We start from the raw sequence: 57,671 nt of genomic DNA, 5'->3' as shown, positions 1-57,671 counted from the left end.
CTGCGCCACGGCCAGTTGCAGCGCCACCAGATCGATGCCGGTCACATATTCGGTCACCGGATGCTCGACCTGAAGCCGGGTGTTCATCTCCATGAACCAGAAGCGGTCCGGGTGCAGCCCGTCCGACGCATCGACGATGAATTCCACCGTGCCCGCGCCCGAATAATTGACGGCCTTGGCGGCCTGAACGGCGGCTTCGCCCATCGCGGCGCGCATCTCCTCCGTCATGCCGGGGGCCGGCGCTTCCTCGATCACCTTCTGATGGCGTCGCTGCAGCGAACAGTCGCGCTCGAAAAGGTGGACGGCATTACCATGACTGTCGCCGAAAATCTGCAATTCGATATGGCGCGGCTTTTCGATATATTTCTCGATCAGGCAGGTCGGATCGCCGAAGCTGTTCTGCCCTTCGCGGCGGGCGCTGGCGAAGGCTTCCTCGAACTCTTCAGCGCGCTCGACGCGGCGCATTCCCTTGCCGCCGCCGCCGGCCCGCGCCTTGATGAGAACCGGATAGCCGATCTCACCGGCGATGGCCTTCAACGCCGCCGGGTCCTGATCCTCGCCGTGATAGCCGGGAACAACCGGCACGCCGGCCTTTTCCATCAGCGCTTTCGCCTGATCCTTCAGGCCCATGGCGCGGATCGCATCGGCGGATGGGCCGACGAAGATCAGCCCGGCCTTCTCGACCGCCTCGACGAAATCGGGGTTTTCGGACAGGAAGCCGTAGCCGGGGTGGATCGCATCCGCCCCGGTCCGCTTTGCTGCCTCGATGATCGTATCGCCCTTCAGATAGCTTTCGCCGACCGGCGCGGGGCCGATCCGTACTGCTTCGTCCGCCATGGCGACATGCATGGCGCCCGCGTCGGCGTCCGAATAGACGGCGACGGTGCCAATGCCGAGATCGCGCGCGGTGCGCATGACCCGGCAGGCGATTTCGCCGCGATTGGCGATGAGGAGTTTTCGGATCGTCATGGCTTTCTCCTCACATCCTGAACAGGCCGAAGCGCGTTTCGTCGATCGGCGCGTTCAGCGTTGTGGTGAGCGATAGGGCCAGAATGTCGCGGCTTCTCGCCGGATCGATGATGCCATCGTCCCAAAGCCGCGCCGAGGCGTAGAGCGGGTGGCTCTGGCGCGCGAACATCTCTTCGGTCGGCTTGCGGAAGGCGGCTTCGTCTTCCTCGCTCCATTCCTCGCCACGCTTTTCCATCGCCTGCCGTTTGACGATGGCGAGCGTGCGTGCCGCCTGCTCTCCGCCCATCACGGCAATGCGGCTGTTCGGCCAGGACCAGAGGAAGCGCGGCGAATAGGCACGGCCCGCCATGCCGTAATTGCCGGCCCCGTATGAGCCGCCGACGATCATCGTGATCTTCGGAACGGCGGTGGTCGAAACGGCGGTCACGAGTTTCGCGCCATGGCGCGCAATGCCACCCGCCTCAGCCTGCCGCCCAACCATAAAGCCGGTAATGTTCTGCAGGAAGAGCAGTGGGATTTTCCGCTGGCTGCACAGTTCGACGAAATGCGCGCCCTTCACGGCGCTTTCGGAGAACAGCACGCCATTATTGGCCAGGATGCCGACCGGCATCCCATAAAGATGAGCGAAGCCGCAGACGAGCGTTTCGCCGAACCGGGCCTTGAATTCGTCGAAGCGGGAGCCGTCTACAATGCGCGCGATGATCTCACGAATGTCGAACGGCACTTTCGGATCGGCCGGCACGACGCCCATGATCTCGGACGGATCGTAGGCTGGCGCTTCCGGCGTCGTCAGATTGAGCGGAGTACGCTCGGCAGGCGCCAGATTGCCGACGATCCGCCGCGCGATGACCAGCGCATGGGCGTCGTTCTCGGCCAGATGGTCGGCGACGCCGGACAGCCGCGTATGCAGATCGCCACCGCCTAGCTCCTCCGCCGTCACGTCTTCGCCCGTTGCCGCCTTCACCAGCGGCGGGCCCGCCAGAAAGATCGTTCCCTGCTCCTTGACGATGATCGTCTCGTCGCTCATCGCCGGCACATAGGCCCCGCCCGCCGTGCACGAGCCCATGACAACCGCGATCTGGGCGATGCCTTTGGCGCTCATCTGCGCCTGGTTGAAGAAGATGCGGCCGAAATGGTCGCGGTCGGGAAAGACCTCGTCCTGATTGGGCAGGTTCGCGCCGCCGGAATCGACCAGATAGACGCAGGGCAGCCGGTTCTGTTCGGCGATCTCCTGCGCGCGCAGATGCTTCTTCACCGTCAGCGGATAATAGGTGCCGCCCTTCACCGTGGCGTCATTGGCCAGAACCATGACTTCGCGGCCCATGACCCGTCCGATCCCGGCGATTGCGCCGGCCGCCGGCACTTCATCGCCATAAAGGCCGTTCGCCGCCAGAAGGCCGATCTCAAGGAAGGGCGACCCCGGATCGAGCAGGTTCTGCACCCGGTCGCGCGGCAGCATCTTGCCGCGGGAGAGGTGCCTCTCGCGGGAGCGTTCACTACCGCCTTCGAGCGCGCGATCAGCAACATCGCGCACCGCCGCCAATTGCTCTTCCATCGCCTTTTTGTTGGTCTCGAACGCTTCGGACCGCGTGGCGATCTGACTTTTCAGAAGTGCGCTCATGCGGTTTCCGCAAAGAGTTCGCGGCCGATCAGCATGCGACGGATTTCGCTTGTGCCAGCCCCAATCTCGTAGAGCTTGGCATCGCGCAATAACCTGCCCGTCGGGTATTCGTTGATGTAGCCGTTGCCGCCCAGCGCCTGAATGGCTTCCAGCGCAACCTGGGTCGCCTTTTCAGCAGCGTAGAGAATGCAACCGGCGGCGTCCTTGCGGCTGGTTTCTCCCCGGTCGCAGGAGGCCGCGACGGCATAGACGTAAGCCCGGCACGCATTGAGCGTGACATACATGTCGGCCACCTTGGCCTGCATGAGCTGGAACGTCCCGATCGGCTGGCCGAACTGCTCGCGCTCATGGATGTACGGCACCACCACGTCGAGGCAGGCCGCCATGATGCCGAGCGGCCCGGCCGCAAGAACCACGCGCTCATAGTCGAGTCCGCTCATCAGAACGCGCACCCCACCATTCTCTTCGCCCAGAATATTCTCGTAGGGCACCTCGCAATCTTCGAAGACGAGTTCGCATGTGTTAGAGCCCCGCATGCCGAGCTTGTCCAGCTTCTGCGCAGTCGAGAACCCCTTGAAATCCTTCTCGATCAGAAAGGCGGTGATACCGCGCGGCCCGGCATCCGGTTCGGTCTTAGCATAGACGACCAGCGTATCGGCATCCGGTCCGTTGGTGATCCACATCTTGTTGCCGTTCAGAATGAAGCGATCATTTCGCTTCTCCGCCCGCAGCTTCATCGAAACCACATCAGAGCCGGCGCCCGGCTCGCTCATGGCGAGCGCGCCGACATGTTCGCCGGAGATCAGCTTGGGCAGGTATGTCTGCTTCTGCTCTTCGGTACCGTTGCGCTTGATCTGATTGACGCAGAGATTGGAATGCGCACCGTAGGAGAGGCCGACCGAGGCCGAAGCGCGTGAAATTTCTTCAAGTGCCACGCAATGGGCGACATAGCCCATGTCGACACCGCCATAGTCTTCGGAAACGGTGACGCCGAGAAGGCCCAGATCGCCCATCTTCTTCCAGAGATCGTTCGGGAACTGGTTGGAGGCGTCGATCTCCGCGGCGCGCGGCGCGATCTCCTCAGTCGCAAAGCGCCGAACTGTATCGCGAAGCGCCTCGATATCGTCGCCGAGCGCGAAATTCATGGTTTGATCGAACATTGCCTCTCCCCTCCTGCCGGCTCGATGAGCCCGACGCTCTGCATTGTCATCTGTACGTAACTTTCCATGGTGTCCCGGCGACCGAGCCGTCCGCCCTCGCGGTACCAGACCGTAACGCCCGTCATCATGGCAATGATGGCGCGGGTCTGGACGGCCACATCGGGAATACGGAAGAGCCCATGCACGGCCCCTTCGGTCAGAATGTCGCGGAGAACGCCCTCATAACGGTCGCGCAGGGTGTGCAGCCTCTCCCGATGATCGGGTTCGAGGCTGCGCAGCTCCATATATGCGATGAATACATCGTCCGGCTTGTCGATGTGATAGCCGACATGAAATCGGACAAAGGCTTGCAGCCGTGCAACCGGGTTAGCCACATCCGATAACGCCTCGTTCAGCGCCTCTATCAAGGTCTCCATGTGCCCTGTCATCAGGTCGGCAAGAAGATCCTGCTTGCTGGCGAAATGATTGTAGATGCCGCCCTGGCGAATACCGACCGCCTCGGCAATATCGCGCATGGAGACCGCCGCGTAGCCGTTTTCTGAAAAGAGCCGCAGAGCCTCGCGTCGAACATCGTTTCGCGTATCGGAGCGCTTGGTCTTGAGCACGAAATCTGCCACTCGGCTTAATGAATGATCGTTCATTCATTGCATTGTTCAACGGCAAAGACAAGCCGCTACCGGCAGCTTCATTCGAAACAGACGGATTGGGTTCTGGCGGCTATCAGCTAAGCGTCATTCCATTCGACCGGGCTGGTGAACACATAGCCTGCCCCGTAAACCGTACGGATCAGATTGGATGTTTTTGGATTATCGTTGAGCTTCTTACGCAGTCGAGAAACCCGGACATCGACGCTTCGGTCAAAAGGCTCCTCCCCGCTGGCGAAAAGACGTTCAAGCAGAAAATCACGGGTGATCACGCGGCCCGAAGCGTTGAGAAAAGCGCGAAGAATTTCGGCTTCCGCATTCGAGAGCAGCTGCACCTTGCCGTCGGGTCCGGTCAGCTCATAGGTGGTGAAGTCGACTTGCCACTCTCCAAACCGCGCGACCGATTGCTCTTCCGCCTGATCGGCCCTCGCCGGAGACGGCGCTGAGTGGCGCGAACGTCGAAGAACACTTTTGACGCGGGCGACAAGTTCTGCCGGCTCGACCGGTTTGGTCAGATAATCGTCAGCCCCATGCTCCAGCCCCTTCAGCCGATCGTCCAGCGTACCCCGTCCACTGACGACGACTGTGGGAATAGCGGCTGCGCCCAGACGGTCGCTCAGGACCGAAAGCCCATCGCCATCTGGTAAGCCAAGATCGATGATACAGAGTGATGGCGACCGCTCATCAAGCGCTTCGCGAAAAGCGAGGAGACGTTGAAAGTAGCGAACCATCATGCCCGCTTCTTCGAGCGTGCGGCGGAAAACAGCGGCCAGATCCTGATCGTCTTCCAGCAGATAAATGAGATCGCGATTGCTCACTTCATCGGCTCCTGATCGGCAATCCTCATCTCGTCGACTCTTGCGGCGGCGATAGCCAATGTCGCCGCGATACCGGCTGCGTCGACCGGTTTGTGCATTAGCGGCACACCCTCCGGTAGTGCTCCGTCCATGGCTTCCGCCCCGTAGCCGGACAAAAGCGCGACCGGCAAGTTCGGCCAGTTTCGCCGGATCGCCACCGCGAGTGCCAGCCCACCCATTACCGGCATGGAGACATCGGACACGACAGAAGCGATACCTGGCACGCTCTCCAGCAGATCGAGCGCCTCAACGCCGTTCGACGCCTCGATAACATGAGCGCCGGCTGCCACCAGGTCGCGACGCAGTACGTGGCGGACCGCCTCTTCATCGTCGACCAGCAGCAACAATTTGCCCGTCAGGGGAAATGTCGGCGGCGCACCTGAAACACCGTCGTCCTTTTCGGTCAGACCCGCACACGCTGAGTGGTCGGCAGCCGGTAGCGTCAAAGTAAATATCGTGCCCTGACCAGGCTGGCTTTCTACCGTAACACCGCCGCCGGAATCGCTCACGAAACCCTGTACCATGGTCAGACCGAGACCGCTTCGCTCCTGACCGGGCTTGGTGGAATAGAACGGCTCGAAAATACGCGCCCGCCGGACGTCGTCCATGCCTTCACCGTCATCGGCAACGGTTACGACGACCGTTTCACCCGGTCCGTCGCGCATACCGATAGTGATTGTACCCTTTCCGCCGATGGCATCAGCCGCGTTGATCACGAGATTGATGAGACTGGTCTCCAGCAGCGCTGGATCGGCATAGGCCAGAGGCGTGTCCTCAGCGTAGTCAAGGACAAGTTTGGTATCTTCGCCGAGAGAGGGACGGACAAGGTCGGCGATGGTCCGCGCGCAATCGCATAGATCGATAGGAACCGGGGAGAGCGGTTGCCGACGCGCCACCGCCAGCAGCCGGCGCATCAGGTCGGCGCCTCTTCGTGTCGCACGGATTGCCGGCTCCACCATGTCGCGCCGCAGATCATCGTCGCCGATGCGCTCGGCCAGCGGTTTGAGATTGCCCAGAATGATCGTCAGAAGATTGTTGAAGTCGTGAGCGATACCCGAAGAAAGCTGGCCCAGCGTCTCCATCTTCTGCGCCTGCGCCAAGGCGTTGGCAGCCATTTTTTCGCGGGTGATGTTCACTGTCAGCACGTAAAATCCGTTGACGATGCCATCGCCCGCACGGTCGGGCCGAAGGAAGGTACGCGTTTCAAGCGTCCGCCCATCGGGAAAGTGGATGGGAATATCGAAAGTCTGCGCTTCACCCTTCAACGCACGGGCGAAGAACGGCTGCACTCTTTCCCATGTGTCCCTGGACAAGACGTCTCGCTCCGACCGACCGACGATCGTTTTCGGATCGAGTTGATAGGCCCGCGCAAAGCGCCGATTGACGAAGCGGAAGATGCCATCGATATCGAGATAGGCGATGCCGGCGGGCACTTCGCTGGCAATGGAACGAAGTCGCTCTTCGCTCTGCCGCAACTCCTCGGTCCGCTTCAGAATGCGCCTTTCCAGTTCCAGCTCGCGCCGGCGCTGCACGGTGATATCCGAATAGAGCGTCGCGAAGCCCCCACCCGGCAGCGGCCAGCCCGAAACGTTTAGGACAACGCCATTGGGACGGACGCGCTCCAGCGTGTGGCTGCGAAAAAGCCGCGCCGTGCGGACCCGTTCGGCCACCATCTCATTTACATCGCCCGCGCCATATTCGCCGCGCACGGCGTTCCAGCGGATCAGTTCTTCGAACGGCGTGCCGGGTCGGCTCAAAGCGCTCGGCAGATCGAGAAGATCGCAGGCGCGCTCATTGACGAAGACCAAGCGCAAATCGGCGTCGAAGAGGGTCAATCCCTGATCGATACGATCCAGCCCAGCTTTCAGCATGTCGAGCGTGTCGGGTGAAAATTCCACTGACATTGCGCCGGCGATCTCCTCTCTCTCCCTCGCCCATACGTGCCAGTGAAAACGCGCTTTGGCAAAACCGTCGCGAGGGTGAAGGCGTTTTCGGCGACAATTGCACCCGCTGCAAAACTCTGGAAACAATTATTGGCGAGCGTAAGTTCACGACGCAGGGAGAACAGCGGCACGGAGTTTTAGGGGCCAGGCCGCGCATGAGGCGTCGACGGGAGGATTCTGGTTGGCAGATCACGGAAGCACGCTTCTGCGGGTGGACGGTGTTTCTCTTCGCTTCGGCGGCGTAAAAGCGCTGAGCGACGTCACCTTCGACGTGCGCAAGGGCGAACTCTTTTCGCTCATCGGGCCGAATGGCGCCGGCAAGACGTCGATGCTCAACTGTATCTCCGGCCGCTACCGCCCAACCGAGGGCGACATCGAGTGGCGCGGCGAGAACCTTCTGAAGCATTCGATCAACGACCGCGCCAAGCTCGGCATCGGCCGGACCTTCCAGAACCTCGCTCTATTCGGCCATATGAGCGTCCTCGACAACATTCTGGTCGGTCGCCATCATCGGTTGAAGAACAATTTCCTCACCGGCATGACATACTGGATCGGCGGCGCACGACGCGAAGAACTCAACGAGCGACGCTTCGTCGAAACCATCATCGACTTTCTCGAAATCCAGCATGTGCGCAACGAGCCTGCCGGCATCCTCTCCTACGGCCTGCGCAAGCGGGTCGAACTGGCCCGCGCCATGGCGATCGAACCGGAATTGATCCTTCTGGACGAACCGATGGCCGGCATGAATTTGGAGGAGAAGGAGGACATGGCGCGCTTTATCCTCGCACTGCGTGAAGAGTTCGCCATGACCATCATGATGATCGAACACGATATGGGCGTCGTGGTCGACCTGTCCGACCGCGTGGCCGTACTCGATTTCGGCAAGGTGATCGCCGCCGGCTTGCCAGACGAAGTTCTGGCCGACGAGCACGTTAAGAAGGCCTATCTCGGCGAGGATGACGAAGTTCTTCACGCCCTCGCCGAAGAGCAGGAAAGGGCCACAGCATGAGCGCGCCGCGTCTCAAAATATCCGGCGACGAGATCGACTGGCCGCACTCATCCTCTGACTTGCAGGAAGCCGCCACGCTAAAAACGCTGCCGAAGCTCTTGCGGCGCAATGCAAAGCTTTTTCCTGAGGCCATCGCCCAGCGCGAGAAGGAGTTCGGCATCTGGATCAGCTATAGCTGGGCCGAGGTCGAAGGCCACATTTCGCGCATGGCCGCGGCGTTCCACGATCTCAGCGTCGTTCCGGGCGATGTCATTGCCCTGATCGGCGACAACCGTCCCGAATGGGTCTGGGGGGAAGTTGCCGCTCATGCGTGTCGAGCCATGAGCCTCGGCATCTACCGCGATGCGCTGGAAGATGAAATCCGCTATCTCGCCGACTACGCCAAGCCGAAGGTGATTGTCGCCGAGGATGAAGAGCAGGTCGATAAGCTGCTTGCACTCGGCGAGACCATCCCGAGCGTCAAGGCCATCGTCTATACCGATCCGCGCGGTATGCTGAAATATGACGATCCGCGGCTCATCTCTATCGAGGATCTGGAAAAGCGCGGCCAGGCGCTACTGGATGCCAAAGCCGATCTCTGGTCGCGCATGGTGGAAGAGACGGACGGCGCCGATGTCGCCATTCTCTGCACCACGTCCGGCACCACTTCCAATCCGAAGCTCGCCGAATGGACAGGCAATGCCTTCATCGGCCATGCCGCGACCTATCTGCGGGCCGATCCGCGCGGACCCGACGACGAATATGTAGCTGTCCTTCCTCTCTCCTGGGTGATGGAGCAGATGTATTCGGTGGCTTGGAACTTCCTGGCCCGGATGAAGGTAAACTTCCCTGAAGAGGAAGAAACCATGATGACCGATCTACGCGAGATCGGGCCGACCTTTGTGCTGCTTTCGCCGCGTGCATGGGAAACCGTCGCCGCCGATATCCGCGCGCGTATCATGGATGCCCGTCCATGGAAGCGAGGCATCTATCACTGGGGCGTCAAGCGCGGCATGAAGGCCATGGAGGATGGTGAGCGCTCGTCCGCAGCCGAGTGGTTCCTCTTTCGCCATCTACGCGACCGGTTAGGCTTTTCGCGCCTGAAATCCGCCGCGACCGGTGGCGCAGCGATGGGACCGGACACGTTCCGCTTTTTCCAGGCCATGGGTCTGCCGCTGAAACAGCTTTACGGCCAGACCGAAGCGCTCGGCGCGCATACGGTCCACCAGACTGGCCATGTCGACTACGAGACCGTCGGCTTCCCGATGCCGGGCTGCACCCTCACCATCCGCGATCCGGATTCCGAAGGTCTTGGCGAAGTGCTGGTCAGCCATCCGCACATGATGGCCGGCTATTACCGCAACCCGGAAGCGTCGAGCGAGTGTTTCACCGACGACGGATGGTTCGAGACGGGAGATGCCGGCTATCTGACCGATAAGGGCCACCTCGTCGTGATCGACCGGATCAAGGATCTGGCAACGACTTCGCGCGGTGTGCGCTTCTCGCCGCAATTCATTGAGAACAAGCTGAAGTTCTCCACCTATGTCGCCGAGGCGGTCATTCTCGGCAAGGACCGGCCTTACCTCGCCGCGATGATCTGCATCCGCTATCCGATCCTCGCCAAATGGGCCGAAGAGCGGCGCATCTCCTTCACCACCTATTCCGACCTGGCGTCACGCCCGGAAGTCTACGCGCTGCTCCGAGAAGAGGTCGAAAAGGTCAACGCCACCCTGCCGGCCCAACAGCGCATTACGAAATTCCTGCTGCTCTACAAGGAACTGGACGCCGACGATGGCGAACTGACGCGCACCAAGAAGGTGCGGCGTAGCGTCATCGCGGAGAAATACGAAGACATTATCGAGCGCATCTATTCCGGCTCCGATCATGTCGACATCGATACGGTCATCAATTTCCAGGACGGCACCAAACAGCGCATCGTCACCACGCTTGCGATCGAGACGCTGGACAACGCGCCGGACGCCAAACCGACGGAGAGCCAGGCAGCATGAACACCTCACTTCTCCTCCAGCTCCTCGTCAACGGCGTCATCGTCGGGATGCTCTATGGCATCGTCGCCATGTGTTTCGTGCTGATCTACAAATCGACCCAGGTCGTGAACTTCGCGCAGGGCGAATTCGTCGTGCTTGGCGCTTGGGTCTGCCTGTCGCTGGTCGTTTCGCTGGGCCTGCCCTTCTGGCTCGCCTTCATCTTCTCCCTCGTTTTTATGATGATCTTCGGCATTCTGGTTCAGGTCATCCTGCTACGTCCGCTCGTCGGAGAGCCGGTCATTTCCGTCATCATGGCGACCATCGGCCTGTCCATATTCATGCAGGCCACGATGAACTGGATCTTCGGTAACAACGCCGTTCGCTTTCCGCAGGTCTTCGATCAGGCGACGGTCTCCATCGGCGGGCTGAATGTCGAAACGGCCTATCTGATGAGCCTGGTCCTGTCGCTCGTCGTCATGGGGCTGTTCTTCTGGTTCTTCCAGTATTCGCGATGGGGACTGGCGATGCGGGCCACGGCGTGGAACCAGCAAATCGCACAATCGCTCGGCATTTCCGTCGGCCGGGTCTTCGCCATGGCCTGGGCCATCTCGGCGGTGGTCTCCGGTATTGCGGGTGTCGTGATTGGCCTCGTTTCCGCCGTCTCGAACTCGCTCGCGATTATCGGCATCAAGGTGTTTCCAGCCGTCATTGTCGGCGGGCTTGATTCCATTGTGGGCGCCATTATCGGCGGGTTGACCATCGGTATTCTGGAAAATCTCGCCGAGTTTGTCGACGGGCAGTATCTGCATGTCGGCAATATGTACTCGGTCGCGCCTTTCTACGTCCTTCTCATCATCCTGATGATCAAGCCCTACGGCCTCTTCGGCACCCCGGATATCGAGCGAGTATAACCCGATGGCGCATGTTCCAAATCCGAGACCGACTGGCGATTTCCGCGTTTCCTACGCAGCGGACCGAACGCTTTTCAAAACGAGAAACGAAACCTATTTCGTCATCGCAGGCGTTCTTCTGGTTGCGCTAGCACCGCTTTTCTTCGGCGGTTATGTCCTTTCGCAGCTCATTCTGATCGGCATTTACGCCATCGCAGCGCTCGGCCTGAACGTCTTGACCGGAATGACAGGGCAGATTTCGCTCGGTCACGGCGCGTTCTTCGGCTTCGGTGCGTTCGCCTCGGCCTGGATCGCCAGCCGCGGCATTCCCGTCATGTTCGCGATCCCTCTCGCCGGCGTGATGACGATGGCCGTCGGCATGGTCTTCGGCATCCCCGCTGCACGCCTGAAAGGCCTCTATCTCGCGATTGCGACACTGGCGTCGCAATATATTCTTGAGGACTTCTTCGCCCGCGCCGACTGGTTCACGGGCGGCACCTACGGTTCGCTGGCGGAGACGGCAAGCTTCTTCGGCTACCAGCTCGATAGCGACGCCAGCTACCTCTATCTCGTCCTGTTCTGGGTAATCGTCTCCTTCGTCGGCGTCGCCAATCTCGCGCGCACGCGAGACGGACGGGCGCTGGTCGCAGTGCGTGATCACTATCTGTCCGCCGAGATCATGGGAATCAATCTGACCAAATACCGGATTCTGTCTTTCGGTATTTCGTCCTTCTTTGCGGGTATCGGCGGCGCGCTTTACGGCCATTATCTCGGCTTCGTTTCGGGCGAAGGCTTCACCATCCTGCTCTCCATCGAGTTCCTCGCCATGATCATCATTGGCGGCCTCGGCTCAGTCTCAGGGTCGCTGCTCGGCGCGGCATTCATCCTGCTGTTGCCGCAGGCGATGGAAATCTTCGCAAATGCCGTCGCCACTGTCGTCCCCGCTATCGCGCAGGGCACTGCCTACATCAAACAGATGAGCGTCGGCGCGGCGATCATACTCTTCCTCGTGCTCGAACCGGAAGGGCTGGTGCACCGCTGGCGACTCATGCGCGCCAGTTGGAAGCTCTATCCGTTCTCGCACTGAACGCACATTGCCGTTCCGTCGGAGGAGAGACGGGTCGGCTAAAAGGATCGCGGCGGTCCTCGCGGCACCGCCACCATCCCGAACCGAACAAGGCCGCGACTGGGAGGATCAACCATGACGTCGCTCACAAGACTGACCTTCGCCACCGCTTTTGCGGCTGGCACTATCCTGTCCGGCACGGCCTTCGCGCAGGACGACAGCGTGCTCGTCGGCCAGCTTGCCGACTATACCGGAGCCACGTCCTTCGTCGGCAAGCAGTACGGACCGGGTGTCTCCGACGCATTCAAACAGATCAACGCCGATGGCGGCATCGACGGCACGATGGTCGAACTCGACACGGTCGACTACGCCTATAAGGTCCCGGAGGCCATCGCTCAGTTCAAGAAGTGGGTCGGCAATGGCATGGTTGCCCTGCAGGGCTGGGGTACGGCCGATACCGAAGCGCTGATTTCCTTTGTCGCGCGCGAAGAAATTCCGACTATCTCGGCGTCATACTCGGCCCATCTGACCGACCCGACCGGCAAGAACCCGACGACTAAAGCGCCAGCGCCCTTCAATTTCTTCTACGGACCGTCCTATTCGGACGCCTGCCGCGCCGTGGTGCAATGGGCGGCTGAAGACGCCAAGGAAAAAGGGATCGAGAACCCGACTTTCGTGCATACGGGCGATAACCACCCCTACCCCAATGCACCGAAAGAAGCGTGTGGAGCCTATGCTAAGGAACTCGGCTTCAAAGTCGCGCCGCCTGTCGTGGTGCCGCTCGCGCCCGGCGACTTCAAGGCGCAGTGTCTGACGATCAAGGACTCGGGCGCCAATTATGTCTTCATGGGCAATCTTGGCGGTTCGGTCGTCTCGCTGATCAAGAGCTGCAATACCGTCGGCGTGGACGCGATCTACATGGGTAATCCCTGGGCGGGCGATTATCAGACGGTCGAGGCCGCCGAGGCGCAGAACCTCATTTTCCCGTCATCGACCCCATTCTACGGCGCAGATGTGCCGGGCATGGAACTGGTCAGGAAGATCGTCGAGAACGGTGACGGTCAGGTCGGCGACCGTCCGACCCATCACTACATCCGCGGCGTCTGCTCCGCCTATTACATGAAAGAAGCGATGGAGTGGGCCAAGGCCAATGGCGGTATTGAGGGAAAGAACATCCGCGACGGCATGTACCAGAAAACCGACTGGGTGCCTGAGGGTCTCGAAGGTGTCTGCTCGCCTTCGACCTGGACGACGGAAGACCATCGCGGGCTTTTGAAGGTCACGATCAATTCCGGCTCGTTCAAGGATGGCGAGGCCGTGATTGAGAAGATTGCCGAAATCGACGTGCCGCGCCGCGATGAGTGGCTCGGTCAGTAAGACTGCAGCGTCATGCCGGTCGGCCTTAGTGGCCGACCGGCTTCGAACCCCACGACAAGCAGCCAAGTGGAAAGCCACCGCTCATGACCATGACAGCCGAAGCCCTGAAAAGGGAAGATACGGACGCCTCGACCGGCGATGCGATGCTGTCGCTCAACAATGTCGAAGTGGTCTTCAACGATGTGATTCTCGTTCTGCGCGGCATGTCGCTGGAAGCGCGGCGTGGACAGGTCACGGCGCTTCTCGGGGCGAACGGCGCCGGCAAGTCGACCACACTGAAAGCCATCGCCGGACTGCTGCGCACCGAGGATGGCGAGATCACGCGCGGCACAGTCACCTATAACGGTGACGACATCACTCATATGGCGGCGGACCGTAAGGTGCGTGACGGAATATTTCTTGTCATGGAAGGGCGCGGCATCGTCCAGGACATGACGATCCGTGAAAATCTTCGGCTGGGCGCGTTCACGCGAAAAGACGCCGATATCGAGGCGGAAATCGACGAAGTTTACCGCTTCTTCCCGCGCCTTCAGGAGAGAAAGGGCCTCGCCGGCTATCTGTCCGGCGGAGAACAGCAGATGCTGGCCATCGGCCGCGCCATGATGGCCAAGCCAAAGCTGATCATGATGGACGAACCATCCATGGGTCTGTCACCGCTTCTGGTGAAGGAAGTGTTCGGCATTATCCGGCGGCTGAACGAGGAACTCGGCATCACGATTCTTCTGGTCGAGCAGAACGCCAATATGGCGCTCAAGGTCGCCGATTACGGATACATCATGGAGAACGGCAAGATCGTTCTGGACGGCACCGGTGCGGAGCTTTCAGAGAACGAGGACGTCAAGGAGTTCTATCTGGGCGGTGGCGAACGCCGTTCGTTCCGGAACGTGAAAAGCTTCCGCCGCCGCAAGCGCTGGCTTTGAGGCAAACGGAGGAACCGATGTCCAATTTCTTCGATGCGCTCGAAACGCGAACCGAAACCGACCGCGAGTCCGATCTCTTCTCGGCCTTGCGCAATCAGATCGGGCATGCGCGTGCCAATGCGCTTTATTATCGGCGGACCCTTGCGGACATCGATCCCGATGCAATCCGCGACCGCAGGGCGCTTGGCGAATTGCCCATTCTGCGCAAATCCGATCTTCCGGCCTTGCAAGCGGAAAATCCGCCACTCGGAGGAATCGCTACGCAGGATGCGACGAAATTTCGGCGTTTGTTCCTGTCACCCGGTCCGATCATCGAGCCCGAAGCCGACGAAGAGCACTGGCGCATGGGCCGCGCGCTCCACGCCGCAGGCATCGGCGCAGGCGACCGCGTCCTGAACGCCTTCGCCTATCATCTGACACCGGCCGGTTTCATGTTCGACCATGGCTGCGCGGCAGTCGGCGCTTCTGTCTTTCCGGGTGGTGTCGGCAACACCGATCAACAGGCCGAAGCCATCGCTAAACTTGGTCTGACGGCCTATGTCGGCACGCCGGATTTCCTTAAGACTATTCTCGAACGCGCTGATGAAAATGGTCTCGACACGTCCGTCCTGACACGCGCACTCGTCACTGGCGGACCGCTGTTTCCAAACCTTCGTGAATGGTACGCAGCGCGCGGCATCACCGTTCGCCAATGTTACGGCACAGCGGAACTTGGCCTGATCGCCTATGAGAGCGCCGGACCGGCTGACGGCATGATGGTCGACGAGAACGCATTGGTAGAGATCGTCCGGCCCGGCACGGGCGATCCGGTCGCGCCGGGTGAGGTGGGCGAAGTGGTCGTTACCACATTCAACCGGCTCTACCCGCTCATTCGCTTCGCGACAGGCGATCTGTCGGCCTTCATGACCGGCGCCTCGCCCTGCGGGCGCACCGCACCTCGCCTGAAGGGGTGGATGGGACGCGCCGACCAGACCACGAAGGTGCGCGGCATGTTCGTCCATCCAGCCCAGGTAGCGCGCATAATCGCGCCCTATAAGAGTATCGACCGCGCTCGCCTCATCGTCACCGAACAGGAAGGTCATGACATGCTCACATTGCATGTCGAAGCCGAAGGCGAGCCCAACGGTCTTGCCGAAAGGCTGGCGGAAGCGCTGCGGGCCGAATGCCGCTTACGCGGCGACGTGGTCTTCGACAGTCCCGGCACTCTCCCCAATGACGGCAAGGTCGTGGACGACCGCCGCCAGCTGGGCGTATGAATCGACCGGGCATGTGGCCTGAACCGATGAAGGATATATCGCCATGTCATCGCAAACCATCGTCATCACCGGCGCGGCTCGCACGCCGATGGGCGCGTTTCAGGGCGAACTCTCCAGTGTTTCGGCGACCGAACTCGGCACGGCGGCCATCGATGCGGCGTTGAAGAAGGCCAATGCGTTCGGTGAGGCCATCGACGAGGTCTTCATGGGCAATGTTCTGCCGGCCGGCCTCGGCCAGGCCCCTGCCCGTCAGGCCGCCATCCATGCCGGCATCGACAAGGCAACGCCCTGCACGACGATCTCAAAGGTCTGCGGCTCCGGAATGCGCGCAGTGATGTTCGCTCACGACGCGTTGATGCTCGGCCATGGCAAGACGATCGTCGCCGGCGGCATGGAGAGCATGAGCAACGCTCCTTATCTGCTGCCGAAGGCGCGCAGCGGCTACCGTATCGGCCATGGCCAGGTTCTCGACCATATGATGCTCGACGGGCTGGAAGACGCCTACGACATCGCTCCGGACGGTAGGCGTCGCTCAATGGGCACTTTTGGCGAGGATTGCGCTGAAAAATATCAGCTGACGCGCGACGCCCAGGACAGTTACGCCATCGCTAGCGTCGAGCGCGCCGCCAAGGCCAATAAGGATGGCGGCTTCGACTGGGAAATGACGCCCGTCACTGTTTCGTCGCGGAAGGGCGAAACCGTCATCGACAGCGATGAAGGGCCGCGCAGCATCAAGACTGAGAAGATCCCGCAATTGCGTCCGGCCTTCCGCAAGGACGGTTCGATCACCGCGGCCTCTTCCTCGTCGATCAACGATGGCGCGGCGGCGCTCGTTCTTTCCACCATGGCGCAGGCCGAAAAAGACGGCGCAGCACCCGTCGCGCGGATCGTCGGGCACAGCGCCTTCGCCGCCGAGCCGGGCTGGTTCACCACTGCGCCCATCTTCGCCATGGACAAGCTTCTGGAAAAGATTGGCTGGTCCTACGAGGATGTCGATCTTTTCGAAATCAACGAAGCCTTCGCGGTGGTGCCTATGGTGGCGATGCAGCAGCGCTCCATCCCGCATGAAAAGGTGAATATCCATGGCGGTGCCTGCGCGCTCGGTCATCCCATCGGCGCTTCCGGCGCACGGATCGTCGTCACGCTTCTCGGCGCTCTGAAACGCCATGGCCTGTCGAAGGGCGTCGCTTCCATCTGCATTGGTGGCGGTGAAGGAACAGCGATAGCTGTTGAAATGATCAACTGAGATTGACCCGAAGTCAGCTTCGATAGCTCCACGAAATCCATCCAAAGTGTTTCCCGGTCGAACACTGAGCGTTATGGACTGCGATGGATCGAAGCTGACGATTACCGCCTGAAAGGAACTGGCCAAATGAACGAAATGGTCGAAAACGAGCATGCCAGTACGCTCAGGGCTGCGGGATTGCAGGAAAGCGATCTGACGGGCGGCAGCCTGACTGTCTACTCCCCTATCGACGGTGTGAAAGTGGCCGAGGTCGAAGAGACCGCCGCATCCGATATGCCAGCCATTATCGAGCGCTCTAATAATGCCTTCCAGGCATGGCGCAGCGTGCCGGCCCCGCGCAGAGGTGAACTCGTCCGTATTCTCGGAGACGAATTACGGGCCGCTAAAGACGAACTCGGCGCGGTGGTGACGCTCGAAGCCGGCAAGATCACGTCCGAAGGCCTCGGCGAAGTGCAGGAGATGATCGACATCTGCGATTTCGCCGTCGGTATTTCCCGTCAGCTCTACGGCCTCACGATAGCATCGGAGCGACCGGGGCACCGGATGAGCGAGACGTGGCATCCGGTCGGTCCGGTCGGCGTGATCTCCGCCTTCAATTTTCCTGTTGCCGTATGGTCGTGGAATGCGGCGCTTGCACTGGTCTGCGGCAATCCGGTCATCTGGAAGCCATCCGAAAAGACGCCGCTTACCGCAATGGCGACCATGAAGATCGTCGAACGCGCTTTGAAGCGCTTCGGTGCTGATGCGCCCGATGGACTCGTCCAACTCGTCATCGGCGGTGCGGAAATTGGCGAGGCGCTGGTGGAGTCTCGTGATTTGCCGGTGTTGTCTGCAACGGGATCGACGCGCATGGGTGGTGTTGTCGGTCCTAAAGTTCAGGCGCGATGGGGCCGTCCTATCCTGGAACTCGGCGGCAACAACGCCATGATTGTCGCACCCTCGGCCGATCTGGACATGGCCGTGCGCGCCATCGTTTTCTCGGCAGTCGGAACGGCCGGGCAACGGTGCACCTCACTCCGCCGGCTCATTGTCCATAACTCCATAAAGGACGATCTGGTCGCCAAGGTCGCCAAGGCCTACGCGTCTCTTCCCGTCGGCGACCCCCGCCAGGACGGTACGCTGGTCGGCCCGCTTATTGATGGCAAAGCGCTGGAAGCGATGCAGGACGCCATCGCATCGGCAAAGGCAGAAGGCGGAACGGTCCATGGCGGCGAAGCTGTCACGGAGAACGTTCCGGCCGGCGCCTATGTCGCGCCCGCTTTGATCGAGATGCCGGACCAGACCGAGACGGTAAAAACGGAGACCTTCGCGCCGATCCTATACGTCATGGGCTATGACAGGCTGGAAGACGCGATCGCCATGCAGAACGGCGTGCCGCAGGGGCTTTCCTCCTGCATCTTCACGCTCGATCTGCGCGAGGCGGAGACCTTCCTGTCATCGACCGGCTCAGACTGCGGCATCGCCAATGTAAATATCGGCCCCTCGGGCGCGGAGATCGGTGGTGCGTTCGGCGGCGAGAAGGAAACGGGCGGCGGACGCGAAAGCGGCTCCGATGCCTGGAAGGGTTATATGCGCCGACAGACCAGTACCGTGAATTATTCCGCCGAACTGCCGCTCGCACAGGGCGTCAAGTTCGACGTCTAGCCGACACCGGGTTGCTGCGCCATTTGCGAGTCGATCCTGTCATGGCGCCACAACCTTGGCGGGCCTCCATGTAAAAACCGATCATGCGTGGCCGGCAGAAATTCGTGACTGGCTCAAGCGAAGCAGGCCCTTCTGCAAGAGAATGAACAGCAACAGCAGAAGGCCGATGACGATCTTTGTCCACCAGCTCGATAGACTGCCGTCAAAAACGATGTAGGTCTGGATCAAGCCCATGGTGAGGACACCGAATAGCGTCCCGACCACATAACCCGCACCGCCAGTCAGGATCGTGCCGCCGATCACAACGGCGGCGATTGCCGTCAATTCGGTCCCGACCGTCGCAAGTGGATAGCCCGATCCGGTGTAAATCGAAAAGACGATACCCGAAAGGCCGGCCATGAAGCCGGAAAACGCATAGATCATGACGGTTGTTCGGCCGACCTTCGCCCCCATGAGGCGCGCCGCCTGCTCGCCGCCGCCAAGGGCGAAAACACTTGCGCCGAAACGTGTCCGGTGAGCGATCAATGCGCCGACCGCCACGGTGAGGAGCATCGCAACTCCAATTAGCGTCAGCCGCCCCTTGCCGGGCATCAGCCAGTACGCACCTTGCAGCAGATCGTAGAATGGATGGGCGATGGGGACGGAATCGATCGTCAACATGTAAGCCGCACCGCGGGCGAGGAACATGCCGGCTAGCGTGACGATGAAGGAAGGCATGGCGAGCCAGTGGATAATGCCGCCCATTGCCGCGCCGAAAGCCGTGCTAAGCACGAGAAGCAGGGCGAAGACCATCAGAGGGTGCAAACTGGTCTCCCGCAGGACAACGGCAATAAATACGCCGGAAAAGGCGATGACCGAACCGACAGAAAGGTCGATCCCGCCGGACAGAATCACAATCGTCATGCCAACAGCCACGATACCGAGATAAGCGTTGTCGGTCAGGAGGTTGCCGACGACACGGGTCGAAAGCATGGCAGGGAACTGTGTGTAGCTCAGCGCGTAAGCGATCACGAAGATAGCTATGGTCGCCAGCAGCGGATAAAGGCGGGTATTGATCGTCATCGCGATACCTCGCTTTCCGGCACGGGACGTTCTGTCATCCGCGGCCCGGATTGTGGAGCGGCCTCGTCCCGTAAGGCGCGGCGACGCGCCAAAGCTTGCCTAGCCCATAGCCATTGGGCAGAAAGGTTGGGCGACTGGACGACAAGGATGGTCAGCACCAGAACAGCTTTGATCACCAGATTGTACTCCGAAGGAAAACCGGCAAGCAGAATTCCCGTGTCGATCGTCTGAATAATCATGGCGCCGAGTATCGAAGCGGTGATGGAGAACCGTCCCCCAAGCAGCGAATTGCCGCCGATCACGACGGCAAGGATGGCGTCGAGTTCCAGCCAGAGGCCGGCATTATTGGCATCGGCGCCTCGTATGTCGGCCGTGACCACAAGTCCGGCAATCGCTGCGCAAAGGCCGGAAGCCATATAAACCGCGATCAGAAGGACGCGCGCATTGATCCCGATCAGCGCGCTGGCGCGTCTGTTGATGCCAACAGATTCGATGAGAAGTCCAAGGGCCGTCCAGCGCATCATCAATGCAAAACCGATGCCGGTCAAAAGCCAGAGAACCACCGGGAAGGGTACGCCGAAAAGGGTTCCCGACCCGATCGTGGCGAAGTCGGGATCGGAAAAAGTAAGAATCCGCCCCTCGGTAATCAGTTGCGCGATGCCACGGCCTGCGGTCATCAGAATTAGTGTCGCAACGATGGGCTGGATACCGATGACGGAAACGAGAATGCCGTTCCATAGCCCAGCCGCGAGCCCAACAAGAAGAGCCAGGATAAGCGACGGCACTGTGCCGTAGCCGCTGGATACGGCCCATGCCGCGGCGGCCCCGCAAATCGCCATCACCGTACCAACCGACAGGTCGATGCCTCGTGTTGCGATCACGAGTGTCATACCCACCGCGAGCAAGGCGACGGGCGCGCCCCGTTTGACGATATCGATCATCGGTCCCACGAGACGACCATCGGAAAAGTCGATCTGCAGGAAGGTTGGAAAGAACACGCTGACCAGCCCGATCAACGCAAGAAGCGACACGATCTGGGGCAAGAGGCGTAGAAGCGACCGGCCGATCACGCGACAGTCTCTCTGTTGTCAGGCGCAGCGATGTTTTCGATGATCCGGTCTCGCTGAATCTCATCACCGACCAGCTCGCTGACATGCTGTCTGTCACGCACCACGATGACTCGGTCGGATACGGCGATGAGCTCGTCGAGTTCGGACGATATGATCAGAATGGCCATGCCATCATCCGTCAGACGTTCGATGAGACGAAGGATTTCCGCGTGCGCACCGACATCGATGCCGCGCGTTGGTTCGTCGAGAATGAGGAAACGGGGGTTCATGGCCAGCCAGCGAGCGAGCACGACCTTCTGCTGATTGCCGCCAGAAAGATCGCCGACCGCCTTTTCGCCGTCCGGCGTTCTTATGTCGAGCGCATCGATATATCGGTCGGTCAGACGCTTTTGCTCGTTACGGGGCATTTTCCGCAGCCATCCTCTCTGCGCCTGCAGGGCAAGAATGATGTTCTCCCGCACCGAAAGGCTGGCAATAATGCCGTCGGTTTTGCGATCTTCCGGGGCAAAGCCTAAACCGGCCGCTATCGCATCGCGCGGCGACGCCAAGTTCACGACTGTTTCGCCGTCATGCACACGCCCTTCCGGCGCGCTGCGGATGCCAAACAGCATCTCCGCCGATTCTGTGCGGCCTGAACCGAGTAGTCCGGCGAGGCCAATCACCTCGCCTTTATGAACGGTGAGATCGAAAGGCTCGACGACATTTTTCCGACCCATGCGGGTAAAGCGAATGATCGTCTCTCGCGGCGGTGCTTGATCCCCGGCTGCGGTTCGCTGTTTTCTTTCCACCCTTTCCAGCTCGTGGCCCAACATGTTGGCGATCAGTTCCATCCGGTCGAGCGAGGCGGTGGTTTCCGTCGTGATCTTTTTGCCGTTACGCAGCACGGTCACCCGGTCGGTGAGGTCGAAGACCTGATCCAAGAAGTGGGACACGAAAATGATTCCCAAACCCCGTTCCTTCAGTCCGCGAACCACATTGAACAGCAGCCGCACCTCGTTGGCGTCGAGGCTTGCGGTCGGCTCGTCTAGAATCAGCACCTTGCCCGAAAGATCCACGGCACGGGCGATGGCGACCAACTGCTGGATCGCGACGGAATAGCTGCCGAGATCGCGCGCAACATCGATGGCGACGCCATATCCTTTCAACATGCGTTCCGCCTCGCGGCGCATGGCCTTGCCGTCAATGAAACCCAAACGCCGGGGTTCGCGGCCGAATAAAAGATTTTGCGCCACCGTCAGGTTCGGTAACAGATTCACTTCCTGATACACCGTACCGATACCGAGTTCCTGTGCTTCGGCTGTCGAGGACGGCGATATGGGCTCACCATCCAGGATCATCTCACCGGAGTCGCGACGATAGGCGCCGGTCAGGCACTTGATCAGCGTCGATTTGCCTGCGCCGTTTTCTCCGAGCAGGCCATGTATTTCACCGGCGGCAAGATCGAAGTCGACATCGTCGAGCGCTTTGACGCCTGGGAAATGCTTGCTGAGAGAACGGATCGAAAGAACCATCGCTCACACCCCGAATAGAGTTGACGGGCGCACCGAATGCGCCCGTCCGATGCGATCGATCAGTAGCCGAGATCCTTACGCGCCTCGTACTCGCCTTGCGGGTCGTCGCTCTGCGTGTAGAGCTTGGACTCTGTCTGGATGAACTTCTCCGGTGCTGTGCCATCGGCCCAGTATTTCTCCAGCGCGTCAAAGGCGGGGCCTGCCATGTTAGGCGTCAGTTCAACGGTGGCGTTCGCTTCGCCGTTTGCCATGGCCTGGAAATAATCCGGTACAGCGTCGATGGCGACGATCTTGATGTCGGTGCCGGGATTGAGGCCAGCCTCCTTGATCGCCTGGATCGCGCCAAGCGCCATGTCGTCATTGTGTGCATAAAGCGCGCAGATACCGCTTCCGCCATTTTCCGCCTGCAGAAAGCTTTCCATCACTTCTTTTCCGCCGGAACGGGTGAAATCTCCGGTCTGGCTACGGACGATCTCCAGGTTATCCTTACCTTCCAGGGCCTTGCGGAAACCATTGGCCCGGTCGATAGCCGGCGACGACCCCGTCGTGCCCTGAAGTTCGACAATGCGGCATTCGCCGTCGCCAACTTCGTTGGCCAGCCATTCGCCTGCGACGCTCCCCTCGTGAACGAGGTCCGAACCGACAGCGGTCAGATAGAGATCGTCCGAACCGTCGATCTGGCGATCCAGAAGCACAACGGGAATTTCGGCCTCCTTGGCCTCTTCCAGAACCGAGTCCCAGCCTGTCGCAACCACCGGCGCGATGAGAATGGCGTCGACGCCCTGCGCGACGAATGAGCGAATGGCCGCGATCTGATTTTCCTGCTTCTGCTGGGCATCGGAGAATTTCAGATCGATGCCGCGCTCTTCGGCCTGCTGGCGGGTCAGCGTCGTCTCGGCTGCGCGCCAGCCCGATTCCGATCCGATTTGTGAGAAGCCGACGGTTTCAGCGCCAGCGCTCGCTGTGCCAAGCGCTACGACAGCAGCAGTCATCATAAGTGTCTTGAGCATGTTTTCCTCCCGGTAAAACTTGGTCACCAGACGTTTTGCTATCTGGTCACGGCGACCCCTCCTCGGTCGCCGAGCGGCCAACTCCATGGCCGTACGAAGGAGGATTGCAGCGATCCGCCATCCTTTCAAATGATGGTTTTGCTGTCCGTTATACCGATTTCGGCATGGCAGACTAACGAGCGAGTCGAACAGGCTTGTCGTGCCGACCTTGGAAATTGCCCGTGACATAAAACGTGTCTCCCGCCTGACGGTCGGCACCGAGCGCCGCACCATCGAGACCCTGCATTGCAGAAGTGACGAGAAGCGCAGAAGCATCCTCGCCGACAAAAACCGGACAGGAAACCTGCGACGCAGGCATGGGGATAGGATCGAGAAATCGTCCGTCCGGGGTGATGCGGTCGATTCGCCCACCGCCCCAGACCGCCACATGCAGCACGTCGTACCGGTCCATCACCGCGCCATCGGGCGACCCATCGCGAATGCGGTAATCGGCGAACAACACCTTGTTTCCAGTAGGCAGGCCGGTCTTCGGGTCGATGGCGATGGAATAGATCCGATCTTCGGCAGTATCGGCGAGCATCGCCGTGCCGCCATTGGCGCTAAAGCAGATTGCGTTCGGGATCGACCAGTGCGGTTCCACGACGTGCAATTCGCCGCCAGTCAGCGCGTAGATCGCGCCCGCATCGGGCTCGGCATTCTTGCGCATCGTGCCAAACCATAGCGCACCTGACGGATGCACCCGTGCATCGTTGCTTCGCGTGTGCGGGTTATCTGCTTCGATCGGCTGATACATTTCCAGTTCGCCAGTCCGGGGATCGAAGAACTGCAAGCCGGTTTCGGTCGCGAGACAATAGCGTTCGTCCTCGCTCTCTATCCTGAAAAGCGCCGAAGCCATGACCGGTAGATCGAAGGTTTGGATTTGCTGATCGCGAAAGCTGTAGCGCCTGAGCTTTCGTCCAACGATGTCGAACCAGAACGCGGCATCCCGGGACGGATCGTAAGCCGGCCCTTCACCGAGTGTGAAACTGCATTGCGATAGGGTCGAGACCTCGAATTGGCTCATCGGTCCTGCCCTGCCAAGGCTTTGTCGTATGCCGCCACCGTCCGCAGGGCTCGTTCTGAAATCTCGTCCGCTGACCATTCCGGCCTGAAAAGCGAACTGCCAAGACCGAACGCCCGGATTCCCTTTTTGACGTAGCTAGCGAAATCGTCTTCCGCGACACCCCCGACCGCAGCGACAAAGGCATTGGACGGCAAAACCGCTTTGAGAGCAGCAATTCCATCCGGCCCCATGATCGAGGCTGGGAAGAATTTCAAACCGGATGCCCCGGCATTCAGCGCCTGAAAAGCTTCGGTCGCGGTAAAGCAGCCTGGCAATGTCACCAGACCCTGTTTCACGCCGGCCTTGATAATTGCCGGATCGGAGTTGGGTGTCACAAGCAAACGCGCGCCGGTATCCGAAAGCCGTTTTACATCGTCAGGATCGAGCACCGTGCCTGCTCCGATCATGGCGTCCGGCAAAGCGTCCACCATGGCGGAAATCGAGCAGAAAGGGTCGGGGGAATTGAGGGGCACCTCGATGGCCTGAATGCCAGCTGCGAAAATCGCACGGGAAACAGCAACTGCATTCTCGGGACGCAGACCACGGAGAATGGCGATCAGCGGGCGCTCCAGATCGTTCAGACTTTTCGGTCGGCTCATGTTCGGCCCTCATAAATTTTTTGTGCTGCGGCAATCAGTCCCTGCCGGGTGGCTCGCTCCGCGTCGATCACCTCATATTCTCGACCGACGGTCGCAAAAGCCGCGGCATAAAGTGCGCCAAGCCGGTCGTCTGCGATCAGTCGAATTGGTCCTTCCGCCTTCGCTGCCGCGACTTCCGCACCGATCAGAAGACCGGAGAGGCGTGCAGCATTGGCTCCGTTGTCAGCATCATGCAGAATTCCGCCGGCGCGAATTGAAAAAAGAGCGGCTGAAAGATCGATCTCCCGATCTACCATTTGCCGCACGCCGGCGATGAAATGGGCATCGTTTTTTTCAACTGTTCGAGAGGCATCGATGCTTGCGGTCAATATGGACTGCCGCGACAGAAGCGAGAAAAGCTCACCAGTCATGAAGGTCGTAAAACGCACGATCCTGCCGGATTCGAGCCAGACCCATTTGCTGTGAGTGCCCGGCAGACAGATCCAACCCTCCCGAAGGCCGCTACCTGCGATCTGCACCTCTTCGCCGCGCATGACGTCTGCAGGCTCGTTCTGCGAGACGCCCGGCAGAATGGCGACCGGGCGCACACCATCGATAATGACCGCCGCGTCAGCGATCTGGGCGACCGGAGCCGGCGTCGGCATATAGGCTGCCTCCCGCCAGCCGCCACGAGCGCCCGCCATACCGGAGATCACCGCTGGCAGGTCAGGTGACGCGCCCATAGCCGTCAGTTCGCTCTCAAAAACATCGGCGAATTTCTGCGGCCCGCCATTGCGGCACACCGCCATGCCCTGATCGCTCCGTCGTTCATCGATAACGGTGCCGGCAGCATCGCTCAACCAGACCCGCAGCCGGGTCGTACCCCAGTCCGCCAGTGCAAATCGGGCGGATTGCGCCATCACTTCGCCAGATCGGCCGGAAGCAGCGCTTGCGGAATGTTCTGATAGCAGACCGGCCGCAGGAAGCGCTGAATGGCGAGTGTGCCCACGGATGTCGTACCGTTCACCGTTGTCGCCGGATACGGTCCGCCATGCATCATCGCCGGCGAGACCGCTACACCGGTCGGCCATCCATTGGCAAGAATACGGCCCGCCTTGCGTTCCAGAATCGGCAAAAGATGCTGACCAAGCGCCTCATCGCCATCTTCCAGGTGGATGGAGGCGGTCAATTGACCTTCCAGTCTCTCCGCGATCTCGATCATCTGATCCTCGGTCTGCGCAGCCACCACAATGCCGAACGGACCGAATACTTCTTCATGAAGACGTGAGTTTGAGAGCCACTCCGTTCCGCTCACACGCAACAGATCGGGCGCATTGCGGCGATCCGATCCGCCCGACCGCCGCGCGGCCTCCGCACCGGCATCGACCGCCGCATTGCGTCCCTCGCGATAGGACTGCGCGATCCCTTGCGTCAACATCGGCGCATCGTCCACGTCTGCCAGCGCGCTGTCCGCCGCCGTCACCAGTATTTCGAGCGCATCGCTTTCCTTGGCAATGAGAACGCCCGGATTTGTACAGAACTGACCGACGCCCATGGTCAGAGAGCCGGCCCAGCCGGAACCGATATCGCCAGCGCGCTTCGCCATGGCGGCTGGCAGGCAGAAGACAGGGTTGATCGATCCAAGCTCTCCATAAAACGGTATCGGTGTGTCGCGCCTGCAGGCCAGGTCAAATAGTGAACGTCCCACGCCAAGTGAGCCGGTGAACCCGACTGCGGTGATAAGTGGGTGCGTGACGAGGGCCTCGCCGGCCTCGCGGCTATTGGACTGCACGAATTGAAAGGTGCCCTTGGGCAGACCGCATGTCTTCATCGCGTCCAGAATGGCATCCGCGACAATCTCCCCTGTGCCCGGATGGGCGGGGTGCCCCTTGACGATGACCGGACAGCCCGCAGCGAGAGCAGAAGCCGTATCGCCGCCGGCGACCGAAAATGCGAGCGGAAAATTGGAGGCCCCGAAAACGCCGACCGGTCCGAAGGGCCGTTGCATGAGGCGAAGATCGGGATTGGCATCCGAGGCGCTCTCATAGCGCCGATCGAGATAGTCGCCTTCGCGCAGCACTTTTGCGAAAAGTCGAAGCTGCCCCGTTGTCCGACCGCGTTCGCCATTCAACCGTGCATCCAGCAGACCGGTTTCGGCGGTGCCGATTGCAGTGATCTCCTCGCCGCGCGCCTCGATCGCATCGGCGATGGCTTCAAGAAAGCGCGCGCGCTCCTCCCGACTTGTCCAGCCAAAAGTTCTGAAGGCTGCTTCAGCCGCTTTTGCTGCGCGATCCACCTCATCTCTGCCTCCATTGAAGACGGTCAAAGGATCGCCGGTCACGGGGTCCGAAGTAAATGTGGGACCACCATCGGCCCATTCGCCTGCAATGAGGTGTCTGCCTGTAAATATCATTCTGCTGCTTTCGGATTGCATTCTTTAAAAATGAAACGGCGGCGCTTGATCGATCCGAGCGGTCATCATCGCGTCTGCAACGATGCGAAGAGGTTCGGTATCGACGTCGGACTGCCTTTCTTGGATCAGTCTGGCAAAATCGGCATAGAGCCGATCGTATTCGCCTGGCCTCTCAAGTTCTTGGCTCTTTCCTGCCAAGGAAAGCGCCGCGCCTCCCTTGGTCAGGTCGAGCGGGCCATCATCCGTTTCCACCGTTATGGTCCAGGTCTGCTCACCCTCCTGAAGCCAGTCGAGGGTCATATGAATAGGGCAGTCCTTGTGCCGCATGGCGACATCCCCAGCTATAGGGGTCGCCCGATTTTCAGGAATCGAGAGCCGGGCGCTTTCGACGATAACGCGCTCCGGCAGAATTTCGGTCAAAATCGAGAGGGCGTTAATACCGGGATCGAAAACGCCGAAGCCTCCCGGCTTGAACACCCAGTCCTGACCGGGGTGCCATTGGCGCACATTCTCGCGCCAGCTAATTTTTACGGAGCGGATCGACCTTTTCTCAAGCCAACGGCGAGCCGGATCGACAGCCGCAGCGCGGCGCGAATGCCATGTGGCATAGAGCACCGTGCCGGCCTTGTTTGAAGCGGATCTCAAAAGTTCGATCTCGCCAAGCGTCGCAGCAGGCGGTTTCTCGATCATGAGATCGCAACCCGCTGCGATGACCTTCCGCGCTATCTCGGTGCGTACAGACGGCGGCACACATAGGCTGACGGCCGCCTTCTGTCCTGTCGCCAGCCAGTCGTCGATCGTCTCGAAATTCTCAACATCCTCTACGGCGGCATTGCGACTGATCGCCGCGACGAGGCGATAGTCGCTGTTCTTTCCGATAGCTGGAAGATGCTGATCCTTCGCAATCTTGCCAACGCCGACTATGACCAGATCGATTGCCATCAGTGGCTTTCCCGGCCGACGGCCCGCCCTCGCCTGCCGCGAAGGAAATCGAGGTCCGCCCCGCGCTCGGCGCCCTCGACGTGATCGTGATAGAGCATTTCCCATCCCCCGGCAGGACGCTTGGCCGCTGTCTTCCAATCCGCCAAACGCCGGTTCATCTCTTCGTCCGAAATGTCCAGATGAAGACGCCGCTTCGGCACATCGACCTCGATCACATCGCCATCCTGCACGATGGCGAGCGGGCCGCCCCGCGCCGCTTCCGGCGCTGTATGCAGTATCACCGTGCCGTAAGCCGTGCCGCTCATACGAGCATCGGAAATGCGGATCATGTCCTTTACACCGGTTTTCAGAATTTTTGGCGGCAGGCCCATATTACCGACTTCCGCCATGCCCGGATAACCGCGGGGGCCGCAATTTTTCATGACGAGTATGCAATTCTCATCGACATCCAGATCGGGATCGGCGATACGCGCCTTGTAATCGTCAATGTCTTCGAAGACGACCGCGCGCCCCCGATGAACCATCAATTTTTCCGTAGCGGCGGAGGGTTTGAGCACCGCGCCGTCGGGCGCAAGATTGCCTTTCAGCACGGCAATGCCACCCGACTCGGTCAATGCCTTTTCCACTGGCACGATGACGTCCTCGTTCCAGTTACGAACCTCCTTGACCTCTTCCCATACCGTCCCGCCGGAGACGGTAAGCGCATCGCGATGCAGATGACCGGACTCGCCAAGGCGCTTTATCACGACAGGCAAACCACCGGCATAGAAGAACTCCTCCATCAGGTATTTGCCGGACGGCATGAGGTTTACGATTGTCGGAATATCACGGCCGAGCCGGTCCCAATCGTCCAGCGACAGGTCGATTTCGGCTCGACCAGCGATGGCCAGAAGGTGAATAACGGCATTGGTGGAGCCGCCAATCGCACCGTTCACGCGGATCGCATTTTCGAAGGCTTCCTTGGTGAGGATGTCGGATGGTTTGAGATCGTCTTTCACCATATCAACGATGCGGCGTCCCGTGAGATGCGCCATCACCCTTCGACGACTGTCCACGGCCGGAATAGCGGCATTTCCCGATAGCGCCATACCGAGCGCCTCAGCCATGGACGCCATGGTGGAGGCCGTTCCCATGGTGTTGCACGAGCCTGGCGAGCGGCTCATCGCCTGCTCGGCGTCGAGAAACTCGTCATTGCTCATTTCGCCGGCTTTTACGGCTTCGCTCATCTGCCAAAGCGCCGTGCCGGACCCGACACGCTCGCCCTGGAACCAGCCATTCAGCATCGGCCCGCCAGAAACGACGATAGCCGGCATGTCGACGCTTGCCGCGCCCATAAGAAGTGCAGGCGTTGTTTTGTCGCAACCGGCGAGCAGGACGACTCCATCCAGTGGATTGGCGCGCAGCGCCTCCTCCACATCCATGGCGCAAAGATTGCGATAGAGCATGGCGGTTGGACGAAGCGAACTCTCGCCCGGCGAAAAAACAGGAAATTCCAGCGGCAGCCCGCCAGCCTCATAGATTCCGTGTTTCACCCGCTCGGCCAGATCCCTCAGATGAGCGTTGCATGGCGTCAGCTCACTCCAGGTGTTGCATATGCCGATCACGGGCCTGCCGTCGAAAAGGTCGGCGGGCAGTCCCTGATTTTTCATCCATGACCGATGATAGATCTGATCTTTCTGCGAACCTTCGAACCATTCACGGGATCGCAGGCGGCGGGGCCAGGGCGCAGGGGTGAAGCTCATCTCAAGCGACCTTCTGCTTGTTGTAGACGTCGAAGATAACGGCAGCCAGAAGAACAAGCCCCTTGATCACCTGCTGCCAGTCGATCCCGATGCCGAGAATGCTCATCCCATTGTTCATCACACCCATTATGAACGCGCCCACCACCGCACCGACCACCGTGCCGACGCCACCGCTCATAGATGCGCCGCCGATGAATACCGCTGCGATCACGTCCAGTTCGAAGCCTCGTCCTGCGCCGGGCGTCGCGCTGTTGAGACGGGCGGCGAACACAAGGCCGGCCAGTGCCGAAAGCATGCCCATATTGGCGAAGGTGAGAAAGGTAAGCCGGTCCGTCCGAATACCGGAGAGTTTGGCTGCTTTCTCGTTGCCGCCAATAGCGTAGATTCGCCGGCCGAGCGTCGTCGCATTGGTGAGAAACGTATAGATCACGATGAGAATGCCCATTGTGATCAGCACGTTGGGCAACCCGCGAAACGTAGCGAGAAGCCAGGCGACATACATGATGCCCGCGACCACGAGGACATTGCGGCCAATGAAAAAGGAAAATGGTTCGTCCTCGGTTCCGAATGCCGCATGACGGCGCCGGGCGCGGATGGCGAGCGCAACGATGGCGACCGACAGAACCAGCCCGATGAGAAATGCCAGCGTATTGAAACGTCGAAGACCGAGCGCTTCGGCGACGAACGGAAAAGGATCGGGCACGAAGCCGGTGGACAGCAATTGAAAGTTGCGGGGGAACGGACCGATGGACTGGCCGTCGAGCAGCCAAATCGTCAACCCGGCGAAGACAAGCATACCGGCGAGCGTCACAATGAAGCTCGGAATCTTCCAATATGCGACCCAGTATCCCTGCGCGGCGCCGATTGCCAGCCCGGTTAGAAGACACACCAGGACGGCGAGAGGCACCGGCCAGTCCCACTGGACAATAAGAAGCGCGGAAAGGCCGCCGATAAAGCCGACCACGGAGCCGACGGACAGGTCGATATGACCCGCCACGATGACGAGCAGCATGCCGACGGCCATGATGATGATGTAGCTGTTCTGCAAAAAGAGGTTGGTCAGATTGACCGGACGCATCAGCGTCCCATCCGTCATATAGGTGAAGAACACCATGATCACGATCAGCGCGATCAACATGCCGTAGGTACGGATATGGTCGGAAAGATATTGGCCAATGGAGATCTTGCCGACCGTCTCCGTATCGGCTGGCCCGGCCGCTTCGTCCATCGGGGTCACGATGGCTTCGTTCTGATCAAGCGTCGACATGGTTGTTGACCTTTTCGGCGTTGATAATGGCCTCCATGATGCGTTCCTGGCTGGCCTGTTCCCGTGTCAGTTCGCCAACGAAGCGGCCCTCGTTCATCACATAGATGCGGTCGCACATTCCGAGGAGTTCCGGCATTTCCGATGAGATCATGAGAACGCCCCTGCCCTGTCCGGCCAATTCATTGATGATGTTGTAGATTTCAAATTTCGCGCCGACATCGATGCCTCTTGTCGGTTCGTCGAGGATCAACACCTTGGGATCGGAGAACAGCCATTTGGCAAGGACCACCTTTTGCTGATTACCGCCCGAAAGGTTGCCTGCCTTCTGAAAAACGCTGGGCGTCCGCGTACGGAGCTGGCGGCGATAATCTTCGGCGACATGCCGCTCGCGCGTATCGTCGAGAACGCCCCTTCGCGAAATCTTCGGCAATGCGGCAAGGGTCGTGTTCTTGACGATCGTCTCGTCGAGAATGAGCCCGAGCGATTTCCGGTCCTCCGTGACGTAGGCCAGTCCGGCGTCGATTGCGCGAGGAACGGTGGAAACGTCCGCCATCTTTCCATCGATAAGAACGTTGCCGGTCTGCCCACCGCCCCATGAGCGACCGAAAATGCTCATCGCAAGTTCCGTTCGGCCCGATCCCATAAGACCTGCAATACCGACGACCTCGCCCGCTCGGACATTCAGATTCACATCGTTGATGATTGTCCGATCGGTCTGGATAGGATGCCTGACCGACCAGTCCTGCACTTCCAGGAGTGTTTCGCCGATATGAGAGGCGCGCGCAGGGTAGCGATTGTTCAGGTCGCGACCGACCATGTCGCGAATAATGCGGTTCTCCAGAACTTCGCGCCGGTCCGATGGCATGGTGCTGACGGTATGCCCGTCGCGAATGACGGTGATATTGTCCGCCACCTCGGCAATCTCGTTCAGCTTGTGGCTGATCATGATACAGGTGATGCCCCGGTCTCGAAGTTCGCGCATGAGCTTCAGAAGCGTTTCTGCATCTTTTTCCTGTAAGGCGGCAGTTGGCTCATCGAGGATGAGCAGTTTGACGTCTTTCGAGAGCGCCTTCGCGATTTCCACGAGTTGCTGTTTGCCGACGCCGATCTGATCGACCCTCGTCTGCGGCTTTTCTTTCAGTCCGACCCGGTTGAGAAGCACTTCGGTCTGCTTCCACATCTCGTGCCAGTCGATGACGCCGCGCTTTGCGATCTCATTGCCGAGAAAGATATTCTCGGCGATTGAAAGAATGGGCACCAGAGCCAATTCCTGGTGGATGATGATAATGCCCTGTTGCTCGCTCTCGCGGATCGAGGAGAAGCGCATCTCTTCGCCGTCATAGAGGATCGAGCCGTCATAGGTGCCGTGTGGATAGACGCCGGACAGCACCTTCATGAGCGTCGATTTACCAGCGCCATTCTCGCCGCAAAGCGCGTGAATTTCGTGCCGTCGAACTTGCAGGTTCACGTCATCGAGCGCTTTGACGCCCGGAAACGTCTTCGTAATGCCGCGCATTTCCAGGATGATATCGTCGTGCATGGCGTCTGCTGCTGGTCTCGACGCACAATACGAAGCGCCGGCTGTTCCTAGGTATGGTGGCGTGTGCGCAGGCGGAACGGACAGAGCCGCTCCGCCCGCAGGGAGAACCCCGATGGTTAGTTCAGGTCACTGTCGGAATAGTAACCGCTGCCGACAAGCGCTTCTTCATAGTTGGTCTTGTCGACCGGCGTTGGCTCAAGCAGGTAAGACGGCACGACCTTGACGCCATTGTCATAGGTTTCCGTGTTGTTGATCTCTGGCTCTCCGTCGCTGAGGACGGCCTCGACCATACCCACCGTGACGCGTGCGAGTTCGCGCGTGTCCTTGAAGATCGTCGAATACTGTTCGTCCGACTTGATCGATTTGACCGACGGGATTTCGGCGTCCTGTCCGGTTACGATTGGCATTTTCAGGTCGCCCGATCCGTAACCGACACCCTTCAGCGATGATAGGATGCCGATGGAAAGCCCGTCATATGGCGAAAGAACGCCGTGGACCCGCGCATCGGTGTAATTGGCGGAGAGAAGGTTATCCATCCGCGCCTGCGCGCGGGAGCCGTCCCAACGCAATGTGCCAACGGTATCCATCCCCATCTGGCCGGATACGATCTTGACCGAGCCATCGTCGATCAGCGGCTGCAGGACGCTCATTGCGCCATCGTAGAAAAAGTACGCATTGTTGTCGTCCGGCGATCCGCCGAAGAGTTCGACGTTCCAGGGTTTTGCGTCCGGAAAGCGTTCTTCGAGACCCTTGACCAGGCTCTCCGCCTGCTGAACGCCAACCTTGAAATTGTCGAAGGTCGCATAGTAACTAACGTCGCCACTGTCGCGGATCAGCCGGTCATAAGCGATAACCGGAATGTCAGAAGCCGCGGCATTTTCCAGCGCATTCGTCAAAGTCGTGCCGTCGATGGCGGCGATCACAAGCGCGCAATCGCCCTTCGTGATCATGTTCTCGACCTGGGCGAGCTGGTTCGGAATGTCGTCATTGGCATATTGCAGATCGACGCCGTAGCCCTTCTCTTCGAACTGCTTTTGCATGTTCTCGCCATCGGCGATCCATCGAGATGACGATTTGGTCGGCATGGAAATGCCAACGGTGCATTTATCCTGCGAAAGAGCCGGTCCAGCGGACAGCATTGTGCCAGCCAGCATGATGGACGCGGCCAGCGTCGTAAAACGTTTCATAGATTTCCTCCCTTGGCTCGGGCCGCTGCTCACGCAGCTCAATCGCCCGATCCGTCATAGACGGCAGGGACAGGCTATGGACAGATAGCATACCGATCAAATACCAATTCATACTAGCTCCATATCAGGGAGGGTATGTGAAAATGAGCTTTGACTTGTTGTCGCGTCTGACGCTACGGCAGATACGCCTGGTCGCCGCCATCGCGGAACATCGACAGCTCTCCATCGCCGCCAGTGAACTGAATATCACTCAGCCGGCGGCCAGCCGCACTTTGGCAGAGACGGAGCAGCTTTACGGTACGCAGCTTTTTGAGCGTCACAGCCGCGGCATGAGTCCGACGGAGGCAGGGCTCATCGTTGCGCGGAGAGCCGCGAATATATTGCGCGAGTTACGCGCAGGCGAAAGCGAAGTCGAGCAGTTGGAGGCCGGTCTTGGAGGATCGGTCGTGATCGGCGCTGTGACTGGCCCGGCGCTTGGCCGTATCGTACCGGTATTGAGCGACTTCCGCCTTATTGCGCCTGAAGTGGAGGTCGAGGTGGAGACCGGAATGAGTGACGAACTCATCCGTAATCTCGTTGCCGACCGTCATGACTTTGTTCTCGCACGTTTGCCGCCTAGCGCGGATGCGAGGCTATTTACAGCGACGCCCGTGGCGCCAGAAGAGGTGTGTTTTCTCTGTCGTGACGGTCATCCTCTCTTTTTGCAGGACGAACCGGCCGGTTTGGAGGAACTCGCCAAGTGCGATTTCGTTATGCAGGCGCGTGGCGCCCCGATCCGTACTGTCGTTGAGGATGCGATAAGGAGCGCCGGCTCCAGGCAGCCCCGACACGTCACCGTTACGCAAAGTCTCCTCGTCACAATCGGACTGCTTGAGCGGAGTGATGCGATAGCGCCGGTCAGCCGCGAAGTCGCGGAACTTCTGACGCATAAGATCAATGCGAAGGGACTGGCGATTATCGCGACGGAGGCCCGCCTTACCGTGCCTGTCTATTCTATCGTCTGCATGCGCGAACGCGCGTTGAGCCCCGCCGCGGCCCGCTTCAAGACCATGCTGACCGAATCGATCGGTGGGCGCGAGACTTAACGAGTTCGATATATCAGATGCTGCAAACGGCAATTGTTCGTCATATCCTGATCCGATAGCGTCCGTCGCACTGAGGGATACTGGGAGGACGGACATGCATCTGAGCTGCACCAAGGACGGCCGTGTGATCTGCCGGAGGGGGCAGCAATCTCGTGTGGTTGAGGGCGCGTCATCGATTGTTGCGCTTGCAAAGCAGGCCCTTTCCGCCGGACAGACCCTCGCCGAGGCCATCGATGCATCCGGCCTTGGAGACCCCGTCGACCTTTCCGAGCTTCTTCGCGAAGGAATGATCGATGCGCCAATACGACACGAGGACCCGGCGCATCTGCACGTCACCGGCACCGGCCTCACTCATACGGGCAGCGCGAGCACACGCAACGCGATGCACGAAAGCGCCGCTACCGACGAGACCGACTCAATGCGCATGTTTCGTATGGGCATGGAGAATGGCAAACCGCAACCGGGCGAGATCGGTGTTCAGCCGGAGTGGTTCTACAAGGGCAACGGTCATACGCTCGTCGGTCCCGGCAACGACCTCGTATCACCGGCATTTGCAGAGGATGCCGGCGAAGAACCCGAAATCGCCGGCATTTACATAGTGGCGGAAGATGGTGCCCCCGTCCGTCTTGGCTTCACACTCGCCAACGAATTTTCAGATCACGTGACGGAGAAACACAATTATCTGTGGCTCGCCCATTCGAAGCTCCGCCCCTGCGCGATCGGTCCAGAGCTTCTCGTTGGCGAGCTTCCCGACGATATTCGAGGCGTATCGCGCATTCATCGAGACGCTTCCGTGCTTTGGGAAAAGCCGTTTCTCTCTGGCGAAGCGAACATGAGTCACGCGATTGCAAATCTGGAGCATCATCACTTCAAATACGATGTTTTCCGCCAGCCCGGCGATATTCACATTCACACATTCGGCACCGCGACGCTGTCATTCGCTGACGGGATTGAAACGCAGGACGGCGATATTTTCGAGATCGAAGCGGCGGCCTTCGGACTGCCACTACGCAACCGCCTGAAAACAAGTTCTGAGACCGGCCCGGTCACAGTTCGGCGCCTCTAGGTCTCGTTACCTGACGCCGGGCGAAAATGCATTCATCTTCCAGTTTGGCGGTCGGTGCTGGCACGAGCCATCAACTCGTAACCGAGATCCGTGACCGTTGGCTGCTTTTCCGGATCGTCGAGGTTGTCGAGAACCGTCTGCAGCGCCAGCATACCCATTTCGCGACGAAAGGTGCGCACGCTCGTGATCGCTGGATAGGCCGCGGCCATCACTTCAAGGTCGTTGAAGCCGCAAATGCCGAATTCAGCCCCGATTTTAAGTCCCCGACGCTGCGCGCCGAACTGAACGCCAAGCGCAAGGTCGTCATTATTGCAGAAGACGGCGTCCGTTTCGGGCGCACGCTCGAGCAGCGTATCGAGCAGCGAGGCGCCGAGCCCAACACGCGAGGGATCTACGGTGGTGATCTCACGGCAACCGATCGGTATGTCCGCCTCCTGCAACGCTTGCCGAAAACCATTCAGGCGTCGCTGCGAGCGCGGGTCCATTCGTGCGCCGATAAATCCGGGCGCTTTGTAGCCCTGCGCGATAAGATGTTCTGTTGCCGCCCTGGCAGCGTCGCGATGAGAAAATCCGATCATGCTGTCGATCGGCCCGTCGGCGAATTCCATGATCTGGATGACGGGGCACCCGGCACGTTCAAGCATCGCTTTTGTATTGGACGTCTGGTCGATACCCGCGACAATCAGTCCGGCTGGACGCTGGCCAATGAAGACCCGCGTCAGTTCCTCTTCGGTCAGAGGGTCGTAACGCGTGTTACCGACCTGTACGCTATAGGCAGTCTTGCCGACCGTATCGTAAAGACCGCTGAGCACATCTGCAAAAACGCTGTTTGTGACGGACGGGATGAGCACACCAATGACTCGGCTCCGGCGAGAGGCCAGCGCCTGTGCAGCGGGGTCCGGGACGTAGCCCAGCGTATCGACGGCTTCTGCGATGCGTTTGCGAAGCGCTTCGCTCACCATTTCCGGTCGGCGGATCGCCCGGCTGACGGTAATCGTCGATGTACCGACATGCGCTGCGACATCGGCAAGCGTGACCCGATCCTTATCCTGTCCCCCACGCTCGAATAATTTCCGCTTCATGAAAAAGGCATGCTTGACGGATGTCAAAGCTGTCAAGTAATGACAGCGCTGTCATTCATGTTGAATGACGTTCGTGGGAGGCTGACAAGTTGGTGCATGTTCTGGTCATGGGCGTATGCGGAACGGGCAAATCGTCCGTTGGCAGCCTGTTGGCTTGGCGTATGGAAGCAGGTTTCGTCGAGGCGGACGATTACCACTCGACCGAGGCGGTCGAACGGATGAGCCGCGGCGTTCCGCTAACAGACGCAGACCGCTGGGACTGGATCGATAGAGTGGCCCGCGCTGCGGGACGATCGGCCAATACGGTGATCGCGTGTTCGGCGCTGAAGCAGTCCTACCGGAACCGCCTTGCCGGCCATCTGGACAACCTGCTGATCGCTCATTTGACCGGCTCAAGAGAGCTCATTGCGCAACGCATGGAAGAACGAGCCGGCCATTTCATGCCGAGCAGCTTGCTCGACAGCCAGTTCGCCGACCTCGAACCGCCCACCGGCGACGGTGTGCTGACCGTCGACATCAGCCGTCCAATCGATGAGGTCGCCGCGGCGATCCATCACTTCGCAATCGATACGCGACAAAACGCGTAATCATCATCTGGGAGGAACCATCATGAAAAACCTTATCATCACCGCCGCGCTATTCGCGGGCATGGCGACAAGCGCCCTGGCGCAGGACATGACCCTGCGATTCCAGTCGTCGGACCCGGCTGGCAACCCGAATTTCCAATTGCAGCAGAAATGGGCCGAAAACGTCAGCGAAAAGACCGATGGCGCCATCAAGATCGACCTGCTGCCGGTCGAATCGATCGTTGCCCATAACGAAACGCAGGACGCCATCGCAGCGGGCATCCTGGACGGCCATGTGACCGACACCTCTTACTTTGCGGGCAAAGACCCGGCCTTCGGCCTGATCGCAAATCCGGTCGGTGCCTATTCCGACCCGCAGGAAATGTTCGATTTCATGAATGAGGGCGGCGGGGCCGAACTGATGAACGAGTTGGTCGAGCCCTACGGCCTGCACTTCATCGGCGCGACCACACCGGGTCTTGAAGCATTCGTTTCCAAGGTGCCGCTCGAAGGCGTGGACGATCTGAAGGGCCTCAAGATGCGCGCGCCGGAAGGTCTCGTTCAGCAGGTCTTCGCCGCAGCGGGCGCCGCGCCCGTCAACTTGCCGGGTTCGGAGGTCTTCACATCGCTCGACAAGGGCGTCATCGACGCGGCGGACTACACCGTCTTCTCCACCAATCAGGCGCAGGGTATGCACGATGTGGCCCAGCATCCGGTCTACCCGGGCTTCCACTCCATGCCGCTCGTCGAGATTTCGATGAACAAGGAAAAGTGGGACAGCCTCAGCGAAGAGCAGCAGACGGCTCTGGAGGAATCGGTGCGCGAGTTTGCAAAGATGCAGGTCTCGACCTTGAAGGAGCGCGATGAAGCAGCTGTCGAAGAAGCGAAGAAAGCCGGCAAAGTGACCGTCCACGACTGGTCGGCACAAGAACGCGCCCGCTTCCGCAAGATCGCCCAGGGCGAATGGGAGAAGGTGACGGAACGTTCGGACAACGCCCGCAAGGTCTATGACACGCTGACCACCTACCTCAACGATGCTGGCCTGATGAAGTAATGCCGCGATCATAACCGACCGAGCAGGCCGGCCCTGACGCCGGCCTGTTTCAAAAGGGGAAGAGGTAATGAGCGACGATCCCGCAGCGGCCCATCAGGCGACAAGCGAAACCGCGCACGAAAAGCTCGACGGCGCGATAGCGGAGGCAGGCGCCCTTGGCCGTGCTTTATCCGCTAGCGGGCTCCTGTTCGCAATCGGCATTGTCGTCGCGATGCTCATCCTCATTCAGGAAGTGGTTCTGCGCTATTTCTTCAATTCGCCCACGGTCTGGGCTCACGAAACAACAATCTTCTTGTCCGGCATCGCCTTTGTTTATGGCGGCCTTTACTGCGTCGCCCGCGATAGCCACATCCGTGTCGTCCTCATCTACGATGCGATCCCGTCCGGGCCACGCCGCATTCTGGACGTCGTGATCTCGCTGATCTGCGCGGCAGCATCGGCAATGTTCGCGTACGCGGCATGGCTGATGGTGGAGCGGGCGGCTTTCGCGCCGTCCGGCGAATTTCGTCTGGAACGCTCCGGTAGCGCGTGGGACCCCGTCTATCCGGGTCTGATGAAGTGTTTCCTGCTCATCGTCCTCGGCATCATGGCGGTCCAGTTCATCATCCTTGCCGTCAACTACGCACGAGGACGGCGCTAGGATGGAAATCTTCGGATCGCTGCAGGCGCTCGGCGTTGAGACCGCCACTTATCTGATGTTCGCGATGCTGCTGGTGCTACTCGTCACCGGCATACCGCTCGCCTTCGTCACTTTGCTCGTCGCCCTTGTATTCGCGCTTGGCTGGTTCGGTCCGATGGCCGTCCCCCTGATTACCAGTCGCGTTTACTCCTTCGTTTCCAGTTTCGTTTTCGTCTCCGTACCGATGTTCGTGCTGATGGCGGCAATCCTCGACCGGTCCGGCATCGCCCGCGATCTGTTCGATGCGATGAAACTGGTTGGCGGACGCTTGCGGGGCGGCGTCGCGATCCAGACCATTTTCGTTGCGGTCGTTCTGGCCGCGATGTCGGGCATTATCGGTGGAGAGATTGTCCTGCTCGGCCTGCTGGCCCTGCCGCAAATGCTCCGCCTCGGCTACGATAGGGGGCTCGCCATCGGCGTCGTCTGCGCCGGCGGCGCGCTCGGCACGATGGTGCCGCCTTCAATCGTGCTCATCATCTACGGCCTGACGGCCAACGTCTCGATTGGCGAACTTTTCACCGCCTCCTTCCTGCCTGGTCTAATGCTCGCGGGCTTCTACGTCGCCTATGTTCTTTTTCGCGCATACACCGATCCGGACTCCGCCCCGATCCTGGAAGAGGACGAGCGGCCATGGCGCGAAAGGCTTGCTCTGCTGAAAGGTCTCATACTGCCCATTCTTGTCGTGATTGCCGTACTAGGCTCGATTTATGGCGGCATAGCATCGGTGACGGAAGCCTCTGCGGTCGGCGTTATGGGCGTGCTTGTATCGACCGTCCTTCGAGGCGAATTCAGCTTTGCGCTCCTCAAAGGGGCCGCTTTGCAGACCCTTCAGACCGTTGGCATGATCGTATGGATCGGCATCGGCGCGTCAGCGCTTGTCGGTGTCTTCAACCTGATGGGCGGCATCGCCTTCATCCAGACATTGCTGACCGGCATTTCCGATGATCCGCTTTTCGTCCTGCTCTTCATGATGGCGATTCTGTTCGTCCTCGGCATGTTCCTGGACTGGGTAGGAATCGCTCTGCTGGCCATGCCGATCTTCGTGCCGATCATCACCAATCTGGGCTATGATCCAGTCTGGTTCGGCGTGCTGTTTTGCATGAACATGCAGGTCAGCTTCCTGTCGCCGCCTTTCGGGCCAGCCGCTTTTTATCTCAAATCGGTCGCGCCGCCGGAAATAAGCCTCGGAGAAATCTTCCGCTCGCTCCTTCCATTCATCTGCCTCCAGGTGCTGGCTCTGGCCGTTCTGATCGCATTTCCGGGTGTCACCGGGCGATAGTGCATGTCATCCTCGCCGAGGCGCTAGTTGCCTTGGTGCGTCGGCTCCCAAGAGATAGTTTAGCCTGCTGCCACGACTTCAACCGACCTCGTGAGCCGGAATGTAAATTTGCCCGGTGTCGCTCAGCGATGGATCTCGCAAACTCTTCTCATCGCATGCTTTCGCTTCAGGTAACACAACCCCGTGCATCGACGCGCATCTGCCGTAGCGACCCATCTGCCGTTCGAAGCCATATCGCGTCGAACATGTTCGACACCACACAGACATGGTTGGGCACGATCTCGATCCGATCTCCCACGGCCAGCGGCATTTCACCATCGGAGGTGAGCGTGCCATGCTCTTCGCTCAGCGCTTCGATGGCGATAGTCGGGTGGCCGACGATGAGCCCGTAACCTGACAGCCCAAGAAGATCGGATGTCAGCACCTTCGATCCAGCGTCGATGACGGCCCTGTCGCCAGCCGGTCGGCTGACCACGGTAGCGACAACGCGCCCGGCGCAGTCGTCCAGAGTACAGACACCGCGTTTAATAAGCGATCGGTCGTTATAAATGTAGGTGCCAGCGCGGTATTCCGTGACGCCACCGCTCTTGTCGGCCTGCCACATGTCCGGTGTGCCGCCGGACGAAATTTCGGGGCAGTCGATACCCGCCCGTGAAAGAATGGCGCAAGTTGCTGTCATGAAGTTGGCGACATCCTTCCGCCCGCCCGGAGCGGGATAGGTCATCAGACCGCCGAAGACGAGACCGGGCGCGGCGTCGATCATTCGTGTGAGGTCGGCGGCTGCCTCCGGCGTTGTGACACCGCAGCGATGCGCACCGGTATCGCATTCGACGAGGACCCGCAGCGGACTGCCGGCATCGCGGAAGGTCTCCGCCAATCCTCCGATAACATCGGCATTGTCAGCGGTTACGGCGAGTTCTCTAACCTTTCGCGCCAGGCCATAGAGACGGTCCAGCTTGGCTGATCCGATGACGTTGAATGTGATGAGGATATCGTCCAGCCCGGCATCGGCCATCACTTCAGCTTCGCCAATTTTCTGGCACGTGATGCCGGCCGCACCGGCATCCATCTGCGCCTTGGCGAAATGCACCAGTTTGTGCGTTTTGATATGTGGCCGAAGCTTGAGGCCGACCTCGTCGCAATGGGACTGATAGGCTGCGATGTTGCGTAGCGCGACCGCTTCGTCGACGACGAAGGCGGGCGTCTCGATCTCGTTTAGATCATCCATTATGTGGGTTCTCAACACGCGGCCAGATCGAACGCGAAAGATGTCGATAAGCATTGGTAGCGGGATCGCTGGGATAAGGTCCATTCACTTCGGCATAAAGGATTTCCGAGGCGATCTGCGCGAATGCGTTATGGAAATGGTTGGTCGATTTGACCACCAGTACTTCTTTCGACGACGGGTCGATCCCGAGATTGCTGAAAATATCCGGGCTGAAGACCTGCGAACGCACGGAAGTCAGAATGACGTCGATCCCGGCCACCTCGACCCAGACGGCGTCACCGAGTGGAACGATACTTTGGCCGAAGGACTGAACGGCATCGCGCACCGCACCCCGAACAATGATGTTCGCATCGATCGGCGCACCGCCCTGATCCGACATCTTTGCGCCGAAACGCAGCCGAAGGGTAGAGCCGATGCCGGCGGAAAAACAGGTACGGACGGCTATCGGGTCCCAGATCGAGGCCAATGCGGCATTATCGATTTTCCGATCCATCATCTGCCTCAGAATGATGGTGGAGTCGCCCGGGACGCCGCCGCCGGGATTGTCCCAGACATCGGCTATGACGACGGGTCCCGCCGAGGCTGCCAGCGCCTTTTCGAGAGCGGTCTCAGGTGGCAGAAATTCCGGTCTGGTGGTACCACGCATCGCGAAGAGCCGCATACCCAGCTCACGCGCCAGCGCATCGCCGCCCGTCCTATCGCCATCTGTGATGACGACGACGCGGGAGCCGAGCTCCGGAACGTCTCCCGCCATAAAGCCGTGAATGATCGAGATGGAAAGAACCGAGCCCGTCCCTTCCAGCGCCTTGATTTCGTCGACGAAACTTCGCATCGGCTCGCGGCTGGTGGGCAGCACTTCGATCATCCGGCAATCGAATGTGGAGATTTCCGGCCTGATCGCGCCGGTCGAAGCGCGGTGGACGAGTTCGATCAAGTCCTCCGCCACCGTCACGAAATCGGTGTGCGGAAATTCCTTGAAGACGGTGATGATATCCGCATGGTGAGTGCGGTCCGCCGTCAAATGACTGTGCGGATCGAACGTTGCACCGATCAGTGCTTCCGAGCCAACAACTTCTCGCACCATGCGGATGAGTTCTCCCTCGCAGTCGAGGCATCGCTGGGCAACCATGGCACCGTGAAGACCCAGTAGCACGATGTCGACCGGCATGGCGGCGCGCAGTTCGGCCAGGAGTTGGTCGCGCAGAAATTCCCATGTCTGTTGCGAGACGATCCCGCCAGGCTCCGCCCAACTCGCCGTTCCCTCCACGATCTGCCAATTGAGTTCGGCGGCGCGGGCGCGAGCGACCGGATAGACAGCACTGCATAGGGTCGGCGTCGCCGGATGATGGCCAGGCGGCGCGTAAAAACTGTCCTTGAAATCCTGGAGGTCCGTACGCAGTGGCGAGAACGTGTTGGTCTCGGTTGCGATGGAGCCGATGAAGACCCGCTTCGGCACAGCCATCAAACAGCCTCACGGTGGGATGCGACGCGTGGGATCGCCGAAAGCAGCTCTTGCGTATAGGCGTGCTTCGGCGCTTCGAAAATCTGGTGCTTATCGCCCATTTCGACAATTTGACCTTTGAACATGACGGCGACCCGATCGCTGATGTGGCGGACGACGCCGAGATCGTGACTGATGAAGAGCATGGCGATGCCGCTTTTGCGCTGCAGCCGCTTGATGAGGTTCAGCACCTGCGCCTGGATAGACACATCGAGCGCCGAGACCGCCTCATCGGCGATGACAAGCTTCGGCTCGACGATCATCACACGCGCGATGCCGATGCGTTGGCGCTGGCCGCCGGAAAACTCATGCGGGTAGCGGCTCATAACGGCCGGGTCCATGCCCACCAGTTCCAACGTTTCACCTATTTTTCGGCGTGCCTCTTCCCGGCTCTTTGCCAGTTTGTGAATGAAGAGCGGCTCGCCCAGCGTCCGCGCGATTGTCAGCCGAGGGTTGAGCGATGCAAAGGGGTCCTGGAAGATCATCTGGATGTCCCGCCGTAAAGGTCGGAACGCCGCTGGCGGCATCTGCAGAATGTCCTGTCCTTCAAACTCGGCGACGCCTGAGGTTGCCTCTTCGAGCCGCGTCAGCGTTCGCCCTACCGTGGACTTGCCGCAGCCCGACTCGCCAACGAGACTGAGAACCTCACCCGGTTCGATGTCGAACGAGATACCATCTACCGCCCGCACGATACGATCATCGCTAAAGAGGCCGGGCTGTTTGACGGTGAAATGGGTTTTGAGATCCCGAACGCTCAGAAGGGGTGCGCTCATGGGGCGGCCTCTTCGGCGAAATGGCAATGCGAGGTGTGCTCGTTCCCGATGCGGTGCTGCTTCGGTTCGTTACGCCGACAAATATCCTGCGCGCGGGGGCACCGCGGATGGAAGGCGCACCCTTCTATGTCTTCATCGATACCCGGCACGCGGCCGGGTATCGCCTCCAGCCATTCGACATCGCGGTCGACCACGGGGATAGAGTTGAGCAGACCGCGCGTATAAGGATGAGCGAGCCGCGCGAAAAGATCGTCGGTGGGTGCCGCTTCAGCGATCTTGCCGCGATACATGACGGCCACCTTGTCGCAGGTTTCTGCAATCACACCGAGGTCGTGCGAGATGAGAACAATAGCTGTGCCCATTCGCTCCTGCAGGTCCGCCATCAGATCGAGCACTTCCTTCTGGACCGTGACATCGAGCGCAGTGGTCGGCTCGTCGGCGATCAGCAGCTTGGGGTCGCAGGAGAGCGCCATCGCGATCATCACACGCTGACGCTGCCCGCCCGACATCTGGTGCGGATAGCTGTCCACGCGCTGTTGCGGCTCAGGAATGCGGACCAGCTCCAGCAGTTCGATGGCACGCGCCCGGGCGGCCTTTTGTGAGATTTTTTGATGTTGCCGAAGGTTTTCAACGATCTGATCGCCAATTCGATAGACTGGATTGAGGCTCGTCATCGGCTCCTGAAAGATCATCGCCATGCGACTGCCCATGATCGCCCGCCGCTCTCTTCGGTTGAGCTGACGCAGATCTTGTCCCTCGAAGCGAATATCGCCTCCGGTGATGCGCACCGGCGTACCGTCCAGGAGCCCCATGATCGCAAGCGAGGTGAGGCTCTTGCCGCAACCGCTTTCGCCAACGATGCCGAGCGTCTCACCTTCATCAACCGAAAAGGAGATGCCGCGGACAACCGGCAGCAGCTGGCCGCGCATTGCGATGGCGATTTCCAGATTGTCGACTTCAAGCAGCGGCACGATTCAAACCCCCGCAATATCGTCTTTGAAGCGCGGATCGATGCTGTCGCGCATGGCGTCGCCAACAAGGTTCATCGAGAAAACGCTGAGTATAATCAGCGCGCCGGGAAACAGCAGCAGCCAAGGCGCGCGGGTGATGTAGATGCGTTCTTCCGCCAGCATGTTACCCCAGCTCGGCACCTCAGCTGGCAGGCCAAGGCCGAGGAAATCAAGCGCCGCGGCCTGCAATTGCGCAAAAGCAAATATGAAGCTGGCTTGTACCAGTAGCGGCGAAAGGAGATTCGGCAGGATGTGACGGAACAGGATCGATCCATGGCCCGCTCCGGAGCAGATCGCCGCGTCAACGAAGACTTCCCGCTTCAGCTTCAGCGTCATGCCGTAAAGGATGCGTGCCGTCGTTGTCGCATAGACGATACCGATGACGATGATCGTGTTGACGACGCTGCGTTCGAGCAGCGTGATCAGCACCAGCGCCAGAAGCAGGGCTGGAAACGCCATCAGTACATCAACGCCGCGCATTAAAACATTGCCGGCGCGCGTGAAATAGGCCGACAGCATACCGATCAGTCCGCCGGTCAGAAGCGCGACGATGACGCTGCCCGAGCCGATCAGCACCGTCATTCGCGCACCGTAAATGGCGCGCGAGAACGTGTCGCGGCCAAAATGATCGGTTCCGAACAAATGCGGCCAACCGGGTGGCGACAGTCTTGCGATCGGATCGATCTCATATGGATCGAATGGCGCAATAAGCGGCGCAGCGATGGCGACGATGAGAATGAGGATCAGCCAGGACAGGCCGATGCTCGCCAGCCGCCGTCCGGCAAAAATATCCTGTACCTGTTGTACCACTGCGGTCATTGGAGCGAGACCCTGGGATCGAGGCGAGCATAGGCGAGATCGACCAGCAGGTTCACAACCGCGTAAAGCACTACGATTACGAGGATCACGCCCTGAATGACCGGATAATCGCGGCGCAGGATCGACTGCACGACCAGTTGGCCGATGCCGGGCAGCGAGAAAACCGTTTCCGTTACCACCGCTTCGGAGACGAGTGCGGCGAAGGTGAAGCCGAAGGCCGCGGCAACCGCGATCAACGCATTACGGAAAATGTGCTTGATGGCGACGCGGGACGGATGAAGGCCCTTGGCGCGCGCCGTCCGGACATGATCCTCGCGCGAGACATCGAGCATCGACGCCCTGACCAGTCGGATAATCAGCGCCGCGTTTGGCGCCGCTAGTGTCAGGCTTGGCAATAGCAGATAGCGCAGATGGCCGAGGGCTCCGACGCCATCGATCGCGGGAAACCCCGAGCTTGGCAGCCATCCGAGCCATACGGCAAAGATCAGGATCAGATAAAGGCCCAACCAAAAAGTCGGTACAGATGCGAAAAGCATTGCTCCGCCCGATGTTAGCTGGTCAACCCAGCGACCCTGATAGCTCGCCGAAAGCACTCCGATCGGAATGCCGAAGATCACGATCCATACCATCGTCATCAACGCCAAGAGGATCGACGTCTGGGCACCGTTGGCGATCACCGAAAGCACAGGCGCGCCGAAGAAAAGCGAGCGGCCGAAGTCGCCTTGAACCACCTGTATCAGCCAATAAAAATATTGGACGATGAGGGGCTTATCGAGACCAAGCTCTTTGGTCAGTGCCGCCACTTCTTCCGGCGTCGCGGTATCGCCGAGCAGGATCGACGCTGGATCGCCAGGAATAAGGTGGACGAATAGGAAGACAAGAACCGAAGCCGCCAGCAGCGTCGGGATCAGCGTCAGCAGGCGTTTGATCGTGTAGGCGAACATGGATCATCTTCAAAAAGTGACGATCCGCCGCAAAAGCGGCGGAGCAGGAGCGCACTTATTCCTTGCTGACATTCCAGAAAGAAGGCCAGATGAGCGTCGCTTCACCGAGACCCTGAAGCTTCGACGAGGCAATATTATAGGTGTAGATATCGCCGGTCTTCATCGTCGGGACCTGCTCATAGATGAGCGTCTGGATTTCGCCCCAGATCTTTTCGCGCTCGGCAGGATCGGAGCTGGCGGTGAACTTGTCTTTCAGCTCGGTCTTTTCCGGCGTTGCCCACCAGCCCGGATAGGTGTCGTTCATCACCGAAATAAGAATGGGGTCGGGCACGAAACCGTGATGCGTGAAGAACAGATCCCACTGATCCGGCTGGGCGCGCTTCTCTATCAAGGTCGCCCAATCGTAAACCTGCAGATCGATATTGAAGCCGGCATTGGCCAGTTGCTTTGTGTAGACGATCGCCGTGTCGTAGTGGAACGGGTAGTTGGTCGAGACCATGAACTTGATGGGCTCACCGCTATAACCGGCTTCCTGCGCCATCGTCTTGGCGGCTTCTGCATCGCCCTTGCTGAAATTCTCGGTTCCGGCATCGTTGTACCAGACATTGCCATCCGGCAGGAACGAACCGTTAGCGCGCCAAAGATCCTCCGGTCCAATCGCCACTTGAAGCGCCGTCGTCTTGTCGAGCGCAGTCTGTATCGCCCGGCGAAGAGCGAAATTCTCTTTCAGTGGCCCCTCGCTTGAATTCATAAAGACAAGACCGAAAATCGGCCCGCCATTCAGAATCGTGGTGACGGTCTCATCGTTCTTGAGTTCTTCGTAAAGATCGCCGGGAATGCTTTCGGCATAGTCATAGTCGCCAGCGCGAACGCCCGCGATGCGGGCGCCGACATCGGGCACCGGCATGAAATCGAGCGTATCGAACTCGGCGGTCCGCTCACCGCCATAGCCATCCGCCTCGCCCTCTGGCGACGTGTAATCCTCGAAACGAACGAGCTCGATCTTGCGGTTCGGCTCCCACGCACTGAACTTGTAAGGACCGGTGCCGATATAGCCATCTTGACCGATCGGCTCCTTCGTAGCGCCCTCGACAACGGACGCCGGATAGATGGATGGTCCGCCATTGATGAAGGCCATCAGGTTTTTCCAGGGTCCGAAAGGGTTCGTCAGCTTCAGCGTTACTTCGTGGTCGCCCGTCGCCTCGACACTTTCGACATGATCAAACAGCAGATTGCCGCGGGAGCCGAACTCGCCCCAACGCTTCAAAGAGGCCACGACATCGGCGGCGGTCATGTCTTCCCCGTTGTGAAATTTCACACCTTCACGCAGTGCGATGACGATCGTCTTGCCATCATCCGATACGGTTTCCCCGGAAGCCAGAAGCGGAACCGGTTCGTTCTTGGCGTTGAAAGTGTAGAGACCTTCGAAAATATGATGCGCTATCGTCGTCGAAAGATCGGAAGTAATCACTTGCTGATCCAGGCTAGGCGGTTCGCCCACGGTTGCGTATCGCAACGTGCCGGCGGCATATGCCGTGCCTGAGAATGCGACCAGGGCGCCAACGGCGACCAGGGACCTAAGCCAGTTGTGAGATGTCATCGTCAGTCTCTCCATTGCCATCGGATCGAGCGCGCCGCACGCCCTTATATGTAAGAAACTTACAAATTACATCGCGGAAGTCAAATCAGATTTGCGTTTTCGGTGTGATCGTGGGAATAAATGTAAGTTACTTACATAATTGAGGAGATGATCATGGTTTCAGGCATCGAGCGCTTCGCCGCAGCCGATCCACAGGCTGGCGGTCAGAAAAGGCCTTTTGCCAAAGCCGTCCGCGCCGGTGATTTCGTCTATGTTTCCGGCCAGGTGCCGACAGTGGATGGCGAAGTCGTGGCGGGAGGTATCGTGGCACAGACAGAAGCCGTATTCGCCAATATCACTGCCGTGCTGAAACTCGCCGGCTGTGGGTTGGAACATGTCGTCAAGGTCAATGTCTGGCTGGATGACCCGCGCGATTTTTCCAGCTTCAACGCGGTTTTCGAGAAATACTTTATCGACAGTCCGCCCGCCCGTTCCACAGTCCGTTCGGAGTTGATGGTTGACGCGAAGGTTGAAATGGACGTGATTGCCTACAAGCCTCTCTGAGGCCGGGAGACGGCATGAACACGGTCATCGATCTTATTTCACGCATGCGCGAACTGAATGGCACACTGCCCAAACGCGAACAGCTTGTTGCCGATTTCGTGCTCGGTAATCTCGACCAGATCCCGTTCCTGTCGCAACACGAGATCGCGAAAGCAGCCGACGTTTCCGTCGCCACCGTAAACCGGTTTGCGATGACGACCGGCTGCGAGGGCTTTCGCGATTTCAAAATCCGGCTCGCCCAAAGCGTTGCCGTCAGTCAGCAATATTTCGATGCCAATGGAATCGATACCTCTCCAGCCGGCCAACTCGTCGGCAAGGTGTTCGGCACCCTTTCCGACACGCTCGGCCTGGCGCGCAGCCAGCTCGAAATGCAACCCGTCGAGAATGCCGTTGACATGCTCAATGGCGCGCAGCGCATCGTCTTCTTTGGAGTCGGCGGCAGCTCAGCCAACGTGGCGCGCGAGGCCGCAAACCGCTTTTTCCGTTTGGGCATAGCATCCGAAGCCCATGCCGATGGCTATGTCCAGCGCATGCTCGTTTCAACGCTCGATAAAAAGGATTTGGTGTTTGCGATATCGTCCAGCGGCCAACCGGCTGAACTTCTGGACAGCGTCACAATCGCCAAACAATATGGCGTTCCGACACTCAGCCTGACCAAGGCCGGATCGGAACTGGCAGCCCTGACCGATCTCTGCATCCAACTGGACCTGCCGGAAGACCCCGACATCTACAAACCCTCGGCGCAGCGGCTTGTCTACACAGCTATTATCGATGTTCTCGCCATGGGTACGGCGCGCAAGCGGCCAGACCGGGTCAAGGAAAACCTCCGCCGCATCCGCACCTCGCTTCTTCCACTATCGAAAGATTCCGGACCCAGGCCGATCGGCGACTGAAGCCGCTCAATCTCCGAGATATCGGTCGAACGGCATGAGCGCTCCAGCGTTTTGAATTGTCCGCGCAGCAGCATTCGCCGCCATCAGGACGCTTTCGCCAACGGAGCTTCCGCCTAAGCGGCAAGCGATATAAACGCCATTGAAAGCATCCCCCGCCCCGGTCGCATCGACAAGCCGATCGACGCTGGCCGCGGACTGCGTCCCGATCGATTCACCGTTGAAGAAAACGATCTCGGACTTGCCATTCTTGACGATGATTTCCGACGCGCCAGCCCTCCGGTAGCGTTCGATCGTTGCTGTCGGGTCGGCGTCACGAAACGTTCGGGCTTCATCATCGAAGCTCGGCAATACCCAATCTGCCTTCGATGCGGCTTCAACGATCCAGCGCTTTGCCGCAGCATCGTCCTCCCATAAGGCAGGCCGGATATTGGGGTCGAACGCGACGCGAACGCCTATCCGCCGCAGACTGTCAATCGCACCAAGAAGCACGCTTCGTTCGTCTTCAGGCAGGATCGCCAGCGTGATGCCACTGAAATAGATCAGATCGGCACCCGCCAGCGCGTCGGTTAGCCAGCCCTCCTCAGCGGCCAGGCAACGTGCGGCGGAGCTGTCACGCCAATAGGTGAAGACGCGATCGCCCTCCTCCTGATCGATAATATAGAGACCTGGCCGTCGGTCTGGCACGATTCGAATAGCCTCCGTGCCGATTCCGGCCTCCTGCAAAAATCTGAGGATCTGCTGCGAATAGCGGTCTTTGCCGAGCGCCGTGACATAGTCGATCCGATCCACGCTGTCGCCAAGAACGGCTCGGATTGCCCACAATGTGTTGAGCGTATCGCCAGCAAAACCAAGATAGAAGGCATCGTCCCCGCCGTGACGCAGTTCGACCATGACCTCGCCAATGGCGACAATCCGTTGCACTTTCCTAGTCATAGATCGAGATGACCTTTACTGCCCGGCTCCGACCCGCTGCCAACCCCATGGGCTCATAAAATCCATCGAAACGATAGATGACGCGATAGCCGATTCTATTGTCAGCCAGCATATTGAGTGAACGCTTGACCGTCGATAGGAGCCGAGGCCAGTTTAACGGCGACGCCACAATATTCGTGCAATCCTAACCCAACCAGTCTCACGAGTGATTTTCGCTTGAGAGGGGCAGGCATGCCAGGAAGCAACGGATTTTGATCTGGAGGATCGTCGTCTGCGGTCCATATCTGATTGACATGCAAAGACGCCTGACCTGAGAGGATCGCTATATGACTGTCGTGCTTGCCACCGTTTGCCGAGATGGAGTCGTGCTGGGCTCGGACTCCCAGATCACGGACAAGGGGCGCGGCATGACGTATCCCGCCGAGAAGCTTCACCCCTTGGGCGATTTGGCCGCCTGGGGAGGCAGTGGCGCGCGATCGGTATTGTTCGACGTCGAACGCTGTTTCAATGAAAATAGCGCCGCGATACTGCAGGCGCCCGACATCGGTCGTGCTTTACAGGAGCAGGTTCTCCCGATCCTCCGGCATCACTACGACACCTTTATTCCCGACGTGCCGGGAGAAGAAGGCGGCGGCACGCCCTCGGCCTATGTGATGGCTGCCGGATGGCGGGACGGCGAGCCTTGGATCATTGAAATCACGCCCTCCGGCATGATCGGTCATTATGCCGATATCGGCTTCCATGCCGTTGGCAGCGGTGCGCCCATGGCCCAGCAGGCCGGTTCGCTCCTGTCCCATTTCCATCTGGCCGAGCGGTCGGTGCATTTCGGTTGCGCAGCGGTGCTGCGGGTCCTTCGCGCGCTCGATCTCACCTCTGCCAGCGTCGGCGAGCCGTTCAGTCTGTGCCGCATCGATGAGGAAGGGGCTCACCACCTTAGCGACAAGGAAATAGAGAAGGTCGGCGACGTGGTGAAGCGATGGGAGAAGGCCGAGCAGGCCGTCATCGCCGACATATTCGACTGACACGGATGGAAGCGTTTTGGGGCAGCGATTACGTCGTAGCCACAACACGTGCCGGCCAAAATCTCAGTCGGCAATTCTTGATTTTCGCGGTGGGACGCGCGTTTATTACGTTCGCGGTGTCCAGCCTCGGAAGGCGGATGGCGCTATTTCGCGATCAAATCGGTTATGACTCGATTGGCAAATCGCTAAAGTAGCCGGCGCCAATCTTCGCGGCGATCTCTACGTTAGCGTCGGCAGGCACCCGGTCGGCCGGAAGAGCGACCTGCTGGCGGATATCTATACCCTGCATGGCAATCGCCTCGCTCTTCAGATTGCTCATCGAAACCCACCGGTCGATGTGATCGACCCCAAGCCAATGCAGCACGTCGCCAGAGAGAAGCTGGGCACGTAAATCTTCAGTGCCGGCCACTGCGCGTGTATGGTCGAAGTAGTTTTCCGACTGGTCTCCACGAGGATCGCGCTGACGTGCGTTGTAGACGAGATATTTGGTGACCTCGCCGAGACTTCGTCCTTCCTTGCGGCTGTAGACCAGGATGCCGACGCCCCCGGATTGCGCCTGACGGATGGCCTCTTCCAGCGCGAAGGTGAGATAGGGCCGGCAGGTGCAAAGCGTCGAGCCGAACACATCTGAACCGTTACACTCATCATGCATCCGGCAGGTGATCGATGTATGTGGATTGCCCAGCTTTTCCGGGTCGCCAAACAGATAGACCGACTGGCCGCCGGCGGGCGGGAGGAATACCTTTAAATCCGTTCGCTCAATCAGATCACTCCAGGCTCCGCCTGATGAATTGAATAGGGCCCGGCGCAGTTCCAGTTCGCCAACGCCGAGACGTTCGGCCACGCCCGGCAAATACCAGACCGGTTCGATTGCGATTTTCAGGCAGCGCGCGTGGCCGGCTTCTGAGAGGATTTGCCCGTCCGCCCGCAACCGTCTTCCTTTAAGCGCATCGTGCACCTCAGCAAGATCGAGATGTCCTTCGGTAACGGCGATAGACGGTCGCCAGCCCGGCTCGTCGCGAAAGGCCCCGATATCGTGGCCGAACGGGTCCATTGTCACAATGGAGCCCGGCCTGCTCCAGCCTGGCCGCCAAGGCAGCCGCGCCATGGGCTGGCAATTATGAAAGTCCGGCTCGTGTGCGGCATTCAATTCTCCGGTCACCAGACCGATAGCGCGATAGGGCGCATAGGAGCCAGCGTGAACCCCGATCGCATTGCGCGCCGGATGTGGGGAGGTCAGCACTGGACCACGCCGGTCAGGCGTTTCCGCATACCATAGCAAATCACGTGGCGCTTTGCCTCGCCCTATCGCAGGCTTCGCCCGCACATTCGAAGCGACGCGGTCTCGCTCGACGGCGACGAAACCATGCGGAGCATCAAGATCCAGACCGCCTCGCGCCATGTAAATGATCTGTTCCAGTCGACTACCGACAATCACGGCGGCGGCGAGGACGGTCCAGCCTTGCCACCCCGTTACCGCCAGTAACGGCCAGGCCAGAAAGAGCAGCAAAGCGCCTGTCTTGGCCGACCAGAAATGATACATCAGGAGGCGACCTTTCCACGCTTGCGACACAGCGAGATAGAGGACCGGGACGGCGAAAAGGGCGGTCAGGATCAGCGCCTGGTCCGCCCATAGACCGGGAAAGGCCAGAAGAAGAAATGGCAGGATGGCGATCGAGAAAACATTGTCGATAATGGCGTCGAGCCGCGCGCCGAATTCAGACGCTGTTCCTGTCACGCGCGCAACATGTCCATCGGCAAGATCGGTCAGAATGGCGACAAGGTACACCTCCAGCGCCATCCAGTCATGGTTTGCCCATAGCAGCGCCAGAATGAGAGGAATGGCAAAAAGGCGGCTCAGCGTGAGCAGATTGGCCAGTTTGAGACGCCCTTCCCCTTCGAATAGGAGCGGGATGGCGAAATGGTCGCGCGCCAAACTCACTGGGTCGCCGTCTTAAGCTTGAGCGTGGTCGGACGGGCGATCAGCCGTGAGACGGAAAAGGCATTGTGATGCATCGGGCAGACGATCTCGTCGCGTGCATTGATGTAACCGAACTTCAACGATCCGCCCCTATGCGGGCAGCGGTTTGGCACAAGGAACAAATCGCCCTTGTGACCGAGAAGAAAATACTCAACCCCGTCGCGAATGATCGGCGGCAGATCACGGCCGATCCAGCTCTGCGGGATCAGTTCATCAAGCGGCGCGGACAGACGTCCCGTACGCTTCTCGTCCTGCATCTCTGTGCAACTCACGCCGCAACCTCGCGGCCAACCGTACCGTCTGGCAAATCAGCAAAAAGGCGTGGGTCATCGATTTTTGCGATACCGCCGATCTGCACGGGCTGGAAAGGCGTCGTTTCATCCGGCGTTCGGCAGCGCTGTTCGCGATCCGCCGACGCATCGAGACCAAAGCTAACGCCGCTATCGGCTTCATCGATTGCCTTGCCGAGCGCAGCCAGATGCGCGTCCGACCGCGCAAAAGCGGCAGCCGTCAGCTCCGCGCCGATCACGATCTCGCGACCGACTTCTGCGCCGTAGCGCTTGAGAAGCGGCGCGACCACCTCGTCGACGACCATCGCGGTGTGGTGAATATCGATATGGGCATGCTCGCCGAAATAACGGGCGTCCGCTTCCTTGTGATGCTGACGCAGGTAGCGATGATGGTCGCCGGTCGATTTCTGGTAGCTGGTCTCCGCGTAGAGCAGAAATCCGATTTGACGGAAAAAATTGCGGGGGTTCTGAAAGAGAAAGTGGATGGTGTTGTGCAGCTCCAGCGAAACGGTGTCGAGCAGATGCCAGAAGCCATTATATTCATCCGGCAAGCCGAATGAGCGCAACGTCGCGCGATAGAGTTGGCTGTGTTTCTTGCCATGCTCGCCATAGCCGAACTCGTCGATCAGAATGCGAAACAGCGCCGATTGCACTTCGCCGAACTCGCCGATTATGCCGAGCGCCGAAGCCGACGATTCCGCCAGGAGGTCCGCAGAGGACTGGATAAGGAAGTTGCGATAGTGGTGTTGCCGGTTAGGCGAGCTTTCAAGGAAGGCAATGAACTGCCCGGGCTCGCTATCGCGGATTCTCGGCAAAAGCTGCGCAACGTAATCCTCGCAGGATGTATCTTCCGCCCGTGTCTCGATAGCTGCGACCAGCGGAACGATGAGCTCGTCCTCCAGCGTCCGGCGCGCTGCGTCCGCCTCAGCCAGATAATTGGGGTCGTAGTGCCTTTGCAGACGCTCGACGATGCTGCCTTTCTGCGAACCGTCCATGGGCAGCACCACATAGCGGTTCTGATAAGCGCGCATCAGCGCCTGATGGGCAGTGAGGCGGCGCATACCATCGCTCGGCTTGGCATCGGCGCCCGACCAGTCGATCCGCGAATCGAAGACGGCGGGCGGATGCGGCCCGCTGCGCTCGCTCAACCGAGCGGCAAGACTGTCCATTGCGACAAAACCCATGATCACACACCCGCTTTCGAATATTCAGTAACGGCAACGCCGCCGATTGAGTTGCACCTTGCAAGGTTCCAGCGGCTGAGGGGAAACGAGCCGGCAGCCGAAAGAAAGGTTGGCGCATCGCGCGAGCCGGTCACGATCGGGATATGTTTGACGATTAAGCGGTCGATAAGGTCGGCGGCGAAGAGTTCAGCGAGAAGCCGGCTACCGCCCTCGACCATCAACGTCGAGTAGCCAAGCCCCGCCAGCATCGCGAAGGTTTTGTCAAAATCCACGCGGCTCTCGCCTGCGCGCAGCACCTGCACGGCAGGACGATTTGCTGTCAACGAGCGGATCGTCTGCTCAGGCAGCGCTTCCGGCACGATCAGGATTGTCGGCAGGCCGTCGGTAAAAATGGTAGCCTCAGTCGGCAAATCGCCGCTAATCGTCGGCACGACGCGAACCGGGCTCGGACCATCGACATGGCGGACGGTCAGCTGCGGATTGTCGACACGGACGGTGCCCGCCCCGACCATGATAAGATCGCTTTCGGCGCGCCGTTGGTGAAACCACCGTGACAACTCATCGCCATAGAAGCCGAACAAGACCTGCGACGAAACGCCCGGGCCGGTAGAGAGGCGTCCGTCAATGGTCATCTCCGTCACGCTCGTTATTGTCAGACCACCCGCCATTTTCTCCGTTTCATCTGATTTGGACCCCGGAGGCGCCAGCAACTTTAGCGTCCCTGCGCTGTTTCAGGACAGTATAGATGGTCGCGACACGACAATCGGCGAGCCCGAAATGACACAACACATATGAATCGATCTATGAATAAAGATGCGCAGGACCGGGAGGGGGCGACGCCCGGAACCTTTGGCTGGCGAGTTGTGCCCACATTGATCGTGCTGATAGCCGTTCTCGCGGCGATAGGCTGGTTTCTCGTTCATCAGGGTATCGACCGAATTTTGGTCGCTCTTGCCGCAACCCCGCTCGTTCTGGTGGCAATTTCCGTCGGCCTTAATATTGCTGCTATTGGCGCATTGGGGGCGGTTGAGTGGGTAGCCGTTCGTTATCTCTATCCAGACCGTGTGCCTGCCGTCACGGCAATCTGGACCGGTTTCAAAGGCTACGCGGCAACTAACTTGACGGGCTTCGCCGTGATCGTCGGAGCGATGGTGCGGCTGCCTATCTATCGTCGCTATGGCTTAGATGCGGTGGCAACGGTCGGCGTTATGGGTCTCTCCTGGAGCGCTTTCTGGATTGCATCCGCCATGGCAATCGCAGTCTCTCTGCTCCTGGCGGCGCCCGGATTGATAAGTGGCCTTATGGCCATAGGCATGACAATCCTGGTCGCTGTCCTGGGAGCATGGCTTGGCAGCAACGGGCAGAAATTCACGGTCCGTAGTAGGAGCGTTAGCCTGCCGCCCGCCAGGGTTATCGCCGTCCAGGCCTTGATCGCTTGTGGCGAACTTTTTCTCGCCGGCATGTCGCTGTGGGTTCTGCTGCCATCCGAGGGAACGCCATCCTTTGGCATATTTCTCGCCGCCTATATCACCGCCGTCGGCGCTGGACTGCTCAGTCATATACCGGGCGGGCTTGGCTCATTCGAAGCGGGTTTGCTGCTGTTTGCGGGAATCGCCCCGACCACGGCGGTTACGGCATCGCTTATCCTCTACCGCGTCGCACGGTTCTTGGCCCCGCTTCTGATTGCACTGCCCAGTCTGGTGGTGACAATGAAGGCGACACCGCCAAGACCGTCAGCCGAACGATCCTAAGCCCTCATGGAAGAGACCACATCGCGCATAATTGGGAGAAATTGATAACGGTAATGGTATGTCGGTGAGGACCAAGAGTTTTCTTTGATCGCCAAGTGATTATCCGCGGCATAGTAACGGTCCGCCGAGCCGCAGGATCGGTAATTGCCGGGCAACGGAATTTCCTCCGGGCTACTTCTATCAGCAGCTCGAAGCCGGGAGCTCGGCTCCGCTGAGACGCGCGAGGCCGATGTCGCAAATGGCAGTCGTTTGTCTGTGATGGATGCTAAGTTATTGTAATTTTTGGTTGCGGGGGCAGGATTTGAACCTGCGACCTTCAGGTTATGAGCCTGACGAGCTACCGGGCTGCTCCACCCCGCGTCACCAAGTTTTCGGGCGCTTATAGCCTACCGCCC

The 57,671-nt window shown here is 59.6% G+C and carries 51 protein-coding genes and 1 tRNA gene (1 of these 52 running past the window's edge); 19 read left to right on the top strand and 33 right to left on the bottom strand.

Going from position 1 to position 57,671, the window contains the following annotated elements; genetic code table 11:
* The 6 genes from NIM86_RS12775 to NIM86_RS12750 all read right to left on the bottom strand — a co-directional run.
* Positions 1-969, bottom strand: the 5' portion of a protein-coding gene (locus NIM86_RS12775) for an acetyl/propionyl/methylcrotonyl-CoA carboxylase subunit alpha (RefSeq protein WP_253382710.1). 1,029 nt of this gene lie to the left of the window's left edge; 969 of the gene's 1,998 nt are visible here — the first part of the coding sequence; it begins with the start codon at positions 967-969; its stop codon lies beyond the left edge, outside the window.
* Between the two features lie 10 nt (positions 970-979).
* Positions 980-2,590 carry a carboxyl transferase domain-containing protein gene (locus NIM86_RS12770; protein ID WP_253382709.1) on the bottom strand — a complete coding sequence of 537 codons (1,611 nt, stop codon included), beginning with the start codon at positions 2,588-2,590 and terminating at the stop codon, positions 980-982.
* Positions 2,587-3,750 carry an isovaleryl-CoA dehydrogenase gene (locus NIM86_RS12765; RefSeq protein ID WP_253382708.1) on the bottom strand — a complete coding sequence of 388 codons (1,164 nt, stop codon included), beginning with the start codon at positions 3,748-3,750 and terminating at the stop codon, positions 2,587-2,589. Before NIM86_RS12765 ends, NIM86_RS12770 begins: the two co-directional genes overlap by 4 nt.
* Positions 3,732-4,355 (bottom strand): TetR family transcriptional regulator, encoded by a 624-nt coding sequence (locus NIM86_RS12760; RefSeq protein ID WP_253382707.1) that lies wholly within the window; start codon positions 4,353-4,355, stop codon positions 3,732-3,734. Before NIM86_RS12760 ends, NIM86_RS12765 begins: the two co-directional genes overlap by 19 nt.
* A 119-nt stretch (positions 4,356-4,474) precedes the next feature.
* Entirely contained in the window at positions 4,475-5,212 is a 738-nt protein-coding gene (locus NIM86_RS12755; RefSeq protein WP_253382706.1) for a winged helix-turn-helix domain-containing protein, read from the bottom strand.
* On the bottom strand, positions 5,209-7,155 hold the full coding sequence (locus tag NIM86_RS12750) for a PAS-domain containing protein (RefSeq protein ID WP_253382705.1): 1,947 nt from the start codon (positions 7,153-7,155) through the stop codon (positions 5,209-5,211). Before NIM86_RS12750 ends, NIM86_RS12755 begins: the two co-directional genes overlap by 4 nt.
* Positions 7,156-7,399: 244 nt before the next feature.
* On the opposite strand from NIM86_RS12750, the gene NIM86_RS12745 reads away from it, so the two are divergent.
* From NIM86_RS12745 to NIM86_RS12705, 9 genes are all read left to right on the top strand, one after another.
* Positions 7,400-8,203, top strand: a complete 804-nt coding sequence (locus NIM86_RS12745) for an ABC transporter ATP-binding protein (protein ID WP_253382947.1) — start codon at positions 7,400-7,402, stop codon at positions 8,201-8,203.
* Entirely contained in the window at positions 8,200-10,191 is a 1,992-nt protein-coding gene (locus NIM86_RS12740; protein ID WP_253382704.1) for an AMP-binding protein, read from the top strand. The genes NIM86_RS12745 and NIM86_RS12740 overlap by 4 nt, the downstream gene beginning before the upstream one ends.
* Complete coding sequence (locus NIM86_RS12735) at positions 10,188-11,081, top strand: branched-chain amino acid ABC transporter permease (protein ID WP_253382703.1); 894 nt, start codon at positions 10,188-10,190, stop codon at positions 11,079-11,081. Before NIM86_RS12740 ends, NIM86_RS12735 begins: the two co-directional genes overlap by 4 nt.
* 4 nt (positions 11,082-11,085) lie before the next feature.
* Positions 11,086-12,147 (top strand): branched-chain amino acid ABC transporter permease, encoded by a 1,062-nt coding sequence (locus NIM86_RS12730; RefSeq protein ID WP_253382701.1) that lies wholly within the window; start codon positions 11,086-11,088, stop codon positions 12,145-12,147.
* A gap of 114 nt (positions 12,148-12,261) precedes the next feature.
* A complete protein-coding gene (locus NIM86_RS12725; protein WP_253382700.1) occupies positions 12,262-13,503 on the top strand; it encodes an ABC transporter substrate-binding protein in 1,242 nt (413 codons plus the stop codon).
* Between the two features lie 83 nt (positions 13,504-13,586).
* Complete coding sequence (locus NIM86_RS12720; protein WP_253382698.1) at positions 13,587-14,423, top strand: ABC transporter ATP-binding protein; 837 nt, start codon at positions 13,587-13,589, stop codon at positions 14,421-14,423.
* A gap of 17 nt (positions 14,424-14,440) precedes the next feature.
* A complete protein-coding gene (locus NIM86_RS12715; RefSeq protein ID WP_253382695.1) occupies positions 14,441-15,679 on the top strand; it encodes a phenylacetate--CoA ligase family protein in 1,239 nt (412 codons plus the stop codon).
* Positions 15,680-15,722: 43 nt separating this feature from the next.
* Positions 15,723-16,925: an acetyl-CoA C-acyltransferase gene (locus tag NIM86_RS12710; protein ID WP_253382693.1), complete on the top strand. Its 1,203-nt coding sequence runs from the start codon at positions 15,723-15,725 to the stop codon at positions 16,923-16,925.
* A 135-nt stretch (positions 16,926-17,060) separates the two neighbouring features.
* Complete coding sequence (locus NIM86_RS12705; RefSeq protein WP_253382946.1) at positions 17,061-18,569, top strand: aldehyde dehydrogenase family protein; 1,509 nt, start codon at positions 17,061-17,063, stop codon at positions 18,567-18,569.
* An 81-nt stretch (positions 18,570-18,650) separates the two neighbouring features.
* On the opposite strand, the gene yjfF is transcribed toward NIM86_RS12705, so the two are convergent.
* From yjfF to chvE, 13 genes are all read right to left on the bottom strand, one after another.
* A complete protein-coding gene (yjfF, locus tag NIM86_RS12700; protein ID WP_256478481.1) occupies positions 18,651-19,631 on the bottom strand; it encodes a galactofuranose ABC transporter, permease protein YjfF in 981 nt (326 codons plus the stop codon).
* A complete protein-coding gene (locus NIM86_RS12695) occupies positions 19,628-20,698 on the bottom strand; it encodes an ABC transporter permease (RefSeq protein WP_371872899.1) in 1,071 nt (356 codons plus the stop codon). The genes yjfF and NIM86_RS12695 overlap by 4 nt, the downstream gene beginning before the upstream one ends.
* Entirely contained in the window at positions 20,698-22,212 is a 1,515-nt protein-coding gene (locus tag NIM86_RS12690; RefSeq protein ID WP_253382691.1) for a sugar ABC transporter ATP-binding protein, read from the bottom strand. The genes NIM86_RS12695 and NIM86_RS12690 overlap by 1 nt, the downstream gene beginning before the upstream one ends.
* A gap of 59 nt (positions 22,213-22,271) precedes the next feature.
* Positions 22,272-23,222 carry a galactofuranose ABC transporter, galactofuranose-binding protein YtfQ gene (gene ytfQ / locus NIM86_RS12685; RefSeq protein ID WP_253382690.1) on the bottom strand — a complete coding sequence of 317 codons (951 nt, stop codon included), beginning with the start codon at positions 23,220-23,222 and terminating at the stop codon, positions 22,272-22,274.
* Positions 23,223-23,394: 172 nt separating this feature from the next.
* Positions 23,395-24,285 (bottom strand): SMP-30/gluconolactonase/LRE family protein, encoded by an 891-nt coding sequence (locus tag NIM86_RS12680; protein WP_253382689.1) that lies wholly within the window; start codon positions 24,283-24,285, stop codon positions 23,395-23,397.
* Positions 24,282-24,923 (bottom strand): 2-dehydro-3-deoxy-6-phosphogalactonate aldolase, encoded by a 642-nt coding sequence (locus tag NIM86_RS12675; RefSeq protein WP_253382688.1) that lies wholly within the window; start codon positions 24,921-24,923, stop codon positions 24,282-24,284. The genes NIM86_RS12680 and NIM86_RS12675 overlap by 4 nt, the downstream gene beginning before the upstream one ends.
* On the bottom strand, positions 24,920-25,822 hold the full coding sequence (locus NIM86_RS12670) for a 2-dehydro-3-deoxygalactonokinase (protein ID WP_253382686.1): 903 nt from the start codon (positions 25,820-25,822) through the stop codon (positions 24,920-24,922). The genes NIM86_RS12675 and NIM86_RS12670 overlap by 4 nt, the downstream gene beginning before the upstream one ends.
* The gene (locus NIM86_RS12665) at positions 25,822-27,315 is read right to left on the bottom strand and encodes an aldehyde dehydrogenase (NADP(+)) (protein ID WP_253382685.1); all 1,494 of its coding nucleotides are present in this window, start codon (positions 27,313-27,315) and stop codon (positions 25,822-25,824) included. Before NIM86_RS12665 ends, NIM86_RS12670 begins: the two co-directional genes overlap by 1 nt.
* 24 nt (positions 27,316-27,339) lie before the next feature.
* A complete protein-coding gene (locus tag NIM86_RS12660; RefSeq protein WP_253382684.1) occupies positions 27,340-28,257 on the bottom strand; it encodes a Gfo/Idh/MocA family protein in 918 nt (305 codons plus the stop codon).
* Entirely contained in the window at positions 28,257-29,999 is a 1,743-nt protein-coding gene (gene araD, locus NIM86_RS12655; protein WP_253382683.1) for an L-arabinonate dehydratase, read from the bottom strand. The genes NIM86_RS12660 and araD overlap by 1 nt, the downstream gene beginning before the upstream one ends.
* A 1-nt stretch (position 30,000) precedes the next feature.
* The gene (gene mmsB / locus NIM86_RS12650; RefSeq protein WP_253382944.1) at positions 30,001-31,227 is read right to left on the bottom strand and encodes a multiple monosaccharide ABC transporter permease; all 1,227 of its coding nucleotides are present in this window, start codon (positions 31,225-31,227) and stop codon (positions 30,001-30,003) included.
* A 25-nt stretch (positions 31,228-31,252) separates the two neighbouring features.
* On the bottom strand, positions 31,253-32,806 hold the full coding sequence (gene mmsA, locus NIM86_RS12645; RefSeq protein WP_253382682.1) for a multiple monosaccharide ABC transporter ATP-binding protein: 1,554 nt from the start codon (positions 32,804-32,806) through the stop codon (positions 31,253-31,255).
* Positions 32,807-32,922: 116 nt separating this feature from the next.
* Complete coding sequence (chvE, locus tag NIM86_RS12640) at positions 32,923-33,993, bottom strand: multiple monosaccharide ABC transporter substrate-binding protein (RefSeq protein ID WP_253382681.1); 1,071 nt, start codon at positions 33,991-33,993, stop codon at positions 32,923-32,925.
* Between the two features lie 143 nt (positions 33,994-34,136).
* Here chvE and NIM86_RS12635 point away from each other — a divergent pair, with 143 nt between their 5' ends.
* The gene (locus tag NIM86_RS12635) at positions 34,137-35,078 is read left to right on the top strand and encodes a LysR family transcriptional regulator (protein WP_253382680.1); all 942 of its coding nucleotides are present in this window, start codon (positions 34,137-34,139) and stop codon (positions 35,076-35,078) included.
* 94 nt (positions 35,079-35,172) lie between these two features.
* Positions 35,173-36,144, top strand: a complete 972-nt coding sequence (araD1, locus tag NIM86_RS12630; protein ID WP_253382679.1) for an AraD1 family protein — start codon at positions 35,173-35,175, stop codon at positions 36,142-36,144.
* A gap of 32 nt (positions 36,145-36,176) precedes the next feature.
* On the opposite strand, the gene NIM86_RS12625 is transcribed toward araD1, so the two are convergent.
* Positions 36,177-37,226: a LacI family DNA-binding transcriptional regulator gene (locus NIM86_RS12625; RefSeq protein ID WP_253382678.1), complete on the bottom strand. Its 1,050-nt coding sequence runs from the start codon at positions 37,224-37,226 to the stop codon at positions 36,177-36,179.
* Between the two features lie 107 nt (positions 37,227-37,333).
* Between NIM86_RS12625 and NIM86_RS12620 the strand changes: the two genes are divergently transcribed.
* The 4 genes from NIM86_RS12620 to NIM86_RS12605 all read left to right on the top strand — a co-directional run bounded on the left by NIM86_RS12620 (position 37,334) and on the right by NIM86_RS12605 (position 40,804).
* Positions 37,334-37,813, top strand: coding sequence for a gluconokinase (locus NIM86_RS12620; RefSeq protein WP_253382943.1), 480 nt, complete (start codon positions 37,334-37,336; stop codon positions 37,811-37,813).
* A 22-nt stretch (positions 37,814-37,835) separates the two neighbouring features.
* Positions 37,836-38,846: a TRAP transporter substrate-binding protein gene (locus tag NIM86_RS12615; RefSeq protein WP_253382677.1), complete on the top strand. Its 1,011-nt coding sequence runs from the start codon at positions 37,836-37,838 to the stop codon at positions 38,844-38,846.
* Positions 38,847-38,913: 67 nt separating this feature from the next.
* Entirely contained in the window at positions 38,914-39,486 is a 573-nt protein-coding gene (locus tag NIM86_RS12610; protein WP_253382676.1) for a TRAP transporter small permease subunit, read from the top strand.
* 1 nt (position 39,487) lies between these two features.
* Entirely contained in the window at positions 39,488-40,804 is a 1,317-nt protein-coding gene (locus tag NIM86_RS12605; RefSeq protein ID WP_253382675.1) for a TRAP transporter large permease subunit, read from the top strand.
* A gap of 166 nt (positions 40,805-40,970) precedes the next feature.
* Here NIM86_RS12605 and NIM86_RS12600 read toward each other — a convergent pair whose 3' ends face one another.
* Genes NIM86_RS12600 through NIM86_RS12570 form a run of 7 tightly spaced genes read right to left on the bottom strand, consistent with a single transcriptional unit; the run spans position 40,971 to position 48,679 of the window.
* Positions 40,971-42,032 carry a D-TA family PLP-dependent enzyme gene (locus NIM86_RS12600; RefSeq protein WP_253382674.1) on the bottom strand — a complete coding sequence of 354 codons (1,062 nt, stop codon included), beginning with the start codon at positions 42,030-42,032 and terminating at the stop codon, positions 40,971-40,973.
* Complete coding sequence (locus tag NIM86_RS12595) at positions 42,025-43,494, bottom strand: M81 family metallopeptidase (protein WP_253382673.1); 1,470 nt, start codon at positions 43,492-43,494, stop codon at positions 42,025-42,027. The genes NIM86_RS12600 and NIM86_RS12595 overlap by 8 nt, the downstream gene beginning before the upstream one ends.
* Complete coding sequence (locus NIM86_RS12590) at positions 43,494-44,306, bottom strand: ABC transporter ATP-binding protein (RefSeq protein WP_253382672.1); 813 nt, start codon at positions 44,304-44,306, stop codon at positions 43,494-43,496. Before NIM86_RS12590 ends, NIM86_RS12595 begins: the two co-directional genes overlap by 1 nt.
* Entirely contained in the window at positions 44,303-45,277 is a 975-nt protein-coding gene (locus tag NIM86_RS12585; protein WP_253382671.1) for an oligopeptide/dipeptide ABC transporter ATP-binding protein, read from the bottom strand. Before NIM86_RS12585 ends, NIM86_RS12590 begins: the two co-directional genes overlap by 4 nt.
* A 3-nt stretch (positions 45,278-45,280) precedes the next feature.
* Positions 45,281-46,135, bottom strand: a complete 855-nt coding sequence (locus tag NIM86_RS12580; protein ID WP_253382670.1) for an ABC transporter permease — start codon at positions 46,133-46,135, stop codon at positions 45,281-45,283.
* On the bottom strand, positions 46,132-47,079 hold the full coding sequence (locus NIM86_RS12575; protein ID WP_253382669.1) for an ABC transporter permease: 948 nt from the start codon (positions 47,077-47,079) through the stop codon (positions 46,132-46,134). Before NIM86_RS12575 ends, NIM86_RS12580 begins: the two co-directional genes overlap by 4 nt.
* Before the next feature lie 55 nt (positions 47,080-47,134).
* Complete coding sequence (locus NIM86_RS12570) at positions 47,135-48,679, bottom strand: ABC transporter substrate-binding protein (protein WP_253382668.1); 1,545 nt, start codon at positions 48,677-48,679, stop codon at positions 47,135-47,137.
* A 153-nt stretch (positions 48,680-48,832) separates the two neighbouring features.
* Between NIM86_RS12570 and NIM86_RS12565 the strand changes: the two genes are divergently transcribed.
* Both NIM86_RS12565 and NIM86_RS12560 read left to right on the top strand, forming a co-directional pair.
* Positions 48,833-49,222 carry a RidA family protein gene (locus tag NIM86_RS12565; protein WP_253382667.1) on the top strand — a complete coding sequence of 130 codons (390 nt, stop codon included), beginning with the start codon at positions 48,833-48,835 and terminating at the stop codon, positions 49,220-49,222.
* 14 nt (positions 49,223-49,236) lie between these two features.
* The gene (locus NIM86_RS12560) at positions 49,237-50,115 is read left to right on the top strand and encodes a MurR/RpiR family transcriptional regulator (protein ID WP_253382666.1); all 879 of its coding nucleotides are present in this window, start codon (positions 49,237-49,239) and stop codon (positions 50,113-50,115) included.
* Between the two features lie 6 nt (positions 50,116-50,121).
* Here NIM86_RS12560 and NIM86_RS12555 read toward each other — a convergent pair whose 3' ends face one another.
* Complete coding sequence (locus NIM86_RS12555; RefSeq protein ID WP_253382665.1) at positions 50,122-51,048, bottom strand: sugar kinase; 927 nt, start codon at positions 51,046-51,048, stop codon at positions 50,122-50,124.
* Positions 51,049-51,374: 326 nt separating this feature from the next.
* On the opposite strand from NIM86_RS12555, the gene NIM86_RS12550 reads away from it, so the two are divergent.
* On the top strand, positions 51,375-52,070 hold the full coding sequence (locus tag NIM86_RS12550) for a proteasome protein (protein WP_253382663.1): 696 nt from the start codon (positions 51,375-51,377) through the stop codon (positions 52,068-52,070).
* Between the two features lie 163 nt (positions 52,071-52,233).
* On the opposite strand, the gene NIM86_RS12545 is transcribed toward NIM86_RS12550, so the two are convergent.
* The 4 genes from NIM86_RS12545 to NIM86_RS12530 are packed head-to-tail and all read right to left on the bottom strand — an operon-like array spanning position 52,234 to position 56,193.
* The gene (locus NIM86_RS12545) at positions 52,234-54,012 is read right to left on the bottom strand and encodes a GTP cyclohydrolase II (RefSeq protein WP_253382661.1); all 1,779 of its coding nucleotides are present in this window, start codon (positions 54,010-54,012) and stop codon (positions 52,234-52,236) included.
* Positions 54,009-54,323 (bottom strand): Rieske 2Fe-2S domain-containing protein, encoded by a 315-nt coding sequence (locus tag NIM86_RS12540; protein WP_253382659.1) that lies wholly within the window; start codon positions 54,321-54,323, stop codon positions 54,009-54,011. The genes NIM86_RS12545 and NIM86_RS12540 overlap by 4 nt, the downstream gene beginning before the upstream one ends.
* Positions 54,320-55,525 (bottom strand): iron-containing redox enzyme family protein, encoded by a 1,206-nt coding sequence (locus NIM86_RS12535; RefSeq protein ID WP_253382657.1) that lies wholly within the window; start codon positions 55,523-55,525, stop codon positions 54,320-54,322. The genes NIM86_RS12540 and NIM86_RS12535 overlap by 4 nt, the downstream gene beginning before the upstream one ends.
* 2 nt (positions 55,526-55,527) lie before the next feature.
* Positions 55,528-56,193, bottom strand: a complete 666-nt coding sequence (locus NIM86_RS12530; protein ID WP_253382655.1) for a dihydrofolate reductase family protein — start codon at positions 56,191-56,193, stop codon at positions 55,528-55,530.
* Positions 56,194-56,328: 135 nt separating this feature from the next.
* Here NIM86_RS12530 and NIM86_RS12525 point away from each other — a divergent pair, with 135 nt between their 5' ends.
* Complete coding sequence (locus NIM86_RS12525; RefSeq protein WP_253382653.1) at positions 56,329-57,276, top strand: hypothetical protein; 948 nt, start codon at positions 56,329-56,331, stop codon at positions 57,274-57,276.
* A 283-nt stretch (positions 57,277-57,559) separates the two neighbouring features.
* Here the strand turns inward: NIM86_RS12525 and NIM86_RS12520 are convergent.
* A tRNA-Met gene (locus tag NIM86_RS12520) sits at positions 57,560-57,636 on the bottom strand.
* Positions 57,637-57,671: the final 35 nt, after the last annotated feature.

Origin of the sequence: Notoacmeibacter sp. MSK16QG-6 (genome assembly GCF_024158145.1) — a bacterium.
GTDB lineage: Bacteria > Pseudomonadota > Alphaproteobacteria > Rhizobiales > Rhizobiaceae > Notoacmeibacter.
The sequence above is the reverse complement of the archived record's forward strand: the minus strand, read 5'-3'. Positions and strand labels throughout refer to the sequence as shown.

What these genes read in the sequence shown, in the direction of transcription:
- NIM86_RS12770 (WP_253382709.1), bottom strand. Translation starts at nt 2,590, where the DNA reads ATGAGCGCACTTCTGAAAAGTCAGATCGCCACGCGGTCCGAAGCGTTC.
- NIM86_RS12765 (WP_253382708.1), bottom strand. Translation starts at nt 3,750, where the DNA reads ATGTTCGATCAAACCATGAATTTCGCGCTCGGCGACGATATCGAGGCG.
- NIM86_RS12750 (WP_253382705.1), bottom strand. Translation starts at nt 7,155, where the DNA reads ATGTCAGTGGAATTTTCACCCGACACGCTCGACATGCTGAAAGCTGGG.
- NIM86_RS12740 (WP_253382704.1), top strand. Translation starts at nt 8,200, where the DNA reads ATGAGCGCGCCGCGTCTCAAAATATCCGGCGACGAGATCGACTGGCCG.
- NIM86_RS12735 (WP_253382703.1), top strand. Translation starts at nt 10,188, where the DNA reads ATGAACACCTCACTTCTCCTCCAGCTCCTCGTCAACGGCGTCATCGTC.
- NIM86_RS12730 (WP_253382701.1), top strand. Translation starts at nt 11,086, where the DNA reads ATGGCGCATGTTCCAAATCCGAGACCGACTGGCGATTTCCGCGTTTCC.
- NIM86_RS12725 (WP_253382700.1), top strand. Translation starts at nt 12,262, where the DNA reads ATGACGTCGCTCACAAGACTGACCTTCGCCACCGCTTTTGCGGCTGGC.
- NIM86_RS12720 (WP_253382698.1), top strand. Translation starts at nt 13,587, where the DNA reads ATGACCATGACAGCCGAAGCCCTGAAAAGGGAAGATACGGACGCCTCG.
- NIM86_RS12715 (WP_253382695.1), top strand. Translation starts at nt 14,441, where the DNA reads ATGTCCAATTTCTTCGATGCGCTCGAAACGCGAACCGAAACCGACCGC.
- NIM86_RS12710 (WP_253382693.1), top strand. Translation starts at nt 15,723, where the DNA reads ATGTCATCGCAAACCATCGTCATCACCGGCGCGGCTCGCACGCCGATG.
- NIM86_RS12705 (WP_253382946.1), top strand. Translation starts at nt 17,061, where the DNA reads ATGGTCGAAAACGAGCATGCCAGTACGCTCAGGGCTGCGGGATTGCAG.
- yjfF (WP_256478481.1), bottom strand. Translation starts at nt 19,631, where the DNA reads ATGACGATCAATACCCGCCTTTATCCGCTGCTGGCGACCATAGCTATC.
- NIM86_RS12690 (WP_253382691.1), bottom strand. Translation starts at nt 22,212, where the DNA reads ATGGTTCTTTCGATCCGTTCTCTCAGCAAGCATTTCCCAGGCGTCAAA.
- ytfQ (WP_253382690.1), bottom strand. Translation starts at nt 23,222, where the DNA reads ATGCTCAAGACACTTATGATGACTGCTGCTGTCGTAGCGCTTGGCACA.
- NIM86_RS12680 (WP_253382689.1), bottom strand. Translation starts at nt 24,285, where the DNA reads ATGAGCCAATTCGAGGTCTCGACCCTATCGCAATGCAGTTTCACACTC.
- NIM86_RS12675 (WP_253382688.1), bottom strand. Translation starts at nt 24,923, where the DNA reads ATGAGCCGACCGAAAAGTCTGAACGATCTGGAGCGCCCGCTGATCGCC.
- NIM86_RS12670 (WP_253382686.1), bottom strand. Translation starts at nt 25,822, where the DNA reads ATGGCGCAATCCGCCCGATTTGCACTGGCGGACTGGGGTACGACCCGG.
- NIM86_RS12665 (WP_253382685.1), bottom strand. Translation starts at nt 27,315, where the DNA reads ATGATATTTACAGGCAGACACCTCATTGCAGGCGAATGGGCCGATGGT.
- NIM86_RS12660 (WP_253382684.1), bottom strand. Translation starts at nt 28,257, where the DNA reads ATGGCAATCGATCTGGTCATAGTCGGCGTTGGCAAGATTGCGAAGGAT.
- araD (WP_253382683.1), bottom strand. Translation starts at nt 29,999, where the DNA reads ATGAGCTTCACCCCTGCGCCCTGGCCCCGCCGCCTGCGATCCCGTGAA.
- mmsB (WP_253382944.1), bottom strand. Translation starts at nt 31,227, where the DNA reads ATGGACGAAGCGGCCGGGCCAGCCGATACGGAGACGGTCGGCAAGATC.
- mmsA (WP_253382682.1), bottom strand. Translation starts at nt 32,806, where the DNA reads ATGCACGACGATATCATCCTGGAAATGCGCGGCATTACGAAGACGTTT.
- chvE (WP_253382681.1), bottom strand. Translation starts at nt 33,993, where the DNA reads ATGAAACGTTTTACGACGCTGGCCGCGTCCATCATGCTGGCTGGCACA.
- NIM86_RS12635 (WP_253382680.1), top strand. Translation starts at nt 34,137, where the DNA reads ATGAGCTTTGACTTGTTGTCGCGTCTGACGCTACGGCAGATACGCCTG.
- araD1 (WP_253382679.1), top strand. Translation starts at nt 35,173, where the DNA reads ATGCATCTGAGCTGCACCAAGGACGGCCGTGTGATCTGCCGGAGGGGG.
- NIM86_RS12625 (WP_253382678.1), bottom strand. Translation starts at nt 37,226, where the DNA reads ATGAAGCGGAAATTATTCGAGCGTGGGGGACAGGATAAGGATCGGGTC.
- NIM86_RS12620 (WP_253382943.1), top strand. Translation starts at nt 37,334, where the DNA reads ATGGGCGTATGCGGAACGGGCAAATCGTCCGTTGGCAGCCTGTTGGCT.
- NIM86_RS12615 (WP_253382677.1), top strand. Translation starts at nt 37,836, where the DNA reads ATGAAAAACCTTATCATCACCGCCGCGCTATTCGCGGGCATGGCGACA.
- NIM86_RS12610 (WP_253382676.1), top strand. Translation starts at nt 38,914, where the DNA reads ATGAGCGACGATCCCGCAGCGGCCCATCAGGCGACAAGCGAAACCGCG.
- NIM86_RS12605 (WP_253382675.1), top strand. Translation starts at nt 39,488, where the DNA reads ATGGAAATCTTCGGATCGCTGCAGGCGCTCGGCGTTGAGACCGCCACT.
- NIM86_RS12600 (WP_253382674.1), bottom strand. Translation starts at nt 42,032, where the DNA reads ATGGATGATCTAAACGAGATCGAGACGCCCGCCTTCGTCGTCGACGAA.
- NIM86_RS12595 (WP_253382673.1), bottom strand. Translation starts at nt 43,494, where the DNA reads ATGGCTGTGCCGAAGCGGGTCTTCATCGGCTCCATCGCAACCGAGACC.
- NIM86_RS12590 (WP_253382672.1), bottom strand. Translation starts at nt 44,306, where the DNA reads ATGAGCGCACCCCTTCTGAGCGTTCGGGATCTCAAAACCCATTTCACC.
- NIM86_RS12580 (WP_253382670.1), bottom strand. Translation starts at nt 46,135, where the DNA reads ATGACCGCAGTGGTACAACAGGTACAGGATATTTTTGCCGGACGGCGG.
- NIM86_RS12575 (WP_253382669.1), bottom strand. Translation starts at nt 47,079, where the DNA reads ATGTTCGCCTACACGATCAAACGCCTGCTGACGCTGATCCCGACGCTG.
- NIM86_RS12570 (WP_253382668.1), bottom strand. Translation starts at nt 48,679, where the DNA reads ATGACATCTCACAACTGGCTTAGGTCCCTGGTCGCCGTTGGCGCCCTG.
- NIM86_RS12565 (WP_253382667.1), top strand. Translation starts at nt 48,833, where the DNA reads ATGGTTTCAGGCATCGAGCGCTTCGCCGCAGCCGATCCACAGGCTGGC.
- NIM86_RS12560 (WP_253382666.1), top strand. Translation starts at nt 49,237, where the DNA reads ATGAACACGGTCATCGATCTTATTTCACGCATGCGCGAACTGAATGGC.
- NIM86_RS12555 (WP_253382665.1), bottom strand. Translation starts at nt 51,048, where the DNA reads ATGACTAGGAAAGTGCAACGGATTGTCGCCATTGGCGAGGTCATGGTC.
- NIM86_RS12550 (WP_253382663.1), top strand. Translation starts at nt 51,375, where the DNA reads ATGACTGTCGTGCTTGCCACCGTTTGCCGAGATGGAGTCGTGCTGGGC.
- NIM86_RS12535 (WP_253382657.1), bottom strand. Translation starts at nt 55,525, where the DNA reads ATGGGTTTTGTCGCAATGGACAGTCTTGCCGCTCGGTTGAGCGAGCGC.
- NIM86_RS12530 (WP_253382655.1), bottom strand. Translation starts at nt 56,193, where the DNA reads ATGGCGGGTGGTCTGACAATAACGAGCGTGACGGAGATGACCATTGAC.
- NIM86_RS12525 (WP_253382653.1), top strand. Translation starts at nt 56,329, where the DNA reads ATGAATAAAGATGCGCAGGACCGGGAGGGGGCGACGCCCGGAACCTTT.